Annotated in this window: 59 protein-coding genes (2 of these 59 cut by a window edge); 18 read left to right on the forward strand and 41 right to left on the reverse strand. The window is 70.8% G+C overall.

The window, feature by feature from the left end; translation table 11 throughout:
* Positions 1-308, reverse strand: partial view of a hypothetical protein gene (locus ACFZB3_RS19420; RefSeq protein WP_391376837.1) — the beginning only. The gene continues 325 nt to the left of window position 1, outside the view; 308 of the gene's 633 nt are visible here — the first part of the coding sequence; the start codon lies at positions 306-308; its stop codon lies beyond the left edge, outside the window.
* Positions 309-385: 77 nt separating this feature from the next.
* Positions 386-889 (reverse strand): helix-turn-helix domain-containing protein, encoded by a 504-nt coding sequence (locus ACFZB3_RS19425; protein WP_391376838.1) that lies wholly within the window; start codon positions 887-889, stop codon positions 386-388.
* Between the two features lie 169 nt (positions 890-1,058).
* On the opposite strand from ACFZB3_RS19425, the gene ACFZB3_RS19430 reads away from it, so the two are divergent.
* Complete coding sequence (locus ACFZB3_RS19430) at positions 1,059-1,727, forward strand: methyltransferase domain-containing protein (RefSeq protein ID WP_391376839.1); 669 nt, start codon at positions 1,059-1,061, stop codon at positions 1,725-1,727.
* A gap of 202 nt (positions 1,728-1,929) precedes the next feature.
* Here ACFZB3_RS19430 and ACFZB3_RS19435 read toward each other — a convergent pair whose 3' ends face one another.
* Positions 1,930-2,442 (reverse strand): DUF6817 domain-containing protein, encoded by a 513-nt coding sequence (locus ACFZB3_RS19435; RefSeq protein ID WP_391376961.1) that lies wholly within the window; start codon positions 2,440-2,442, stop codon positions 1,930-1,932.
* Between the two features lie 251 nt (positions 2,443-2,693).
* Between ACFZB3_RS19435 and ACFZB3_RS19440 the strand changes: the two genes are divergently transcribed.
* A complete protein-coding gene (locus tag ACFZB3_RS19440) occupies positions 2,694-3,662 on the forward strand; it encodes a LysR substrate-binding domain-containing protein (protein ID WP_391376840.1) in 969 nt (322 codons plus the stop codon).
* Between the two features lie 21 nt (positions 3,663-3,683).
* Here ACFZB3_RS19440 and ACFZB3_RS19445 read toward each other — a convergent pair whose 3' ends face one another.
* From ACFZB3_RS19445 to ACFZB3_RS19480, 8 genes are all read right to left on the reverse strand, one after another.
* Complete coding sequence (locus ACFZB3_RS19445) at positions 3,684-4,160, reverse strand: HAD domain-containing protein (RefSeq protein ID WP_391376841.1); 477 nt, start codon at positions 4,158-4,160, stop codon at positions 3,684-3,686.
* 95 nt (positions 4,161-4,255) lie between these two features.
* Positions 4,256-6,262, reverse strand: coding sequence for a HelD family protein (locus ACFZB3_RS19450; RefSeq protein ID WP_391376842.1), 2,007 nt, complete (start codon positions 6,260-6,262; stop codon positions 4,256-4,258).
* A 96-nt stretch (positions 6,263-6,358) separates the two neighbouring features.
* Positions 6,359-6,964: a TetR family transcriptional regulator gene (locus ACFZB3_RS19455; RefSeq protein WP_391376843.1), complete on the reverse strand. Its 606-nt coding sequence runs from the start codon at positions 6,962-6,964 to the stop codon at positions 6,359-6,361.
* Positions 6,965-6,988: 24 nt separating this feature from the next.
* Positions 6,989-7,792, reverse strand: a complete 804-nt coding sequence (locus ACFZB3_RS19460; protein ID WP_391376844.1) for a hypothetical protein — start codon at positions 7,790-7,792, stop codon at positions 6,989-6,991.
* A 159-nt stretch (positions 7,793-7,951) separates the two neighbouring features.
* Positions 7,952-10,165: a phosphotransferase gene (locus ACFZB3_RS19465; protein WP_391376845.1), complete on the reverse strand. Its 2,214-nt coding sequence runs from the start codon at positions 10,163-10,165 to the stop codon at positions 7,952-7,954.
* Positions 10,166-10,419: 254 nt separating this feature from the next.
* On the reverse strand, positions 10,420-11,292 hold the full coding sequence (locus tag ACFZB3_RS19470; protein WP_391376846.1) for a GntR family transcriptional regulator: 873 nt from the start codon (positions 11,290-11,292) through the stop codon (positions 10,420-10,422).
* 256 nt (positions 11,293-11,548) lie between these two features.
* Positions 11,549-12,262: an HAD family hydrolase gene (locus tag ACFZB3_RS19475; protein WP_391376847.1), complete on the reverse strand. Its 714-nt coding sequence runs from the start codon at positions 12,260-12,262 to the stop codon at positions 11,549-11,551.
* 29 nt (positions 12,263-12,291) lie between these two features.
* Positions 12,292-13,161 carry a GntR family transcriptional regulator gene (locus ACFZB3_RS19480; RefSeq protein ID WP_391376848.1) on the reverse strand — a complete coding sequence of 290 codons (870 nt, stop codon included), beginning with the start codon at positions 13,159-13,161 and terminating at the stop codon, positions 12,292-12,294.
* A gap of 145 nt (positions 13,162-13,306) precedes the next feature.
* On the opposite strand from ACFZB3_RS19480, the gene ACFZB3_RS19485 reads away from it, so the two are divergent.
* Complete coding sequence (locus ACFZB3_RS19485) at positions 13,307-13,498, forward strand: hypothetical protein (RefSeq protein ID WP_351703347.1); 192 nt, start codon at positions 13,307-13,309, stop codon at positions 13,496-13,498.
* 14 nt (positions 13,499-13,512) lie between these two features.
* Here ACFZB3_RS19485 and ACFZB3_RS19490 read toward each other — a convergent pair whose 3' ends face one another.
* From ACFZB3_RS19490 to ACFZB3_RS19500, 3 genes are all read right to left on the reverse strand, one after another.
* Positions 13,513-14,433 carry a GntR family transcriptional regulator gene (locus ACFZB3_RS19490; protein WP_391376849.1) on the reverse strand — a complete coding sequence of 307 codons (921 nt, stop codon included), beginning with the start codon at positions 14,431-14,433 and terminating at the stop codon, positions 13,513-13,515.
* Positions 14,434-14,796: 363 nt separating this feature from the next.
* Entirely contained in the window at positions 14,797-16,041 is a 1,245-nt protein-coding gene (locus ACFZB3_RS19495) for a GNAT family N-acetyltransferase (protein WP_391376850.1), read from the reverse strand.
* Between the two features lie 111 nt (positions 16,042-16,152).
* Complete coding sequence (locus ACFZB3_RS19500) at positions 16,153-16,746, reverse strand: aerial mycelium formation protein (RefSeq protein ID WP_391376851.1); 594 nt, start codon at positions 16,744-16,746, stop codon at positions 16,153-16,155.
* 158 nt (positions 16,747-16,904) lie between these two features.
* Here ACFZB3_RS19500 and dtd point away from each other — a divergent pair, with 158 nt between their 5' ends.
* Positions 16,905-17,330, forward strand: a complete 426-nt coding sequence (dtd, locus tag ACFZB3_RS19505) for a D-aminoacyl-tRNA deacylase (RefSeq protein WP_089102368.1) — start codon at positions 16,905-16,907, stop codon at positions 17,328-17,330.
* Here the strand turns inward: dtd and ACFZB3_RS19510 are convergent.
* The 12 genes from ACFZB3_RS19510 to ACFZB3_RS19565 form a co-directional block, all read right to left on the reverse strand.
* The gene (locus ACFZB3_RS19510; protein ID WP_391376852.1) at positions 17,308-19,143 is read right to left on the reverse strand and encodes a helix-turn-helix domain-containing protein; all 1,836 of its coding nucleotides are present in this window, start codon (positions 19,141-19,143) and stop codon (positions 17,308-17,310) included. The genes dtd and ACFZB3_RS19510 overlap by 23 nt on opposite strands.
* 198 nt (positions 19,144-19,341) lie before the next feature.
* Positions 19,342-20,307: a YgfZ/GcvT domain-containing protein gene (locus ACFZB3_RS19515; protein ID WP_391376853.1), complete on the reverse strand. Its 966-nt coding sequence runs from the start codon at positions 20,305-20,307 to the stop codon at positions 19,342-19,344.
* A gap of 10 nt (positions 20,308-20,317) precedes the next feature.
* On the reverse strand, positions 20,318-20,809 hold the full coding sequence (locus tag ACFZB3_RS19520; protein ID WP_391376854.1) for a transcriptional repressor: 492 nt from the start codon (positions 20,807-20,809) through the stop codon (positions 20,318-20,320).
* Positions 20,810-20,838: 29 nt separating this feature from the next.
* Positions 20,839-21,489 carry a restriction endonuclease subunit S gene (locus tag ACFZB3_RS19525; protein WP_391376855.1) on the reverse strand — a complete coding sequence of 217 codons (651 nt, stop codon included), beginning with the start codon at positions 21,487-21,489 and terminating at the stop codon, positions 20,839-20,841.
* Positions 21,486-23,099, reverse strand: coding sequence for an N-6 DNA methylase (locus ACFZB3_RS19530; RefSeq protein WP_391376856.1), 1,614 nt, complete (start codon positions 23,097-23,099; stop codon positions 21,486-21,488). Before ACFZB3_RS19530 ends, ACFZB3_RS19525 begins: the two co-directional genes overlap by 4 nt.
* Positions 23,100-23,111: 12 nt before the next feature.
* Positions 23,112-23,771 (reverse strand): hypothetical protein, encoded by a 660-nt coding sequence (locus tag ACFZB3_RS19535; protein WP_391376857.1) that lies wholly within the window; start codon positions 23,769-23,771, stop codon positions 23,112-23,114.
* 329 nt (positions 23,772-24,100) lie between these two features.
* Positions 24,101-24,676, reverse strand: a complete 576-nt coding sequence (locus ACFZB3_RS19540; protein ID WP_391376858.1) for a heme-binding beta-barrel domain-containing protein — start codon at positions 24,674-24,676, stop codon at positions 24,101-24,103.
* A 233-nt stretch (positions 24,677-24,909) separates the two neighbouring features.
* Complete coding sequence (locus ACFZB3_RS19545; protein WP_391376859.1) at positions 24,910-25,944, reverse strand: hypothetical protein; 1,035 nt, start codon at positions 25,942-25,944, stop codon at positions 24,910-24,912.
* Complete coding sequence (locus ACFZB3_RS19550) at positions 25,941-26,678, reverse strand: hypothetical protein (protein WP_391376860.1); 738 nt, start codon at positions 26,676-26,678, stop codon at positions 25,941-25,943. Before ACFZB3_RS19550 ends, ACFZB3_RS19545 begins: the two co-directional genes overlap by 4 nt.
* A gap of 215 nt (positions 26,679-26,893) precedes the next feature.
* Entirely contained in the window at positions 26,894-27,664 is a 771-nt protein-coding gene (locus tag ACFZB3_RS19555) for a hypothetical protein (protein WP_391376861.1), read from the reverse strand.
* A 98-nt stretch (positions 27,665-27,762) separates the two neighbouring features.
* On the reverse strand, positions 27,763-28,122 hold the full coding sequence (locus ACFZB3_RS19560; protein ID WP_391376862.1) for a DoxX family protein: 360 nt from the start codon (positions 28,120-28,122) through the stop codon (positions 27,763-27,765).
* Entirely contained in the window at positions 28,119-28,592 is a 474-nt protein-coding gene (locus ACFZB3_RS19565) for a cupin domain-containing protein (RefSeq protein WP_391376863.1), read from the reverse strand. The genes ACFZB3_RS19560 and ACFZB3_RS19565 overlap by 4 nt, the downstream gene beginning before the upstream one ends.
* 107 nt (positions 28,593-28,699) lie before the next feature.
* Here ACFZB3_RS19565 and ACFZB3_RS19570 point away from each other — a divergent pair, with 107 nt between their 5' ends.
* Positions 28,700-29,560 (forward strand): LysR substrate-binding domain-containing protein, encoded by an 861-nt coding sequence (locus tag ACFZB3_RS19570; RefSeq protein WP_391376962.1) that lies wholly within the window; start codon positions 28,700-28,702, stop codon positions 29,558-29,560.
* Positions 29,561-29,700: 140 nt separating this feature from the next.
* Here ACFZB3_RS19570 and ACFZB3_RS19575 read toward each other — a convergent pair whose 3' ends face one another.
* The gene (locus ACFZB3_RS19575; protein ID WP_391376864.1) at positions 29,701-29,988 is read right to left on the reverse strand and encodes a DUF397 domain-containing protein; all 288 of its coding nucleotides are present in this window, start codon (positions 29,986-29,988) and stop codon (positions 29,701-29,703) included.
* A complete protein-coding gene (locus tag ACFZB3_RS19580; protein WP_391376865.1) occupies positions 29,970-30,812 on the reverse strand; it encodes a Scr1 family TA system antitoxin-like transcriptional regulator in 843 nt (280 codons plus the stop codon). Before ACFZB3_RS19580 ends, ACFZB3_RS19575 begins: the two co-directional genes overlap by 19 nt.
* Positions 30,813-30,988: 176 nt before the next feature.
* Here ACFZB3_RS19580 and ACFZB3_RS19585 point away from each other — a divergent pair, with 176 nt between their 5' ends.
* Entirely contained in the window at positions 30,989-31,357 is a 369-nt protein-coding gene (locus tag ACFZB3_RS19585) for a hypothetical protein (protein WP_391376866.1), read from the forward strand.
* A gap of 147 nt (positions 31,358-31,504) precedes the next feature.
* Positions 31,505-31,723 (forward strand): hypothetical protein, encoded by a 219-nt coding sequence (locus tag ACFZB3_RS19590; protein ID WP_391376867.1) that lies wholly within the window; start codon positions 31,505-31,507, stop codon positions 31,721-31,723.
* A gap of 21 nt (positions 31,724-31,744) precedes the next feature.
* Here the strand turns inward: ACFZB3_RS19590 and ACFZB3_RS19595 are convergent, their stop codons facing one another.
* A complete protein-coding gene (locus ACFZB3_RS19595) occupies positions 31,745-32,776 on the reverse strand; it encodes a substrate-binding domain-containing protein (RefSeq protein ID WP_391376868.1) in 1,032 nt (343 codons plus the stop codon).
* A 258-nt stretch (positions 32,777-33,034) separates the two neighbouring features.
* Between ACFZB3_RS19595 and ACFZB3_RS19600 the strand changes: the two genes are divergently transcribed.
* Positions 33,035-33,817: a TIM barrel protein gene (locus ACFZB3_RS19600; protein ID WP_391376869.1), complete on the forward strand. Its 783-nt coding sequence runs from the start codon at positions 33,035-33,037 to the stop codon at positions 33,815-33,817.
* Here ACFZB3_RS19600 and ACFZB3_RS19605 read toward each other — a convergent pair.
* Together ACFZB3_RS19605 and ACFZB3_RS19610 are read right to left on the reverse strand one after the other, a co-directional pair.
* Entirely contained in the window at positions 33,807-35,285 is a 1,479-nt protein-coding gene (locus tag ACFZB3_RS19605; protein ID WP_391376870.1) for an FAD-dependent oxidoreductase, read from the reverse strand. The genes ACFZB3_RS19600 and ACFZB3_RS19605 overlap by 11 nt on opposite strands.
* Before the next feature lie 389 nt (positions 35,286-35,674).
* Complete coding sequence (locus ACFZB3_RS19610; protein ID WP_391376871.1) at positions 35,675-36,430, reverse strand: radical SAM protein; 756 nt, start codon at positions 36,428-36,430, stop codon at positions 35,675-35,677.
* 175 nt (positions 36,431-36,605) lie between these two features.
* On the opposite strand from ACFZB3_RS19610, the gene ACFZB3_RS19615 reads away from it, so the two are divergent.
* Entirely contained in the window at positions 36,606-36,968 is a 363-nt protein-coding gene (locus ACFZB3_RS19615; protein ID WP_391376872.1) for a DsrE family protein, read from the forward strand.
* Here ACFZB3_RS19615 and ACFZB3_RS19620 read toward each other — a convergent pair.
* The 8 genes from ACFZB3_RS19620 to ACFZB3_RS19655 form a co-directional block, all read right to left on the reverse strand.
* Positions 36,962-37,222, reverse strand: coding sequence for a DUF3099 domain-containing protein (locus tag ACFZB3_RS19620; RefSeq protein WP_391376873.1), 261 nt, complete (start codon positions 37,220-37,222; stop codon positions 36,962-36,964). The genes ACFZB3_RS19615 and ACFZB3_RS19620 overlap by 7 nt on opposite strands.
* Positions 37,223-37,301: 79 nt before the next feature.
* Entirely contained in the window at positions 37,302-37,589 is a 288-nt protein-coding gene (locus ACFZB3_RS19625; protein WP_093501297.1) for a DUF1416 domain-containing protein, read from the reverse strand.
* A 50-nt stretch (positions 37,590-37,639) separates the two neighbouring features.
* Complete coding sequence (locus ACFZB3_RS19630; protein WP_391376874.1) at positions 37,640-38,479, reverse strand: rhodanese-like domain-containing protein; 840 nt, start codon at positions 38,477-38,479, stop codon at positions 37,640-37,642.
* Positions 38,480-38,599: 120 nt separating this feature from the next.
* Positions 38,600-38,680, reverse strand: a complete 81-nt coding sequence (locus ACFZB3_RS19635) for an Ms5788A family Cys-rich leader peptide (RefSeq protein WP_350751515.1) — start codon at positions 38,678-38,680, stop codon at positions 38,600-38,602.
* Between the two features lie 201 nt (positions 38,681-38,881).
* Positions 38,882-39,619 carry an LmeA family phospholipid-binding protein gene (locus ACFZB3_RS19640; protein WP_391376875.1) on the reverse strand — a complete coding sequence of 246 codons (738 nt, stop codon included), beginning with the start codon at positions 39,617-39,619 and terminating at the stop codon, positions 38,882-38,884.
* Between the two features lie 397 nt (positions 39,620-40,016).
* A complete protein-coding gene (locus ACFZB3_RS19645; protein ID WP_391376876.1) occupies positions 40,017-41,117 on the reverse strand; it encodes a hypothetical protein in 1,101 nt (366 codons plus the stop codon).
* Between the two features lie 9 nt (positions 41,118-41,126).
* Positions 41,127-41,381, reverse strand: a complete 255-nt coding sequence (locus ACFZB3_RS19650) for a MoaD/ThiS family protein (protein WP_093501288.1) — start codon at positions 41,379-41,381, stop codon at positions 41,127-41,129.
* A 67-nt stretch (positions 41,382-41,448) separates the two neighbouring features.
* Positions 41,449-42,285, reverse strand: a complete 837-nt coding sequence (locus ACFZB3_RS19655; RefSeq protein ID WP_391376877.1) for an alpha/beta fold hydrolase — start codon at positions 42,283-42,285, stop codon at positions 41,449-41,451.
* 179 nt (positions 42,286-42,464) lie between these two features.
* Here ACFZB3_RS19655 and ACFZB3_RS19660 point away from each other — a divergent pair, with 179 nt between their 5' ends.
* From ACFZB3_RS19660 to ACFZB3_RS19695, 8 genes are all read left to right on the forward strand, one after another.
* Positions 42,465-43,253 (forward strand): winged helix-turn-helix domain-containing protein, encoded by a 789-nt coding sequence (locus ACFZB3_RS19660; protein ID WP_391376878.1) that lies wholly within the window; start codon positions 42,465-42,467, stop codon positions 43,251-43,253.
* A 107-nt stretch (positions 43,254-43,360) separates the two neighbouring features.
* Positions 43,361-44,383, forward strand: a complete 1,023-nt coding sequence (locus ACFZB3_RS19665) for a substrate-binding domain-containing protein (protein ID WP_391376879.1) — start codon at positions 43,361-43,363, stop codon at positions 44,381-44,383.
* Between the two features lie 255 nt (positions 44,384-44,638).
* Positions 44,639-45,796: a trypsin-like peptidase domain-containing protein gene (locus ACFZB3_RS19670; protein ID WP_391376880.1), complete on the forward strand. Its 1,158-nt coding sequence runs from the start codon at positions 44,639-44,641 to the stop codon at positions 45,794-45,796.
* Between the two features lie 44 nt (positions 45,797-45,840).
* On the forward strand, positions 45,841-46,074 hold the full coding sequence (locus ACFZB3_RS19675; RefSeq protein ID WP_391376881.1) for a hypothetical protein: 234 nt from the start codon (positions 45,841-45,843) through the stop codon (positions 46,072-46,074).
* A 105-nt stretch (positions 46,075-46,179) separates the two neighbouring features.
* On the forward strand, positions 46,180-46,914 hold the full coding sequence (locus ACFZB3_RS19680) for a response regulator (protein ID WP_391376882.1): 735 nt from the start codon (positions 46,180-46,182) through the stop codon (positions 46,912-46,914).
* The gene (locus ACFZB3_RS19685; RefSeq protein WP_391376883.1) at positions 46,911-48,386 is read left to right on the forward strand and encodes an ATP-binding protein; all 1,476 of its coding nucleotides are present in this window, start codon (positions 46,911-46,913) and stop codon (positions 48,384-48,386) included. The genes ACFZB3_RS19680 and ACFZB3_RS19685 overlap by 4 nt, the downstream gene beginning before the upstream one ends.
* A gap of 168 nt (positions 48,387-48,554) precedes the next feature.
* A complete protein-coding gene (locus tag ACFZB3_RS19690) occupies positions 48,555-49,292 on the forward strand; it encodes a PH domain-containing protein (protein WP_391376884.1) in 738 nt (245 codons plus the stop codon).
* A 67-nt stretch (positions 49,293-49,359) separates the two neighbouring features.
* Positions 49,360-50,082 (forward strand): response regulator, encoded by a 723-nt coding sequence (locus ACFZB3_RS19695; protein ID WP_391376885.1) that lies wholly within the window; start codon positions 49,360-49,362, stop codon positions 50,080-50,082.
* On the opposite strand, the gene ACFZB3_RS19700 is transcribed toward ACFZB3_RS19695, so the two are convergent.
* Positions 50,072-51,862, reverse strand: coding sequence for an ABC transporter transmembrane domain-containing protein (locus ACFZB3_RS19700; RefSeq protein WP_391376886.1), 1,791 nt, complete (start codon positions 51,860-51,862; stop codon positions 50,072-50,074). The genes ACFZB3_RS19695 and ACFZB3_RS19700 overlap by 11 nt on opposite strands.
* 824 nt (positions 51,863-52,686) lie before the next feature.
* Positions 52,687-54,483 carry a 5'-nucleotidase C-terminal domain-containing protein gene (locus tag ACFZB3_RS19705; protein ID WP_391376887.1) on the reverse strand — a complete coding sequence of 599 codons (1,797 nt, stop codon included), beginning with the start codon at positions 54,481-54,483 and terminating at the stop codon, positions 52,687-52,689.
* Between the two features lie 168 nt (positions 54,484-54,651).
* Between ACFZB3_RS19705 and mshD the strand changes: the two genes are divergently transcribed.
* On the forward strand, positions 54,652-54,769 hold the 5' portion of the coding sequence (gene mshD, locus ACFZB3_RS19710) for a mycothiol synthase (RefSeq protein ID WP_391376888.1). Its footprint extends 812 nt past the window's final position; 118 of the gene's 930 nt are visible here — the first part of the coding sequence; it begins with the start codon at positions 54,652-54,654; its stop codon lies beyond the right edge, outside the window.

A 54,769-nucleotide genomic window follows, 5' to 3' on the forward strand; every position in this document is an offset into this window, starting at 1 on the left:
GACTCGCCGAGCTTCTTGAGGTCCCCGTCCAGGGAGACGATGAAGTCGTTGACCTTGGACTGGAGGCTGGCCTGCGCCTCCTTGGCCTTGACGCCGGCCTCCTTGGCACGGGCGGCGGCCTTCTCCTGGACGGCCTTCGGGTCGGTCTTGCGGACCGCCTCGATGCGGGCCGGGGCCTCGGCACGCAGCTGCTCGACCAGGCCGGGAACCTTCTTGGCCTGCTGGAGGGCCAGGTCGGCGGTACCGGCGGCGAAATAGAACGGAGTCGGGTCGCTGAGGGTCTTGCGCAGGTCGTCGGTGATGGCCATGGTGATGGTCCTCCCGTATTAAAGTTCGGCTGAGGGTTTTTCGGTCCGCGGCGTGGCGGCCGGCGCGCTTGGCCGGCTCATCCGGCCGTCCGCCGCGGATCGGTCTCGCTGTCTTCGGTGTCGCTGTCTTCGGTCTCGCTGTCATCGGTGTCGCTGTCATCGGTGTCGCGGCCTGGGTCGTGATCCCCGGCGCCGACGGTGTCCGTGTCGCTCGCGCGCTCCTCGCCCGACCCGAAGCCGTTCTCTTTCCTGAACGACTCGTAGATCTGCAGCAGCACCTGCTTCTGCCGCTCGTCGAGGGTGGGGTCGGCGAGGATGACCGCACGGGTCTCCACCTCGTTCAGATCCCGCTCGGCGTCGAGGATTCCGGCGCGGACGTACAGCGTCTCGGCGGAGATGCGCAGGGCCTTGGCGACCTGCTGGAGCACCTCCGCGCTCGGCTTGCGCAGCCCGCGCTCGATCTGGCTCAGGTACGGATTGGACACCCCGGCGGCATCGGCGAGCTGCCTGAGCGACAACTGCGCGTTGCGCCGCTGTTCACGCAGATACTCACCGAGATTGCCGACGTTCAGCGATGCCATACCTCCACCCTGCCCCACCCTCGCTAACAATTGCAAGCACCTGCTTGCAAAAGTGTGCCGCGCCATACCCGGATGGCCGACCGGGCCCGGGCCGTGGCCGGGTCTGCGCGCTGCGGGCCGAGTCGGTCAACCTCCTGCCGGAGCGGACCCGTCGCCCTAGTGTTGGCTGATGCGTGCACACCAAATTGACCGGCCGGCCGATCTCGACGTGGTCCGTGAGTCCTATGACCGGGTGGCCGACAACTACGCCGAGATGGTGGCGACGACGGGAATGGGCGACATCCGTCGCCATCCCTGGCTCAAGGCGTCGATCGACGCGTTCGCCGACACCGTGAGCGGACTCGGGCCGGTCCTCGACGTCGGCTGCGGGCCCGGAACGGTGACCGCCTACCTCGCCGAACGCGGACTCGACGTGTCCGGCGTCGATCTCTCGCCCGGCATGATCGAGAACGCCCGCCGGCTGTATCCGCACTGCCGCTTCAGCGTCGCCTCCGCCACCGACCTCGGCCTCGAAGAGGCGTCCCTCGCCGGCGTACTCGGGTGGTGGTCGCTGTTCAACCTCCCGCGCGACGTCCTCCCTCAGGTCCTCGCAATGTTCGCGCGGGCCCTGAAGCCGGGCGGGCACTTCATCACCGGCACCCATGTCGGCGACGAGGACGTGGTGCGCACGGAGGCCTACGGCGGGGTGGCCGTCCGCTGGACCACGCACAAGTGGCGCCCGGAGCAGTTCGTCGGCCTGATCGAGCGGGCCGGGCTGCGCCCCGTCGCCGAACTCCGGCTCCCGGCGGACGAGTTCAGCGGGCCGGGTCTGGTCGTCATGGCCGAGCGCCCCGCCTGAGGACGGGGCGCCGGAGGCGGCACAGAGGGTTCGTGGCCGCTCGTACCGACTCGTGTCGGCTTATGTCGACTCGTACCGGCTCGTACCGGCTCGTGCCGGCTCGTACCGGCTCGTACCGGCTCGTACCGGCTCGTACCGGCTCGTACCGGCTCGTACCGGCTCGTAGCGGCTCGTACCGGCTCGTGTCGGCTCGTGCCGGGGCTCATGACCCGGCGAGAACGGCGCGGCAGGCGGACCAGGCCGGGCTGCTCAGCAGGGGGCGGAAGCGGGTGAAGAGGGTGAGGAGGCCGGGGCCCCACTTCTCCCGGAAGGCGGGGTCGATGCGGGCGAGGTCGAGTTCGTTGGCGGCCGTCAGCTCGGCGAAGTCCCGGCGCGGCTGGGGACCGGGGACACGGGCGCGTCCGGTGAAACGGTCGCGGACGGCCGCTTCCGGGTCGGCGAGCACCGGGTAGGTGGCCTTCCGGTCGCACGAGGCGTAGAGATACACGATCGCCTCGGCCTCCGTGCCGATCACCGCCGCGAGTTCGGTGCGGCGGGCGAGGGGCAGCAGGGCGGTGGGAAAGCCGTCGGTGCCGTAGAACGCGTGGCCGAGACCCGCGAGCCGGAGGGCGGGACGGGCGCCCCAGGCGGCGAGTTGCTCCTGGACGCGCTGGAGGTGCGGGAGAAGCGTGCCGCCGGGATGGGCGATCTCGGCGGCACCGAGTGCGCGGAGCAGCGCGACGGCCCGGTCGGAGGCGGCGGAGGCAACGGGGAGCGCGGAGGGCTCCGGAGCAGCAGGGGAAGCGGACACGAGGCGGTTCCTTCCGTCGCTCGGGTCGGCACCCGTCCGGTGCCTCCGCCCGGGTCCGGACCCCGCGGAGGCGCCGGACGGGTTGCCGCCCAGGGCCCTGCGTCGATCATCGCGAGACCCTCAACCCCAGTCAATCCTATGGATTTCTCCGCAGAGCCAAGCTGTAGCTTGGGTGCATGACTCTGGACGACCTGCGCGTCTTCGTGGCCGTGTGCCGGGCGGGCAGCCTCAGCGCCGTCGCCCGGGAGCTGGCCTGCACCCAGTCCGCGGTGAGCCAGCACGTGAAGCGGCTGGAACGGGAGACCGGCGTGAGCCTCCTGGAGCGCCAGTCGCGCGGCGTCGTACCCACCCATGCCGGGCGGGTGCTGTGCGACGCGGCCGCCGACGGCATCGCCGGTCTGGACTCGGCCCTGCGGCGCCTGGGCGACCTCGTCAGCGGCGACAGCGGCTCGGTACGAGTCACCACGGGCGGGACGACCGTACGGCACTTCATGGCCGAGGCTGTCGTCGCCTTCCGGCGGCGCCACCCGAAGGTGAACCTGGAGTTCCGGACGGAGACCTCCAGCCGCGGCTGCTTCGACGCCCTGGCCGCCGGTCACCTCGACCTCGCCTGGGTCACCCTCGGCAGTCCGGTGCGCGGCATCGAGCAGCGCCGGGTCGTGGAGCTGCCCTGGGTACTGGCCGTCCGTGCCGACGACCCGCTCGCCCGCAGGGCCCGTCTCGAAGTGGCCGATCTCGCCGGCATCCGCCTCATCCGGCTGCCGCAGAACTCCGCCTCGGGTGCCCGCCTCGACGCCGCGTTCGCCGAACTGGGCGTGCGCAGCAGCTCCGACACGAGCGTCGCCGACTGGGACACCGCCCTGCTGCTGGCGGAACTCGGTCTCGGCCACGCCGTCGTACCCGCGCTGCCCGGCCGCCGGGTCCCCGGCGACGACGGCCCCCTGCGTCTCGTCCCCGTCCCCGGCCTGCCGCCCCTGCCGGTCGGCTGGGCGGTGCGCCGCTGGGACGCGCTCTCCCCGCTCGCCCGGGTCTTCGCCGACACCGTCGCGGATTCCGTCGCGGATTCCGTCGCGGATTCCGTCGCCGCGTCCGCGCCGAGCCGGGGACGAGACTCCGCCGGGGGACGAGACGCGGCCGGGGGATGAGACGCCGCCAGGGGTGAGGCGTCAGCGCTGGGTCTTCAGCCAGTCCTCCAGCACCGCGAAGTCCGCCTCCGTCAGGCCGAACTCGTGGTCGACGCGGTGGAGGAGGGCGGGCCCCCGGTGGTGGGCGGCGACCCAGGCGCGGTCGGCCTCGGTGAGTTCGTCGTCGAGCCAGATGAACGGCCGCTGTCCCGCCCACGCCACCAGCGGCCTGGTCTTCCAGTGCAGCAGGGCCGGCGGCTGCTCCTCGTCCGGCCACTCCACGACGGGCAGCGGGGGCAGGCCCAGCCAGGGGGCGACACAGTCGTTGGCGTCGTCCATCCAGGTGGTGGCCCACACGAGGTCGCAGCGGAGGGCCTCCAGGCGGCGGCCGAGGGCGGGGTCGACGCGGGTGAGCAGCGGGTTGGGTGGGGGGCGGTCGGTCTCGTAGACCGGGTAGGGGCGGTCGGCGGGGGCGCCGAAGGGGATGAGGGTGCCGTCGATGTCTAGGAAGAGGAGCATCGGGGACAGGATCGCAAGAGAGTGCCGCAAGCGGTGGCAGCCGCTTGAGTACAGCCCCGCGTCCCGAAGAAGCGGGGCGTGGCCCTGGCCGCCGCTCAGAACGGCAGCGGCCTCGCATGCACCACGTCCAGCCGTGACACCGCCCTCGTCAGCACCACGTACAGCCTGTGCAGGCCCCGTTCCTCCCCCTCCGCCACCGCCGCCGGTTCCACGGCCACCACGTGGTCGTACTCCAGGCCCTTGACGACGCTCGCCGGGACCACGGCCACCCGCGCGCCCAACTCGTCCGGGCCGGCCGGTTCGAGGCCGGCGGCCGTCAGCGCCTCGCGTACGGCGCTCACCTGCGCGTCCGCCGCCACGACCCCCACCGACCCGGGGTGGGCCAGGGCCTCCCGCACCGCGCCGACCGTCGTCGCGGGCACGTCCCGTGTCGGACGGATCGTCACCTCGCCGTCGCCGCGGTAGGACTTGGCCGGGGGCACGTCCGTGCCGAGGCGCTGCAGCAGCCGGTTGGCCAGGGCCACGACCGCCGCCGGGACCCGGAAGCCGGTGGTGAGCGGGACGACGGCCGCCTCCGGCTTGCCCAGGTGGCCCAGTACGGCGGCCCAGCTCCGCGCCGACCAGGGGGTGGTGGCCTGGGCCAGGTCGCCGAGGACGGTGAGGGAGCCGAAGACCGCGCGGCGGGCGATCGCCCTGCACTCCATGGGAGACAGGTCCTGGGCCTCGTCGACGACGATGTGGCCGTAGCCCTCGGGGTGTTCGACGAGCCCCGCGACCTCGTCGAGGAGGACCAGGTCGGCGGCCGACCAGCGGGCGGACTTGTACGAGCGCGGCGGCCGGGTCCAGAGCAGGTCACGCTGTTCGGAGGGGGTGAGGAGCCCGTCCGCGGCCGCCGCCAGCACCTCGCCGTCCGTGAGGAGTTCGGCCACCACCTCCTCCGGGCGCACCTTCGGCCAGACGGTGTCGAGGTAGGCGCTCATCGCGCGGGAGCGTTCCAGGCGCCGGGTCCAGGCGCCGGGCTGCGGGCCCGCCCGCCGTTCGGCCTGGAGCTGTACGGCCCGCATCGCCCGCCCCCGCACCCGTTCCCGTCCGACGGCGTACGGCGGTTCCTCGTCCCGCACCCCCTCGACGATCTTCGTCAGTGCGGCGGCGGAGACCCGCCAGGTGTAGGTGCCGTCGGAGAGCGAGAGGGGGGCGACGGCGTCCGTGCGGACGTGGGCGTACAGGGCGCGGCGCAGGACCTCGGCCATCCGCGGGTCGTGCTTGAGCGCGGCGGTGCGGTGGGGGTCGGTGCCGGTGACCGGGTGGCGGCCGATCTCCTCCGGCAGGGTCGCCTGCCGCACGCCGGTCTCGCCGAGGGCCGGGAGGACCTCGGAGATGTAGGAGAGGAAGGTGCGGTTGGGCCCGAGGATCAGGAGGCCGGCGCGGCGGATGCGCTGGGGGTGGGTGTAGAGGAGGTAGGCGGCGCGGTGCAGGCCGACGGCGGTCTTGCCGGTGCCCGGGGCGCCCTGGACGCAGACGGAGTCGGCGAGGCCGGCGCGGACCAGGTCGTCCTGGTCGGGCTGGATGGTGGCGGCGATGTCGCGCATGGGGCCCACCCGGGGCCGTTCGATCTCGCGGGTGAGGATGGTGCTCCCGGTCCCGGGCTCCCCCCTGCTCAGGTACTCGTCCTCCAGCCCCGTGAGGTCGGCGGAGTCGCCGCGGCTGCCGGGCGCCCAGCCGAACCGCCGGCGTACCGCCACGCCCTGCGGGTCGTCGGGGCCGGCCTGGTAGAAGGCGCGGGAGACGGGGGCCCGCCAGTCGACGACGAGGGGCGGGGCGGTCGGTTCCTCGCTGATCCGCAGCCGTCCGATGCGGTAGCTCTGCCCCGCGTGCTCCCCCGCCTCGAAGTCGAGCTTGCCGAAGAACAGCGGGCCTTCCGGCAGCTCGCGCATCTCCTTGGCCCGGCTGCGCAGCCGGTACCCGAGCACTTCGGCGTCGGCACCGGAGGCGGAGACGTCCTCGCCGGTGACGACGTGCTCGACGGCGCCTTCGACCATGCGGGCGAGGGCGGCTCGGCAGGTGTCGTGGTAGGCGCGTTCGCGGTCGAGTTCCTGCTGCATGGAGGACAGCGTAAACGAGAAAATGCAACTTGGTTAAATTTTTTACCCGCACTCATCCGGCACTCATCCGGCACTCGTCCGGCAACCGTCCGGCAGTCATCCGGTGTCCGCGAGGGCTCGCTCCAGCCTCCCGAACGCCCGCTCCGCCGCCCGCACCGCGTCCCCCCGCACCTCCTCGACCCGCTCCCCCGCCGCGATCCGCCGCCAGTTGTCCTGCGCGAGGATCCGCTGTACGGCGATGATCTGGCCGGCCGCGAGCCTGGCCTCCAGGGTGCCGCCGAGAGCCTCGGCGAGCGCGGCCTCCGACCGCTCCAGGTAGGCGTACTGCCGGGCGACCAGGGTGGGGGTGCTGTTGAGCAGGGTGTGGAAGGCGAGCACCTGGGGGTGGTCGTTGAGCCCGGTGATCGGGTCGTTCCGTTCGAGTCCGGCGAGGAAGTGCGCCCGCAGCACACCGACCGGCGACCCGGCACCCGCGACCAGCCGCGCCGCCTCCGTCTCGTGGTCGGCGATCCGGTGCAGGACCAGGTCCTCCTTGGCCGGGAAGTACCGGAACAGCGTCGGCTTGGAGATCCCGGCCGCGGCGGCCACCTCGGCGACCGACACCGCGTCGAACCCCTTCGCCAGGAAAAGCCGCACGGCGACGTCCGACACGTCCTCGTACATCCGCCGCTTCTTGCGCTCACGCAGGCCCATGTCACCCATGCGCCCGAGCCTACGCAGCGGTGGTCAAGCCGACGGGACCTGCCGCCACTGCGGGAGCTTCGCGAGGTTCCACAGGTCGTCGAAGTGCTTGGCCCAGGTCGCCACCGCCGCCTCGGCCGCACCGTCCCGGGACCACACGTTCAGGTCGGTCCGGTAGCCCTTGGGGTCGTAGTACTCGTCGCCGAGGTGGTTCAGCCGCATCCGCACGGACAGGTCGTACAGACCGTGCAGCACCTGCTGCCGGTTGAAGATGCAGATCTTGTCGCGCGGGATTCCGGGATAGAGCCGGTACTCGCACTCGACGTGCACCCGGCCGACGGCCGTGAGCCGCTCCGCGAGTTCGGAGAGGATGCCGTCGTACTCACGGCAGCGCTGCTCCATGCGCTTGCGGAAGTCGGGGTCGTCCACGGGCAGGTCCTGCTCCCCGACCTTGGAGGGAACCGTCATCGGCTGGCCGAAGTCCGGGACGAGCATGCGGACCAGCACCCTGCGGGTGGGGCCAGGGTGGTCGAAGAGATCTTCCAGGCGGTGGTACAGGGTGTTGTATAGCGTCTCGCCCGTGTAGCCCAGAAAACTGATCTCCACTCGCCGCGCCTCGAAGGCCTCACTCACGAAGCCGCCCAACTGACTGGAGTTCACCAGTACCCGCGCCGGGGCACGGACCGACGACGTCAGCTCCTTCACCTGGTCGTACAGGACATAGCCGACCAGGCTCAGCAGCGCGCCGCCGAGATAGGCCTTGCCCTCCAGGGCGTCCCCGACCGGCTTCACGAACTGGGCCGTGAGGCCGGTGACGAAGATGCCGAGCAGCAGGATGCGGGTCACCACCGGCTCGACGCGCTCCTGAAAGCGCCTCAGCCGCGATATCCCGTCCCCACCCGCCGAACCACCGCTCCGCCCCGACATGCACGCCCCCTCCGCGCAACGCTGCCCGGCCGGCCCTGCAGACCCGTGGGCAAACGGGTATTCGGAGCACTCATGTTCCCGCTAGGTAAGTGCACGGGCAAGATGGGGGCTCGCCGTCGCCCGGGCGGGCAGGCCCAGGGAGGCGATGGCCGCCGCCAGTGTCATGGCGTACGAGTCCACGGCACGGCGGACGTTGGGGGCGTCCAGGCTCGCTCCGGTAACCAGCCGGTCCAGGTCGACGTAGGCGGAACGGACGATCTCGATCCACCGGTAGACCCGCCAGTCCTGCTGCCAGGCATGGGTGTAGACGTCCGGCAGCAGGCGCTCCCAGCGGCGGAACATCCGGTCCCGGATCTCCGGCCGGGTCGGGGTGAGATGCATGTGCCGGACCAGGTCGTACAGGGGGTCGCCGACGACCGCCATCTCCCAGTCGATGATGGTCAGCGCCATAGCGTCGTCCCGACGCACCAGGTTCCAGGGGTTCAGGTCGCCATGCAGGAGCATCGGACTGCGATCAGCCACCTGGTGCCTGGCCAGTATCTGCCGCAGCCGGTCGGCATCCGGCAGGCCGAGCTGCCTGGCGAGTTGCTGGGACTCCTTCGGCAGGTGCCTCACCAGCAGGACGAGTTGTTCGCTCAGGTAGTTGTAGAAGTTGTAGCTCGCTTCACCGGCGGCCGGATCGAGTCCGGTGTAGTCGACGTCCTTCAGCTCGCTGAGCTGGTCGACGAGCCGGTCCGCCTCGTGCGGCAGCAGGCCGTGCACCGGATGGTTCGGGGGCCGGTCGATGTCGAGCGGCCCTTCGTAGGTGTGAATGGCAAAGCTGTCTTTCCGGTACTTCCCCGGGTAGCTCTCGCCGAGGGCCAGGACTCTCGGCGCCGCCACCGAAACACCCGAGTGTGCGATGGCTCTGAGCACGGCATGCTCGCTCAGAAAACTGCGTTCGCGACGGAACACATTTTTCACCATGCGCCGCACGACGACAGGGAATCCGATCCCCGGAACCCGTACCACCGAATTCAGGTGACCAGTTCCCTTGAAAACTCGACCGGCCGGGGCGGCACCCTCGGCATGCAGGGCCCCCTGGACAGCCGCATAAGGAAAGTCGCGATGCTCGGGAAAACGTTTGTCCGGCGTCCAGGACACGGTGACGAAGCTGGAGAAAAGCCCCTTGCGTGCCTCGCCCCGGGAAATCCGCCACCGGAACAGAACGCGCTCGATCTCGGCTTCGCTGGGCAGGTGCCGCAACCTCAGCGGCGCCTCGGCCGCCTCCAGAGCACGGCGCACGGCTGCCGTGGCCTCGTCCAAGCCCTTCTGGTCGAACGATTCGTCCAGGGATGTCGCGGCGCGCATCACGTCCGGATAGACGGACTGCGCCCGCTCGAAGGCGACGTAGTGCTGAAGATCCTTGCCCACACCGTTGACCGCTCCGGGCCGGATCCCTCTCATGGCCGCGGCCCAGGCCTCGACCACCTCGGACCACTGGTGTTCGGGGTACCGCATGCGCACCAGATGAGTGGCGAGGTCGTGGAGGGGGTCTCCGTAGGTGGCGAGTTCCCAGTCGACGCAGATGAGCGACGGATGACCGCCGTAGGTGACGATCAGGTTGTCCCGGTGCAGGTCCGCGTGGAGCAGGCTGTACGGCCGCCGCGTCATCACCGGCACCCGCTCCGCGAACCGGGTGAGGGCGTCCTCCGGAATGCCCAGCGCCGCGAACAGTCCGCCGAAGGCGTGCAGGTTGGCCCGTCGGATCTGCCGGTCCGCGCAGTGCGCCAGCGTCTGCAGAAAACCCTGGCTGTCCTGGCCGTTGCTGGGCCAGGAGGCCGGCAGGCCGGGCAGCGCACCCCTGCGCACCTGGGTCATAAGCGCGAGGAGTTCGGCGATTTCATCAACGAGCAGTCCGTCGACGGGTTTGCCGTTGCCGCAGACGCTGGACAGCGGCACTCCTTCCACATAGCTGTGGAAGGCGAACCCGTTTCCCTCGAAGAGACATTCCGGGACATTCGGCAGCACGGTCCTGACGGCCCTGAGGATCTCCGCTTCGTTCCGCCAGGTCCTGATCACCACGGGCAGCGCATCGGCACGCCGCATGCGCACCGTCACCGACGTGCCGGACTCACGGCCCAGCAGCTGCGCCACGGGGCCGACCAACGGCAGGACGTAGTTCCTGTTGTGGTGCCCGCTGTGGGCCTTACCGTCTTCCATGGCGAGGCCCACGAAGTGCTGGTAAAGCGCATGACCTGCACCGGGTTTGGCGCGTTCCCCAAAGGAAATAGAGGGAACAGAAGATGCGCCCACTGGCCGCTCCGGAATTGCTAGCGCTGGCTGGAAAGTACGGCAAACGGTAAACGCGGCGGACTGTCCGCACGACCAGAGGCGCAATCGAGTAGCCACAACGGGTGGGTTTGGTGCCCCGCTGCGTCGGGTCGTTCTGAGATCGGTGTGCTTGACCTTCTCATACGTAGGAACCGGAGCGGTTGCTCAGATAATGCGGGCATGCTAGCGCACGGCGCTTGCCCCCACCTCGGTCCGGCCAAGACCTGGCAGAAGTGCTACTCGCCGAGCAGGTTCCAAACCGACTCGAACCAGGACCGCATCTTCAGCACGAAGACCGATCCCGGCGAGTCCGGGTCGGCGTCCTCAACGTGGTGAGTCAGCATGGCTCCCAGTCCCAGCACGTCGAGCGCGTCGATCTCCTCGCCCGTCTCCAGGATGACGGGCCGTTCGATCACGTCGTAGAGGCCGTGCAGCACCTCTACCCCGTTGATGATGTAGAGCTTGAAGGTCGGCACCAGCCGCACATGCCTGACCTGTACGTCGACGGACGGCACCAACCGCTCGGCCTGCAGGTCACGCAGCGCGGTGCGCAGCGATTCCGTGTGCCGGTCGGTGATGCCGCGCAGCCGCTCCCGCAGGCGCGGATCTTCCCTGTCCTGCCTGACCACGGGATACGGCAGGTCGAGCTGAGGATCAGGCAGGAGCAGCCGCACGACGATGCTGCCGGGGGCGATGGCCCCGGCCCGGATCCGCTCCGCCTGGAGCCGGATGTGGGTGTCGAGGGACTCCGAGGTCAACGTGAAGACGTCCAGGGAGACTTCGGGCTGCTCGAACGCCTCGCTTATCAGCGGCCCCAGCATCATCACCTGCCGTGACCTGCTGGCCTTGGCCGTGGTGGACTGGACCCGCTGGACCTTGACGACCCGCGCCGGGCTGCCCTGGCGGGACTCGATCCACCCCTCGTTGCCCAGTTCGCGCACCACCCGCTGCACGGTGTCACGGGAGACCCCGAACTCCTTGGCGAGTCTGCCTTGTGCGGGCAGTTCGGCACCCAACTGGTACGTCCCGTCCACCATCCGGGCCCGCAGCGCCTCGGAGACCTGCAGGAACGCCTTGCCACCGCCGTCACGTGCTTGCCTGGCCGCCATACAGCGAACGTTCCTTTCCCCGGCTTTCCGCAAACGCGGGCATGCTTGATGGTGGCCGACAACCGGGCAGGCGTGCCCGGGTGCCGCGCGGTCGACCGGAGCCTGCAGGGAGCGGACGCCATGGAGTTTCGGATACTCGGGATCACGTTACAGATCGATGACCTGGTGCAACTGGCCATCTACATATCGGGTTTGCTCTGCATGTTGGCTGCGTGCCGCGGCAGGCACACCGCCCGCCGGCCCCGCCCCGCACCCCCTAGTGCCGGAGTATCTCCAGCAACGGCCACAAGGACCCCACCACATGCCCCGCGCCGGCCTCGCTCAAAAGCTTGGCTTTCCGTGCGTTACGCGCGTAGCCCAGAAACGGGACGCCGGCCGTCCGGGCCGCTTCGAAGTCGGTGGGCGAGTCGCCGATCATCAGGGCCGCGCCGGGGGCGGCGCCCATCGCGTTGAGGGCGCGGTTGAGGCAGTGCGGGTCGGGCTTGAGGCGGTGCAGGTCCTGGGTGCGGCCGTAGATGTGCGGGGCGAAGCAGGGGGTCAGGGCGCGGTCGTCGAGGTAGGCGCGGACCACCCGGGGGGAGTTGTTGGTGGTGACCGCCATACGGGCGCCGCGCGCCCGCCACGTCTGGATGAGGATGTCCGCGAACGCCGTCGGCATCGCCGTGGACGTGGCCCGCAGTTCCTCCTTGGTGAGACGTTCCTCCAACTCCGCGACCAGGTCGCTGCCGGGGTGCCGGCGGTCCACGGCGCGCAGGACCAGGTGCGGGTCGAGGGAGTCCCGCTCCGTGTCCGTGACCAGGCCGTGCAGGCCCCGGACCGCCAGCCAGTCGACCAGTTCGCCGGCCACGCCCGCCGCCGAGTGTCCCGCGAACAGCCGGCAGATCGGCCCGTCGAAGTCCCAGAGGACGACACGGGCGCTTCTGACCAGTTCCGCGATCTCTTCGGTCGTGTTCTTGCTCTTGGCTGCCACCAGTTCAGTCTGCGTCGTATCAGAAGTCACTAAGAGAGTGTCAGGTCCGTCGTGATGGTTTCCCAGAGGGCGTCGAACCACTTCTGGGATTGGTCCACGAAGGCGGCGTCCCGCTGGCCGGTCCGCTTCTCGAAGGAGAAGAGGAGGGATTCCGAGCCGACGGCGTCGTACATGTCGAGCGGGCCATCCTCCGTCTGCTCCTCGCGGCGGGTGACCGTGTAGTACGCGAACAGCGCCTCCGCGCCGTTGAGCAGGTACAGCTTGACCGGCGGGGTGAACGGCAGGGCGCGGAAGGTGACGTTCACGTCGATCTTGTGGGTGGAGCGCAGGCCCTGGAGGTTGTACTGGAGGACGTGGCCCTGGGCGTTGCGCATGCCGAGCCAGCGGGTGTGGACCGTGTCGTCGTCGCCGTCGACGGCCGTCGGGAAGGCGAGGGGGATGTCCCGGCTGGGGAGCAGGACGCGGACGTCGATGCGTTCGGGGCGGATCCGGCCCTCGTGGATCATGCGCAGGGGCTCGGCGAGCGCCGGCAGCAGGCTCTGGGCGGTCAGGCAGGCGGCGTCGATGCGGACGTGGTCGGCGGCGAACGCCTCCGTCATGCGGGGGCCGAGGCCGACCATCGTCGTCTGGGGTTCGTCCAGCGCCGCGGGCCGGGGCTCGGCGATGCGCGGCGGGCTGCCCTTGCCGACGTCGACGAGGTAACCGCCGTCCTGCAGGGACCGCACGGCCTGCCGCACGGTTCCCCGCTCCACGCCGAACTGCTCGGCCAGTTCGGCCTGGGTGGGCAGGCGGTCGCCGGCCTTGAGCTCGCCCGAGCGGATGCGCTGCCGCAGGGTGTCGGCGATCTCCTGAGGTGTGCTGCCGGCGTTCACTGCCACGTTCTCCTGAGTCACGACCAAACGCTACAACTTTGATCCATCTAGCGGGAGTTGTTTGAAGGTTGTTTATAAGTAGTCACCAACTGGGGACAACTTAATCAGAGTTGGTTACCAACTCTCTTGAGTTGGCGGAAGCCTTGCTTCCCGACTGACAGGGGGAACCACCATGCCTGCCGCTCTCGCTCTCCTCTCCGCCGCCTTCGTCGTCGGCTTCGAGCAGATCGTCCAGTCGAAGTACGGTGCCACTGGCATTATCGGCCTGCTGTTGCTCACCGTGGGCATCAAGGCCAAGAGCCCGGCGTTCAGCTCCGCCGGCGCCGTCCTGCTCGCCCTGATGCTCGCCGGGCCCGCCCTGTAGGCGCCCGGCAGGCACTAGGCCGTGAGCTGCAACTCCGAACTGATCGTCTCCCACAGGGCGTCGAACCACCGTGTGGACTGGTCCACGAACGCGGTGTCCCGCAGCCCCGCGCCCTGTTCGAACGCGAAGAGCATCGACCGCGTGCCCTCGGCGTCGTACGTCTGCAGGTGCTCGTGGTCGATCTCCCGTTCGTGGCGCCCCAGCGTGTAGTACGCGAACAGCGCCTCCGCCCCGTTGAGCAGGTACAGCTTGACCGGCGGGGTGAAGGGCAGCGCCCGGAACGTGACGTGCACGTCGATGCCGTGCGTGGCGCGCAGCGCCAGCAGGTTGTGCCGCAGCACCTGGCCCTGGGCGTTGCGCTGGGCCAGCCAGCGGTCGTGCACCGCGTCCTCGGCCGAGGCGTCGGCGGCCACCGCGGTCGGGAACGCGAGGTCGATGTTCCGGCTCGGCAGCAGCACCCGGACGTCGATCTTGGCCGGTTCCAGCCGCCCCGCGTGGATGAGCCGCAGCGGCCCGCCGAGCGCGAGGTTGAGCGAGACCGAGGTCAGGCAGAGCGCGTCGATCCTCACGTGCGAGGCCGCGAAGGCCGCCTCTATGCGCGGGGTGAGGGCCACCATGGTCGGCTGCGGCGGCGCCTCCGGGCCCACGGCGAGCCGTACCGGGCCCGGCCCCGGGGCCACCGTCGCCGGAGCGCCCTTCGACACGTTGGTGAGCAGGTGCTCCGACTGCAGGATGCGCAGCGCCTGCCGCACCGCCCCGCGCTCGACACCGAACTCGTCGGCCAGTTTGGCCTGCGTGGGCATGCGCTGGCCCGGCCGCAGCACCCCGGACCTGATCCGGGTGCGCAGCTCGTCGGCCACCTCGTGGTGTGACGCCTGAGGCCGCTGTGACCTCTTCCGTCCATTGACGGAGGCGTGTTCCGGGTCCACGGACAAACAGTACAACTTCCCGCCATCTTTCGGCAGTTCACGGGAAGGTGGTTATGAGTCGCATCCAAGTGGAGATAAGTACTGTGGAGTTGGTCACCAACTCAAGCGACATGGTCATACTTCCTCGACGGTTGGCCATCCGGGTTCCCTTCCGGAGGGGAGCCGGGAGCCCGGTCCACCTGGGCCGGCCGTCGGGGCGCGCGGCCAGCACGACCGGCACAGTCACAACTGAACACCGACAACCGAACACAGGCAGACCCGCACAGCCACAACTTCACAGCTCGCTACGGATGAGCAACACAGCACGGCAAGCACAGCCACAAGTGAACACAGGTGATTCAGGCACCGTCCCCGGGAGGAAGGAGCGCCTCAGAAGATGTCCGGGCACCAAGGCCGCCCGGATGCGCGCAACAGGGCGTCGGCCTCCCGGGCGGCGCCCATTCGCTCTTCCTGGACCCGTCCGAGGGCGTGCAACCGCGCCACGGACTGGTCACCGAGCCAGACGCTCGCCAGTTCGGCGATGTCGAGGGCGAGGTCGGGGGTGTCGGTGGTCGGGGTGCAGGACGCGCCGTCGGGGGAGGCGTCCAGCCGGAACCGGCCGCCGGCCAGGCCCTGCCGGTCCGCCACCTCCAGGACCAGCGACCCCGCCCTGTCGTACGTCCGCGCCTCCAGGGCCCGTACGACGTCCAGGATCCGCACCCACAGCCAGTCGGCCTGGTTGGTGATCCGCGCGGCGCGCGGGTCGGGCAGGTAGTGCGGCAGCAGGTCGTCCGGCGACCGCCAGCCGGTCTTCACCCGGGTGATCCAGTCGATCGAGCACAGGTAGTGCCACAGCGCGCGCTCGGCCGCCGGGGTCGCGCCAAGCAGCCAGTGCACGTCGGCGGTGTTGTACGGCTGCTTGCCCTGCCAGTTGTCGTCCGAGTCGTACGCCGCCATGCCCTGCACCTCGCCGGCCGCCGAGCGGTACACCGCGAAGTAGGGCTCCTTCCACTCCTCGTCGAAGCGGACCACGCCGGTCCGCAACTGCCACCACAGGTCGCTGCGGCTGACCGCGCCCGGGGTGCTGCGGCGGACACGTTCGTGCAGGTCGGGGCCGAACTTGCGGACATCCTCACCGTCGACGAGGTCGATGCGGCCACCGTCCTCGGGGCGCGCCCAGCGCGGGTCCAGGCCGGCCCGCGGGACCTCGATCGTCCACTCCGTCAGCGTGGTCGCCGGGCCGAAGCCGTAGCGGCCGTAGATCCGGTGCTCGGCGGCGATCAGGGTCGCGACCACGTCTCCGCGCTCCTTCGCCGCGGCCAGGTCCTGGCTCATCATGCGGGTGAGCAGGCCGCGGCGGCGGTGGGTGGCGGTGACGGTGACGTTGGAGATGGCGTCCGCGGCAAGGATCGCGCCGCCGACCGCGGTCAGCTCCTGGTCGAAGGAGCGGAACGTCGCGACGCAGCGGGAGCCGTCGAAGGCGCCGAGGAGTCTGCCCGGTACGAACTGCCTTCGGCGGGCGTCGAGTTGGTCGGCCGAGAGGGTGGGTCGCTGGAGGAAGCCGGTGGACAGGGCACGGTGCCAGTCGGCGAGCTCGGGTTCGGTTATGGGGCGGACTTCGACGGCGTCAGTCATGACAGCACCGTAGGTGTGTTTCAGGGGTGGTGCCGATTGATTTTCGGGTGCGGGTGGGCGGGGGCTGAGCGCGCAGTGCCCCGCGCCCCTGAAGAACAGGGGCGCCGCGCCCTACGTCAGCAGATCGTCGACCTGTGCTTCGCCCTCCCGGTACCTGCGGGTGATCTCGCCGCTGGAATCGTCGGCCGTCCGCTGCAGGCGCTGCCGCCGCCGCGACACCTCCTGCTCGTAGCGGACCAGGCGGCCCATCGCCGAGTTCAGCTCCGTGTCCGTGCGGGCCCGGAGGTCGGAGAGTTCGACCTCGGCCAGCATGTCGGCCGCCAGCCTGCCGTACTCCTCGTTGTGCGGGGTGCCCAGGGTGACGTGGCGGGCCGAGGAGCGGTGGCGGGCCGGGGCGTCCGTGAGGATCTCCGGGAGGCGGTCCACGACGGCGGCCGCGCCCGCCGGGGAGCGGCGGGCCAGTTCCGCGCGCAGGATGTCGATACGGCCCTGGAGCAGCCGTCGTACGTAGCTCAGGTCGGCCTCGTCGCGCTGTGCGTCCCGGCGCAGGACGCGCAGTTCGGGCAGGCTCAGGCGGGCCAGGTCGTGCTCCGGCGGTTCCGCGGGCAGCGGGATGTCCTCGCCGCGCTGTGCGGGCGGCCGGGGCCGGCTCTGCACGCTCTGCGTGCCCTGCGTCTTCAGTCGCCCGGTGCTCGGTGTGCTCATACGTCTCAACCGTCCCCTCGACCGGCGTGTGGAAGCATGGTGCCACCCCAAGTGGCCGCAATGTGACCGAGTGCCCCCGAACGGCCCTAGTTGGGGCGTTAAGGATCAATAATGGGCCCCCTGTGGAGGCCACTCGGGCACCGGGCATGATGGTGCGCATGCGAGCGGTGGTACAGCGGGTGGACGGCGCGAGCGTCGTCGTGGACGGCGAGACGGTCGGCGCGATCGAGGGCGAGGGCCTGTGCGTGCTGGTCGGCGTGACTCACGACGACACGAAGGAGAAGGCCGCCCAACTCGCCCGGAAACTCTGGTCGGTCCGGATGCTGGCGGACGAGAAGTCGTGCAGCGACATCGACGCACCGCTCCTCGTGATCAGTCAGTTCACGCTGTACGGCGACGCGCGCAAGGGGCGGCGGCCGACCTGGAACGCGGCGGCGCCCGGCGAGGTGGCGGAGCCGCTGGTGGACGAGGTGGTCGCGCAGCTGCGGTCGCTGGGGGCGACCGTGGCGACCGGGCGGTTCGGGGCGCAGATGCGGGTGTCGCTGACGAACGACGGCCCGTTCACCGTCCTGCTGGAGATGTGAGCAGTTCCCGGCAGTCCCGGGCCAGCGCCGCCATGCCGAGTTCCTCCGCCGTGCCGAGCGCGGTCCGGGCCAGGGCCTGCGCGGTGGCCCGGCCGCCGGGCGAGCCGGTACGGAGCCGGGCGCGGGCCTCGTCGAGGCGGAGCCGGGCCATCTGCGCCGGGTAGCGCTGCGCCGGCCGTACGGCCCGGGCGAGGTGCCCGAGCGCGGTCTCCGGTTCGCCGGCGACGAGGGCGAGTACGGCGCTGAAGCGGGCGGCGGGGCCGAGGAGCACGGTGGGCCAGCCGGCCAGGACCAGTTCGTCGCCGTGCGCGTCCAGCAGGGCGCGCAGCGGCGGGACGTACGCCGACAGCTCGGTACGGCGGTCCGTGCGCTCGGCCAGCGCGGCGCAGACCAGGGCGAGGGTCGCCGCGGTGGGCAGCGCCCAGCCGCTGGGCGGAAACCGGGTGAAGCCGTCGGCGTCGGCGGCGAACGCCCGGAGCTGGTCCGCGGCCTGTTCGTGCCGTCCGGTCTCGCACAGGGCCAGGGCGAGCCCCGCCCGCCACACCGGGAAATAGCCGCGGCGCTGGACACCGGCCATCCGCGGGGAGGCGAACAGCTCGGCCAGGCGGCCCTGTTCGTAGCGCAGCCAGAACTCCTGGCCGAGGACGGTCTGGCTCAGGGTGTCCGCGGGCATGGCGAGCCCCGACTCCATCGCCGCCGCGACCTTCCCGGCCTCCCCGAGGATCCACCCCTCGGCGGCGGCGAACTCCCCGCGCCACAGGCTCATCAGGGCGTCCAGCGTGCCCTGCTGCCAGTGCGCGAGCCGGCTGCGGTGCCGGGCCGCGTACTCGCGGTGGCGGCTGAGGGTCGCCTCGGCGGCGGGCACCCGGCCGGTGCGGAGCTGGTCGATGGCGAGGGCGACCAGGGCCTCGCCCTGGAAGTAGGCCGAGCGGGACCGGACGGCGAGGTCGCGGAGTTCGGTGGAGAGGGCGAGCAGGCTGCGGGCGGGCTCGAAGTCGTACAGGGCCCAGCGGGTCTCGGTCAGGACCTCGCAGCGGGCCTCGTCGCCCACGTCGTCGCCCGGTGTGCCGGGGGGCCGGCGGCCGCGTTCGCGCAGCTCCGCGAGTGCCTGGCGGGCCAGCCGGGCGCCGGTGCGGGGTTCGGCGCCGGTGACCGCGGTGTCGTCGCCGATGGACATGGCGAGCTTCTTGGCCCGGTGGGCGGTGAGCTGCAGCCGCAGCTCCACCGCCCGGGTGTCCTCGCGGCCGGCCAGTGCGGCCAGGCAGGCGTCGATGCGGAAGAGCAGGTCGCGGTCGACCTGCCCGGGGTCCGACCAGCGGCGGGCGCTGCGGACGACGGCGTACGCGCGGGCCAGTTCGTCGCCGCCGGCGGCCGCGTAGGCGGCCTGGTAGTGCCGGTCGGCCTCGTACATCTCCCCGAGGAGGTGGCGGGTGTCGCCGCGCCGGACGTGCTGGTCGAACCCGGCGCCGTAGCCGCTCGGCCGGGCGGCCGGGGCGGGCAGCGGGTCGGGGTCCGGGCGGCGCCGCGGCCCGCGGCCGGACCGGGACCGGGCGGCCTCGTCCCGTCCCTCGTCGCGTCTGTCGTGCTCGTGCTGTTCGGGTCCGGGCGGCAGCAGGGCGAGCAGGGCGCCGTCGGCCCGCAGGGCGGCGTCGCAGCGCTCGGCCAGCAGCCGGCCCGGGGGCCGCAGGCCGTTCTCCACCCGGCTGAGGTAGCTCTTGCTGTAGTGGACCCGGCGGGCCAGCTCGGCGAGGGAGAGGTCGGCGGCCTCCCGGCGGACGCGCAGCGCCTCGGCGAACTCCTCCTGCGGTGTCACCGCGCCTCCCCCGGGGCCCGCGCGCATCGGGTCGAACACGTGCACAACGTGTCCAAGTGGTCGCCGCCCGTTGCCAATTATGAACTGGCAACGGCACGTCGCGCAGCGTGCTTCCGGAGATCCACAGCTTGTGGAGAAGGAACGCGCGGAGAAAGAGCCTGTGGAGAAGGAGCCTGTGGAGAAGGAACGCGCGGCGGGCTACGGCTCGACGATCACTTCCTGTGCCGCGGCCGTCTCGCCCGCGACCAGCCGGGCGTCCACCGGGACGTTGCGCTTGACCAACGCCAGGGCCACCGGCCCCAGTTCGAAGTGGCGTACCGACGTCGTGACGACGCCGATCTTCCGGCCGTCCTCGCCCTCGTCGGCCACCCGGATCTCGGTGCCGTGCGGCGGCAGGTGCACGTCGCTGCCGTCCAGGTGGAGGAAGACCAGGCGGCGCGGCGGCTTGCCGAGGTTCTGCACCCGGGCCACCGTCTCCTGGCCGCGGTAGCAGCCCTTCTGGAGGTGGACGGCGGTGCCGATCCAGCCCAGCTCGTGCGGGATGGTCCGGTGGTCGGTCTCGAAGCCGAGCCGGGGCCGGTGGTGCTCGACGCGCAGCGCCTCGTAGGCGAGCAGCCCGGCGGCCGGGCCCGCCTTCTCCGCGTACGCCTCCAGGTCGGCGCGGGGCAGGAAGAGGTCACGGCCGTACGCCGTCTCGCGTACGACGACGCCGTCCGGCACCTCGGCGATGGAACCCGCCGGCAGGTGGACGACGGCGAAATCGTCCGTCCGGTCGGCGACCTCCACCCGGTAGAAGAACTTCATCGACTCCAGGTAGGCGATCAGCGCCTCCTGGGTGCCCGGCTCGACGTGGGCCCAGACGGTGGTGCCGTCGTCGACCAGGTACAGCGCGTGCTCGATGTGACCGTGCGCGGAGAGGACCAGCGCCTCGGTGGCCTCGCCGACGGGCAGCTCGCTGACGTGCTGGGTGAGGAGCAGGTGCAGCCAGCTCAGCCGGTCCTCGCCGGTGACGGCGACGACCCCGCGATGGGAGAGGTCGACGAAACCGGCGCCGTCGGCGAGGGCGCGCTGCTCGCGGAACAGGTCGCCGTAGTGTGCGGCGACGCCTTCGTCCACGCCCTCGGCGGACACCGCGCCGGGCAGGGACAGCAGGGGGCTCTTCATATGCCTAAGCCTACGACTCGGTAATTGAACTCTGGACGGACGCGGCTGCGGATGCAGATGCGGGTGCGGATGCGGCCTTGGCTCTCTTCAGCGTGCAGTCCTTGCAGCGCCCGAAGATCGCGAAGTGTTTCATGTCCGTCTCGAAGCCGAAGTCGCGCCGCAGCTTGGCGGTGAACTCCGCGGCCACCGCCACGTCCGCCTCGATCACGTTCTCGCAGTCGCGGCAGACCAGGTGGATGTGGTGGTGCCGGTCGGCGAGGTGGTACGTCGGCGCCCCGTGCCCGAGATGGGCGTGGCTGACCAGCCCGAGCTCCTCCAGGAGCTCCAGGGTCCGGTAGACCGTCGAGATGTTGACCCCCGACGCGGTCTTCCTCACCTCACCGAGGATGTCGTCGGGGGTCGCGTGCTCCAGCGTGTCCACGGCTTCGAGCACGAGTTGCCGCTGCGGCGTCAGCCGGTAGCCGCGCTGCCTGAGGTCGCTCTTCCAGTCGGTGCTCACCACACCCCAAGTCTAGGGCTGGGCGGCCCGAGTCACGGCTCGGGCGAAAGAACACCGCTCATCAGGGCGTCGACGAGCACGCCTCGGTAGGCGCCGGTCACGCGGGCGATCTCGGTGTGGGCCTGGATCTTGTCGTCGAGGGCAGCGAGGGTGGCCCCGATCGCGGCCTGCTCGGCGGCCGGCGGCAGGAGTACGGACAGCTCGCCCAGGGTGCGAATGCTCAGCGACGGGATGACCGCGCCGGCCGCCCGGGACCTGATCCAGTCCTGCGCGGTTGTCGCGCTGAGACAGGCGACGAGATACGCGGCAGTGACGGGCCCCGCTTCGGGCAGCCTGAGCCGCACCAGGTTGGGATGGAACAGCCAGCCCACGTGTTCCCCTGTGACGAGTGCGCAGCGTCCCACGGTGCCGGTACGGGTGAGGAGGATGTCGCCTTCGGCCAGCTCGTACTTGACCAGCGTTCGCGCTCGCTCCCATGGGACGGCGGGGACGGCCGCGGCCTCCTCTGTGAAGATCCGCCGGCCGCGCAGGTCGCGCGGCAGTACGAGAGGGGTCCCGCCGTTCGCACGGGTACGGCCCCTGTCCTCGGAGCGCTGGCCCGGCCCGGTCTGGATGGAAGCGCACAGCTCCCGGAGGGAGCGGCGCGACCAGCCGCGCGGCGCGAACTCGTCGGTCGTCGTCACAGTCCGTACCTCCTGAGCCACCGGGCCGCTTCGCCGTCGGCCCCTTCAGCCCGTATATGCAGGGTTGCGATCTCCTCGGACAGCCTCGCAAGCCGATCCCTGGTCTCGGCCGGACCCGCCGCAGCGGCAGCCGAGGTGTGTCCGGGCGCCCGGACATACCTCACGGGGTTCAGGCTGTGATCCTCGTCCACGATGTGCGGCACTGACACGGCTCGGCTCAGGCCGGGAGTGCCCGCAAAGGAGCGCCCGGCCGCACGGGCCCCGTGCCAGGTGACGTACTCCCCCACCAGTCCCGCGATCTCGTCGTCGGTCAGGGCCCACTGGGTTCGGGTGAGCTGGTGTCCAAGATGCTCACCGGCCACGAACAGCACCTCGGAGTCGGCCGACGCCTGGGAGCCGGGAGCGCGCAGGAACCAGATCTGTGTCTTGACGGCAGTGAGCGTGAAGAGTCCGGCGGGCAGCGCTATCACGCATTCCACGGCCCCGGCCTCGACCAGCCCGGCCCGCACGGTCTCGGCGGCGCCCGCGTTGAAGGCGGCCCCCGCCGGCATCAGCACGGCGGCCCGGCCTTCGGGAGCGAGGCGCGAGACGGCGTACTGGAGCCAGTCGAACTCGGTCCGGCGAGCAGCACCGTAGAGCCAGTACGGCGGCGGGGGCATCTCCTCCAGGCGGCGACCGAAGGGTGGGTTGGTCAGCAGCACGTCGAACGCGCCGGGAGGATCGACGAAGGGGTCGAGCGCAGGCGTGAACGGACCTTCGCCGAGCCGTTCGGTACGGCCGTGATGCACCCGAAGGTTCCACTGTGCCACCTGCCGCTCCTGCGACTCCGGCACCCGGCCGCCGGCCAGGGGCAGCGCGCCGCCACTGGCGGCGACGGCGCCCAGGTAGGCCACGAGCAATTCGCCGGTGCGGCCGTACGGATCGTGTACGTTCACCGCCCCTGGCCGTACGGCTGCCAGCGCCCCGGCCATGACCCGACTCACGGATGGCGGGGTGAAGAACGCACCGCCCTCGCGTGCCTGGGCGGCGCGCCAGAGCACCAGTACGTGGTCGAACGCCGCTCGGCCCTCCCGCACAGAGCCCGCGGCGTCACGTCCGAGAATGTCGGCGAGTTCGGCCAGCAGGTGGCGGGGAACAATGTTGTCGGGAAGGTCGTCTTCCCGCATCGCCCACTCGAAACCGTCCACGGCCTTTTCCAGGCCGCCATCGGGTTCCGCAACCTGCGTAGAGACGAAATACAGCAGCCAGAAGAGATACCGGTCCAGCGGCATGGGCCCGCGCAACTGGTCCGCCTCCGGTCCCGCAAGCCGCTCGACCGCCCGAAGGAACCCGCCGCCCTTCGTACCGGCCAGCCCCGTGCGAAACCGGTCGCCGTAGGTCGTACCCACGGCCTCGCCCGACCGCCGGGCGTTGACGGGAATGACCCGGCCGGACAGCCAGGCCAGCACCTCGTCGGCGCGAAACCGCTCGACCTCGGCACCAGAGTCCACGGGCGCTGGAAAGTCCCTGTGCCGTCGCTCCCAGTTGGTGACGGCGGGGCGCTGCACGCCCGCGAGGCGGGCGATGTCGGGGCGGGAGACGAGCACACCGGGGAACTCGGGGTCGGTCATGGCGTCTCCTTCTCAGAACCGGGACGCTCTGACACCGCCCAGGACATCCGCCCGGCCGGCGAGCACAGCTTGGAACCGGTCCATGGTCTGCGCTTCCTTGACGAGTTCAGGGCTGAGGTAGCCGAGCACGCGGTAGACGGTGTCATGGTCGGCGGCGAGGTGCCGGTGGTGGACCGGCTCATGGTGCATGACGCGGTTGCGCAGCAGGACCAGCGAGGTCAGGTCGTGGTATAGGCGGTTGCGACGTCCTCGGTAGTGCGGGAACGCCGAGTGGATGACGGGCACCCAGAAGTGCCTGTCGTAGCCGTGACTGAGTAACGAGACCCAGAAACCAAAAGACAGCTCCGCCACCATGTCGTCCGGCGTTGTACGCGACAGACGGCGCTCGCAGGAGCGACAGGCGTCGTCCACCAGCCTCCGGCCCCGCTCGTTCAAGGGCGCCACCGCCCACCAGTCCCGTCTGCCGTGGTGACCCACCAGCGCGTTGTGCAGGGCGTTGCGCAGGGCCAGCTCCAGGCAGTGGAGGGGGCCCAACAGGGCTGCTGAGACCTCGACGTTCCACCAGTACAGCCGTTCGGCGGCCCGAGCGTCGCCGTGGGCGGCACGGATGTACTGCCTCAGTCGAGGCAGTGACAGGTCACGCACCATCCATTCGGGCAGACGGTTGGTCATGATTCCCCCACTCGGTGCCGCCGAGTACGGACTGTGCGTGCATGCACGCACAGTGGTAGCGTGCTTGGTGAATGTTCTGGGCCCGCCTCTGCGCATCGCAAGCCACCCAGAGCACAGCCTCCGGAGCCCCGGTCGCAGGCATGTTGCGACCGGGGCTCCGCGCATTCCCGGAGTCCCGGTCACCCTCTCCGCGAAGACATCGCCACTGTAGCCACACAGCCCACTCGACTTCAAGCGCATTGCCATGCAGGTCGAACTGTTAACCACAGGAGTGAAAACAAGGCCCCACCGACGATCGCGGCAGGGCCTGGAGAGGAAGCAGCGGGCGGCTACTTGAAGAACGCGATGCCGTCGTCCGGCATGTCGTCGGGCAGAGCCTTGGCCCAGCGCTCGACGTCCTCCGGGGTGACGACCTTCTTCAGGTGCGCCGACATGTAGGGCCGCAGCTCCACCTCGGGGGTCTGCTTCTCGCCGACCCACATCAGGTCGCTCTTGACGTAGCCGTAGAGACGCTTGCCCCCGGTGTACGGGGCGGAGGCGGCGGTCCGGGCGACAGCGTCGGTGACCAGGTCGATCTGGGGCTTCTGGTCGGCCATCTCGCCGTACCAGATCTCGATCACGCCGTCGTCGCGGACCATCGTGACCTCGACCTTGCGGTCGGCGTCGATGCGCCAGAAGCCGGACTCCGACTCCAGCGGGCGGACCTTGTTCCCGTCGTGGTCCAGCACCCAGGTGTGGGAGTGGTACTCCAGGAAGTCCCGTCCGTCGTGGCTGAAGGTGACCTCCTGGCCGAAGTTGCACTTCTCCGAACCCGGGAAGTCGTGGACACCGGCGCCGGCCCAGCTGCCGAGCAGGAAGGCCAGCGGGACCAGGTCCCTGTGCAGGTCGGACGGAATCTCGATCATGGGTGGTGGTTCCTAGACTCGGGCTCGGACTCGGTTCAGCGCTGGCCCTGGTACAGCTTCTTCACGGTCAGCCAGGCGAAGGCGAGGACGCCGACGCAGACCAGGACCAGCAGGGTTTCGAAGAAGGCTTCCACGGGTGCTCCTTGAGCGAGGGCGGGCGTACGTACAAGAGCCGGGCCCCAGCTTACGCGGCCCGGGCCCGGCGCTCTTGGCGAGGTACGCCCCCTGCGGGGTCAGTCCAGCAGCTCGCTCTGCAGGGTCACCGTCTGCTCGAAGGGGACGGCGGGCATGCCGCCCTTGCGGGACTGGATGATCACGCCGACGGTGTCGCCGGCGGCCAGGTAGGCCTGCCGGGCCTGCCGGGCGCCGTACGGCTTGAGCTCCGTGTAGGGCGCCAGCAGCACGTGCTCGATCCTGGCCGGGTCCGGGAACTTCCCGTCGAGTTCGTACTGGTCGCCGTCGCGCAGCGCGTAGGCCGGCGCCGCCTGGCTCATGAGCTTCCCGTTGAGGATCCCCTCCGCGACGGCGGCCGTGTCGAACTGGAGGAGGTAGATCCGGGTGTGCGTGCCGTCGGGGGTCGTCCAGCCGCGGGCGGTGATGTGCCGCAGGCCGTTGTCGACGAGCGTCTGGCGCAGCTCGTCGCGGTCGTCCGCGTCGGCGAACTCGGCGAGGAAGCCCTTCGTCGGCAGCCAGCCGTCCGTGCCCTTGAGCGACGCGTCGGCCGTCCCGCCCCTGGGCGCCGGAAGGACCAGTTTCCGCAGGTCGGCGTAGTGGGTGCCGGCCGGGTTGCGGGCGTCGTCGTGCGGACCGGGGCTGCCGGAGGGCAGCGGGGGCTTCACGAGGACGGGGTACGTCCAGCGGCCGTCCGACCGGGTGGCGAGACCGGGTACGTCGGTGCGGTCGAGCCGCGTGATGCCGTACGCCGTGCCGGTCCCGACGACGCCGAAGACGGCGACGGCGGCGACCCAGCGGAGGCCGGCCCGCAGCAGCCGGCGGTCCTTCTTCACGGGCTGCACGACGGCCGGGACCGGGTCCAGGTCCGGAACCGGGGCCGGGGCCGGGGCCGGGGCCGCGGGGAGATCACCGACGGTCTCCGCTGGCTGCGGCTGCGGCTCCGGTGCGGTGCCCGGGTCCGGGGTGGCGGTCGGGTTCGGGTCCGCGGTCGGGTCCGGCTCCGCGGTCGGGTTCGGGTCCGCGGTCGGGTCCAGCTCCGCGGTCGGGTCCGGGTCCGCGGTCGGGTTCGTGTTCGTGTTCGCGTCGGTGGTCATACGGCCGCCCCCGGGTCCTTGATCCGTTCGAGCTGGGCGTGCAGCATGGCCGCCGCGCTCTTCGTGTCCAGCGGCTTGGCCGCGGTGGCCGTGGCGGTGACCAGGACGTCCCCCACGTAGCCGTAGCAGAGCATCGTGTCGAGCTTCTCGTCCGAATCGGTCGGCGGCAGGAAGCACGAGGTCGAGTTCTTGTAGCCCTCGATCTCCGGGCCCTTCCGGAAGACGTTCAGCGAGTCGAAGAGCTCGCGCTCGGCGGTGGCGATGGAGCGGACCGTGCCCCGGTTCTCCATCTGGGCCAGCTGGACGTCCATCGTGTACTCGTCGTCGTCCGACCCGGCGGTGTACACGTAGCTGCGCATCACCATGCCCTTGACCGGGTTCTTGTCGATCTGCCGGTCCAGCTCCTGGCGCTGCGAACGCGGCAGGTCCTGGATCGACTCCTTGCGCAGCGCCGTGGCCTGGGCGCCGGTCAGCCGCACGTCCGAGCCGAACCCGGCCAGGTCCGGGCCACGCCCGTACCGGTCCTTGTCGTACGGCAGCAGCATCCCCTGGAGCCCGGTCTCCGCCGCGGCCGGCGCGCCCTTGGACTCCTTGGGCAGGCTCCAGAGCGGAGCACCGGGGTCGTGGTCCGCGGAACGCACGGTCACGACCGTGTAGGAGGCACCCGCCACGACGGCCGCGACGAGGACGCCGACGGCGGCGAAGACGGCGACACGACGCCGGGGCCGCGCCACCGGGGAAACGGCCTCGGGGACCGTCGGCTCGGGGACCGTCGGCTCAGGGGCCGTCGGCTCAGGGACCGTCGGTTCAGAGGCCGTCGGCTCAGGGGCCGTCGGTTCAGAGGCCGTCGGCTCAGGGACCGTCGGCTCAGGGACCGTCGGCTCAGGGACCGTCGGCTCGGAAACGGCCGCTTCCGGCGCCGCGGGCTCGGGGTTCACGGATTGCTCGCTCACAGCCGCTCCATCTGCCGCTTCGCCAGATCCATGATCTTCGCCTTCGGGATCGGCTTCGTGTCGTAGACCCAGATCTCCATGGCGATGTCACCGCGCCAGGCGTGTGCCTCGGCCGAGTACATGTCCAAGTAGCCGGGCTTGCTGTCGGGCTTGTGGTGGACGTACGCCATGCCGTCACCGGTGCCGGGGATCGGCCAGCTCTCGGTGTTTTCGGCCGCCGAGTCGGCCCAGTAGTAGGCGTTGGCCGCCGCGTCCTCGGCCGTCCCGCCGGTCTCCTCCTGGCGGTACTGGATCAGCCGGATCTCGACGCCGTAGGTGCTGCCCTCCCGCCAGGTGGTGGCGGCCGCCCGCCGGAAATCGTCCTCCGCGATCAGGTTGTGGAAGGCCCCGGCCGGCTTGTCGAACGTCTCCGCGTACTCGGTCAGGTCCATCCAGCCGTCGGTACCCACCGTGTACAGCCCCTTGCGCGCTCCGCCCGGCTTCTTCAGCAGCAGCTTGCGCAGGTCGCCGTCGACCTTGACCTTCCGGTCCGCGGCGGCCGACAGCGGCTCCGGACCGGCGCCCTTCGCCTGCGCGACCGACGGCTGGGAGAGCGGCGGCAGCGCGGTCGGCGCGCGGTCGGCCTGTACGAGGTAGCCGACGCAGGTGCCGGCCACGACGCCGAGCACGGCGGCGGCGGCGATCAGCGCGACGGTACGGCGCGCCCCGCGCCCACGTCCGGGCGAGGCCTCCGGAAGCGGTTCCGGCGGTGTCTCTGGTACGTCCATTTCGTCCCCCTGTGCACTACGGGAGCGCGGATTCCGTGCCCCGCGCGCCACAGGAGACCCATGGTTCACTCAATGGGTTGTACAAGTATTAATTACGATCAGGACACCGTCGCGAGCCAGGCAGCCGCCCCCGCCGCGAGCAAGAGCGCCAGGTTGAGGGCCACTTGGCGGTCCCCCATCCTCAGGTGGACCCTGACCGCGCCGACTTGGAGCACGACGAACCCGACGGCGGCGGCCGGGCCCAGCCAGGGCGCGACGCCGGTCAGACGCGGGAGGACGAGGCCGGCCGCGCCGAGGATCTCGACGCTCCCGATCGCCCGCACGGCCGCCATCGGCATGCCGTCCACCCACGCCATCATCGGCAGCAGCCGCTCCCTGCTCCGTACGACCTTCAGCCCGCCCCCGTAGAGGTAGAAGAGGGCGAGCAGCCCGGCCACGACCCAGTACGCGACGCTCATCGGGCGGTGGCCGGCTCGGTGGCGTACCGGCTCATGATCTCGGCGCTCACCCGTGGGCCCGGCGCCTCGCCGGTGGCGAACTGGTCCCGCAGGTCCCGGAAGTACTGCACGTACAGGTCGGGCGTGAACGTGCTGAGCATGACGGCCGGTTCGCCGGTGACGTTGGCGAACGTGTGCGGGGCGCCGGGCGGCACCATGACGAGCGTCCCGGCCGTGGCGTCGTGCTCCTCGTCCCCGACGGTGAAGCGCACCGAGCCGGAGACGACGTAGAACCCCTCGTCGTGCCGGGCGTGCCGGTGCTGCGGCGGGCCGGGGGTGTGCGGCGCGAGGACGGACTCGGCGAGGCCGAGGCGGTGGCCGGTGGTACGGCCGTCCTCCAGGACGCGCATGCGGGTGGCGCCGAGCATCAGCACCTCGCCGTCGGCGGGGCCGACGACGGACACCGAGGGAGTGCTGTCGTGATTCGTCATGCCCCGATTCGACGGCCGGGGCGGTCCGGCTGTCCAAGACCTGTTCCGGCAGCCCGATACCCGATCGGTATCGTTGCTGTATGGAGCGTATGAAGCGGATGGAGCGGATCGAGCTGCGGACGCTGCGCTATTTCGTGGCGGTCGCCGAGGAACTCCACTTCGGCCGGGCCGCCGCCCGGCTCCACATGAGCCAGCCCCCGCTGAGCCGTGCGATCAAGGCGCTGGAGACCGAGACCGGCGCGCGGCTCTTCGAGCGGTCGCCGGCGGGGGTCGCCCTGACCCCGGTGGGAGCGGTCCTGCTGGACGAGGCCCGCGATCTCCTCGACCGGGCCGACAGGCTGCGCGTGCGGGTCGCCACGGCGGCGGGGACCGGGGTGCTCACCGTCGGACTCCTGGGCGACAGCACGGATCCGGGCGTACGGCGGCTGGCCCGCGCGTACCGCGAACGCCACCCGGGCGTCGAGATCCGCATCCGCGAGACCGACCTGACGGACCCCACGTGCGGGTTGCACGCCGGTGCCGTCGACGTCGCCCTCACTCGCTCTCCGTTCGACGAGACAGGGCTGGTGGTACGGGAGTTGCGGGACGATCCGGTGGGGGCGCTGCTCCGTGCCGACGATCCGCTGGCCGGCCGGGAGAGCCTGGCTCTGGCCGACCTCGCCGACCGGCGGTGGTTCCGGTTCCCGGCGGGCACGGACCGGCTGTGGCAGTCGTACTGGAACGGCGGGGAGGCACGGGAGGGGCCGGTCGTGCGGGCCGTCCAGGAATGCCGGCAGGCGGTGCTCTGGAACGGCACGGTGGGCATGACCCTGGCCGGCCACGACCCGGGAGACGGCCTCACGGTCGTACCCGTCACCGACATGCCGCCGAGCCGGGTGGTGGTGGCGTGGGCGGAGGGGGACGGGAATCCGCTGCTGCGGTCGTTCGTGCAGGTGGCGGTGGGGGCTTATCGAACCGGAGCGCGGTAGTCGAATGAGAACCGGGGATCATGGAGGCGTTCGACGCCGAGTTCGGTGGACTTCCACCCCGCGCCAAGGACACCGGGCAGGCGGCCTGATCGTGGAACTGAACGTCGACTCCTACGGCATCACCGAGCGACTGCGCTCGTTCAGCCGGCCAGGGGCCCCTGCCTGACCCCGTCCACGAAGGCCCCCCAGGCGGAGGCTTCGAAGAGGAGCGCTCCACGCGAGGGGGCCTTGCTGTCACGGACGGGGACGAGGGAGGGGAGACCGGCGGCTACTTCGATGCAGTTGCCGCCGTCCTGGTTGCTGTAGCTGCTCTTGCGCCAGGAGGCGGTACGGAGGAGGTCGTCGGAGACTTCGATGCAGTTGCCGCCGTCGGAATTGCTGTAGCTGCTCTTACGCCACGTCGCATTGCTCAGGTCGATGGCTCGCACGGCACTTCCTCCAACACTCGCAAGATGAACGTCCGCGACTCGGCAGGGGGCAGGGCCCGGTCACGTACGTCATCATATGTGCGGTGCAGGCGCTCAACCTTGCTTGATTCCTCGATGAGTTCGCCCCGCACGTCGTTTTCGGCGTAGGCGACAGTGCGGCCGTCCAGCAGCCGCAGGAACATCGTGTCGGTGCTGTCCAACCCATGCAGCCCAGTGCCGAACGGCAGCACATGGAGAGTGACGTTGGGGCGCTCGGCAGCCTCCACCAGATACTCCAGCTGTGTGCGCCAATCTTGAGCATCGCGCAGTGAATTGCGCAGCGCCGCCTCGAAAAGAATGACGCGAAACGGCGGCGCATCCACGCCCTCCAGCACGGTCCGTCGACCGATACGCGCATCGATCTGCTGGTCCAGCTCTTCATCCTTCAAGCCACCAGCCGCGAGCGCCTCGCGCACGTACTCAACCGTCTGAAGCAATCCAGGAGGCCTACTCACGGAGTACTGCCACAGGCTCACCGCCTCGGCCTCCAGCACCATGTACCGCCGGTACTGCTCCTTGAACTGCGACGGATCCCCAACCGCCAACTCCCACAAGGCAAGCAACAACCCAGGCGTCCCATAGAACTGATCCAGCGCCTCGACCACCTCCGGGCTCCCCAGCGTCCGCCCGCTCTCCATCTTCCCGAAGTTGGACGCGTCCCAGCCCAGTTCCTCGGCCAGCTCCCTTAAGCTCACCCCCTTCTCCGCCCTCAGCAACCGCAGCTCCTCCGCGAACCGCTGCCTGGGCTCCTGGCTCCGCCCCGTCACCACCCGCCTCTGCGGCACCGCACCCCTCCCTGATCCCCCATGGAATTTGTGGAATTAGCGCCGCCAGACGGGGAAGAACCGCTCCTTCTCGGCGTGCCGACCCCACCCCGCGGCCATCCTCGTAGCAGCCTCGACACGCAGAGTAGTCCAACTCTCGCATTTCGTATAGATGTTGGACAAAAGGAGCGAATGCCATGGAGCCCGGAACCCTGCTCTACGACACCGCCACCGACCAGGTCGGCGAGTACCGGGACCAGTCGGGGCCGTACGCGATGCTGCGTCCCGTGGGGGGAGGGAGGGAGTGGCAGGCCCATCCCTCGACGCTGCGGCCCGCCACCGACAGGGAGCGGCTCAGTGCCGGGGTGCGGGCGGCGAACGACCGCACCTGGGCCGTGCCGCCGGATCCCGAGGACCTCAGCCGCCCGCCGCGGCCCGTGCCCGGCTGCGCCGAGTGCACGCATCTCGACGGCCGCCGGGAGACCGCCCGCGCCACCCACGACCACAGTGCGGCCACCGACGCGAACGTGCTGCTCCGCCAGCACCAGCGGTCGGAACACCCGTGACGCGCCGCGCCTTCCGGTACGTGCCGTACGTCGCGGTGCTCAGCCCCGCGCGATCTCCCGGGCCGTGCGGGCCGCCTTCTCCTCCGTGTCCGTGAGGGCCCCGCCGCCGACGCCGAACAGGCCCTGCCGGAGGAAGACGGCGCGGCCGTGTGCCGCGCCGGCGACGCGGAGCAGCAGGTCGAACGCGTCGTCCGGGTCCGGGGCCAGCCGGCGGGCGACGGGCAGCAGGAGACCGGTCAGTTCGTCGCCGGCCGGCGCGACCCGGTGTCGCCCCCCGCGGCCGGTATCAGCGCGGGCATGCGGTACGCGTACGTCGCCGACCCGGAGGGCAACCTCCTCGAACCGATCGAGACGTCACGCGCCTGACGCCCGCCCCGGCGCACTTCCTCAGAAGTCCTCACGGTGCGCCGTGGTGCCGCGGACCACCAGCCGTGGCGCGACCACGTCCTCGCGCCGCGGAGGCACGCCGCCCTCCAGGCGGGCCGTCAGCGCCGCGACGACGAGGGCGGCGATACGCGGGATGTCCTGGGCGACCGTCGTGAGGTCGATGTGCGGCAGGCGGGCCGGGCGGCTGTCGTCGAAGCCGACCACGGAGATCTCGCCGGGGACCGTGACGCCCGCGCGGAAGAGCGCGCCGAGCAGGCCGGTGGCGCAGGCGTCGTTGAAGGCGAGGACGGCGGTGGGCCACGGGGCGGCGTCGACGACGGTGCGGGCGGCCGCCGCGCCGTCCTGCTCGGTGAGGCCGCCGGGCAGGATGCGGACGCGGTCGGCCAGACCGTGACCGGTCATCGCGGTGCGGTAGCCGCGCCGGCGCTCGGCCGCGCCCGGCGCCCGGCCGCCGTCGACGTGGAGGATGTCGCGGTGGCCGAGGGCCACGAGGTGGTCGACGGCCTGGCGGGCGCCCTCGGCGTCGTCGGTGCGGACCACCTGGACGCCGGGGACGGCAGGGCGCAGGCGGCGGGCCACGGAGGCGACGGGCAGCAGCGCGGCGAGTTCGGCGAGGCGGGCGGGCGGGGCCTGGGGGCCCACCAGGATCAGCGCCTCGCAGCGGTCGCCGAGCAGGGACTCGACGGCCTGGCGCTCACTGCGGCTGGCCGCGACCGCGCTGAGGGCGAGTTGGTAGCCGGCGGCCTCGGCCGCGGAGTAGAGGCGCTCCACCAGGTCGGTGTGGAAGGGTTCCTGGATCTCGAACTGCACGCCGATGAGCCGGCTGCGGCTGCTGCGGAGCAGGCGGGCACGGGAGTCGGGGCGGTAGCCGATCTCCTGCGCGGCCGCCAGGACGCGTTCGCGGGTCGCGGTGCTCGCGCCCTTCGCGCCGCGCATCACGATCGACACCAGCGCCGTGGAGACGCCGGCGCGGGCGGCGACGTCGGCGAGGGTCGGCCGACGGCCGTCGGGAACCGCGGGGGTCGGTGGCACGGCAGCCTCCCTGGTCGTGTGCGCTGACAGCCCGAGGGCGATCGTAGACGAGGCGGAAGCCTCAGCTCAGGGCCACTGCAACGTTCTAGTTCCCATGTCTTGACATAGGCGTCGCGGGCTGGCGTACTGACGGCAGCAGCCATCTAGAACGTTCTAGAGAACGAATTCAGCGGCGACCCGGCAGCTCTTCTAGAACGTTCCAGGCGAGCGAACGGCGCGCGGCTCGCGACCCGAGAACCCTGAGAGGGGCGAACGACGATGTTCACGCTGGCGGTCTGTGCCGAGATGGTCTTCCGGGATCTGCCCGTCGACGAGCGGGCGCGGCGGCTGCACGACGCGGGGTTCCAGGTCGAGATCTGGGACTGGACCCGGCACGATCTCGACGCGCTGGCCCGCACCCCGGCGGAGTTCGGTTCGATGACCGGGTACGTGCGGGGCAGCCTGACGGACCCGGACGGCGTGGCCGAACTGCTGCGCACCGCGCGGGAGTCGATCGACGCGGCCGACCGGCTCGGCTGCCGGCGCCTCAACCTGCACGGCACCGGCCTGGACGGGGACGGGCTGCCCGTGGACCCGGTGAAGGACGAGCCGACGCAGGAGATGTGGGCCGCCGCACGGGACACGCTCACGCGGGTCGCCGAGCTGGGCGAGCGGGCCGGGCTCGTCTTCACGCTGGAGAACCTCAACACGGCCGTGGACCACCCCGGCGTGCCGTTCGCGAAGGCCGCCGACACCCTGGCCCTGGTCGCCGCCGTGGACCGGCCGGGCCTGCGGATGAACCTGGACCTCTACCACGCCCAGATCGGCGAGGGGAACCTGATCGAGCTGGTCCGCAGGGCGCACGGCGCGGGCCTGATCGGCGAGATCCAGGTGGCCGACGTGCCCGGCCGCCAGGAACCCGGCACCGGCGAGATCAACTACCCGGCGGTCGCCCGCGCCCTGGCCGGCCTCGGCTACGACGGCACGGTCGCGATGGAGGCCTGGGCGAGCGAGGACAGCGACAGCGCGCTCCGCCGGTTCCGCACCGCGTTCACCGTCTGACCACCGCTCCATGGTGCTCGCCGGCGGAGCGCAGGTATGCGGCAAGCCTGCCGACGTCTTCGGAAGCATCGCGGTTCAAGGCGGCCAGCACGTCCGGGGGCAGAGCGACGGGGCTCTCCAGGCGCTCGTAGATTTCGTCGGCCCTCCGCCGGAGATCCCGGGTGAGGAGGTCGGGGTCCACGCAGTACGGGAGACGTATTCCGATCTCGCTGGCGCCGTCGATCCACTGGGCGGCGAACTGCTCGACGGATTCCGGCACGGTCATTTCCTGGATCGGCGCGCGCTCGGGCCGGAAGTGGGCGAATCCCGGATCGGTGGCATCGCCTTGCAGGACGAGGTCGGCGACGTACCCGGCGATGACGGGTGAGCAGTGGAAGCCGTCGCGGTATGTGCCGGTCGCGAACACCAGTCCCGCACAGGACGGCACCTTGCCGATCAGAGGGAATCCGTCCAGCGGGACGGGGCGCCGGCCGACCAGCAGACGCTCGATCCTGGAATATCCCAGTCTGCGGTCGAACTGCTCGCAGGCGGCGCGCAGCAGGTTGTAGGACGCTCCGACGGTGACGCCCTTCGAGGGCTGGAACGAGAGGGAGTTCGTCGCACCGATGTACTCCTGCCCCGCATCGGGCGACGGCACCAGATGAAGCCCACAGGCTCCGGCCTGGTTCGGTGTCCGCACGACATGGCGGAATCCCGGGAATCTCTCTCGCCGGGTCTGCACCGCCATCCCGGTGCCGTGCAGCATCGGCGGGACCGCACCCGGTGGGAGTTCCTCGATGAACTTCTGCGTGAGACTCCCCGCGCACAGCACCACGGTGTCCGCCGACAGCGTCTCCCCGCCGTCCAGACGGACACCCAGCACCCGCCCGTCGACGATCTCCAGTCCGCGGGCCTCCTCCGGTACCAGATCGACGGACCGGGCGGCCAGCGCCCGCTCCAGAAGAGCGAGGACCGCACGCGCGTCGACCGCCCCCTCGCGAGGCAGGAACATGGCTCGCACGGGACGCGCGTTCGCATCCGCGTCCAGCCCGTCGATATCCGCGGGGGACACTTCCTCGTACGGTTCGCCGAACGAGGCCAGGGCCGTCCGGATCGCCTGGTAGTTGCGCATCGTGTGATCGACCGCGGTGGCCGCCAGGACGACGAAGGTGCCGTCCGTCCAGGACGGTGTCCCGTTCGCTTCGCCGGCCGCCTCGCGGAGCTTGCCGAACCAGGCCGGCCACGCATTGAGCGCCCGGTGACCGACAGCGGTCTTGGCGGCCGCCGCCGGGTGCGTGAGCGTGGCGGTGGTCGCCTCGGCGAAGCAGTTCAGCATCGCTCCCGCGGCCGTGGACGCCGCTCCCTCGCGCGCCGGGTCGCCGAGAACGGCGATCCTCAGGCCGGAATCGCGTCGGGCCAGCTCGAAGGCGACGGAGAGACCGATGATTCCGTTGCCGACGACCAGCACGTCCCTCGGCCGGTGCTTCACCGAGACCTCCAAAAATACCGTGACCGTCCCGCACGGGGACCGGCTCCGCCGTCCGGGCGGCGGGCGGCCGGGTGTCCGGGCGGCCGGCCGACAGCTGGATGCATGCCGTCCCCGGCCTCGGTGCCGAGGCCGGGGACGCACCGGTCGTAGGGTCGGACCGGAGTGAGTTGCTTCCTGGCCGTGCGCCGGCCTCAGGGGCTGCAGGGGTCCGCTTCGTCCTGGTGACCGTGCCCGTGCGCTTCGCCGTTGTCCTGCGGCGAAGCCTCACCGGAGTTCCGCGGCGCCTTCTTCCTGGGGTTTCGCACTTCCTCGTCCCGGGGGAATTCCGAGGGCTGCTGAATCGGCATGCTTCTTTCCTTTCACATCTCTCCCGCGGAGAGCCTTTTTGCTCACCGAACCTGAGGAGACCTGTTCTGCAGCTCCGTGCTGAATTCTTCCAGCGCGGAGCCCGCAAGAATCTCGGGCAGAGGGGTCTGCCGTACATTGCCGACCGAGCGCCAGCGAGAGAAGACGCAGGGCCAGACGTCCCCGGAGGCAGAAACCGCCAGGCGGCCGTTGCCGCAGCGTCCGCACAGCTGGGACATGTTCGGCTCGCGTCCCGCCCCGCCCCGCCCCACTCCCCGTACGCGGTCATGCCGAATGCGCGTGACACCCAGCTCCCGCAGCTCTTCCTCCGCCTTCGCCACCCGCTGGGAATCGTGTACGTCGACGATGCCGGCCCGCATGGGAATTCCACGCCGCACCGCTTCCGAGATATTGCGCCGGGTCCGTTCGTGCGTATTCCTCTTGGTGATACGCGTATGCTCCCCTGCGCGATCGGAATAATAACTCGTCGCCAGTCTCACACCGGGGGCGGAGAACACCTCCCACATCTCCTCGGTGATGTGCACCAGATTGGAGTACACCTCCACCTCCAAGCCCCGGGAGAGCGCGTGCCGCATCAGGGGAAGAAGGTCCGGGTGCAGAGTCGGCTCCCCGCCGATGAACTGCACGAGTTCCATGCCGGCTTCCGCGCCCTGGTCGATCACCTGTCGCCATTCCTCGGTCGACATGGACCCGTGATCGCCGTCGGGGCCGCTTTCGGCATAGCAGTGCGTGCATTCCAACTGGCACTTGCCGGTGATCTCCAGGAACAGAATTCGCATTCCGGGGCTCCTTTGGAAATGCACGATGCGGGGCACCGGCCGTTCAGGAAAAGTGGGTTGCTGCAAAAGAGCATGGCAAGAGACACCGGCCCCTGCCATCCGAGCTACGCCGAACGGGAGGCCGTCGGACACCGGCCGGACGCGGCGCGTCCTTGCCGGTGGTTACGCTTCCGGCATGGCGAAGAAGCTGGTGATCAAGGTGACGGCGGGGGCGGACGCCCCCGAGCGGTGTTCGCAGGCGTTCACGGTGGCGGCGGTGGCCGTGGCGAGCGGCGTCGAGGTGTCGATGTGGCTGACCGGCGAGTCCGCGTGGTTCGCGCTGCCGGGCCGGGCCGCCGAGTTCGAACTCCCGCACGCGGCCCCGCTCCCCGACCTGATCGACTCGGTCCTCGCGGGCGGCACGCTCACCCTCTGCACCCAGTGCGCGGCCCGCCGGGACATCACGGAGAAGGACGTCATCGAGGGCGTACGGATCGCGGGCGCGCAGGTCTTCGTGCAGGAGGCGATGGCCGGGGAGACCCAGGCGCTGGTCTACTGACGGCGCTTCTTGCCGTCCAGCTCGTCCCACCACTCGTCCGACTGCGGATCGCCGGAGGGGTCGTCCCACCAGCGGTCGTCGGGACCGCGACGGTTCGCGACCATCGCGGCGACCGGCGGGATGACCATGGCCACCACGCACATCCCCACGGCGGCGGGGACGGACCAGATGCGTACGACTCCCCAGGCCAGGACGAAGAGCCCGATACAGGTCCCCATCATGGCGAAGTAGACGCGACGGCGACGAGCCAGCATGCATCCAGGGTAGGTCCGGGTACGGCGAAGGGCCGCGTCTCCGGTACGGGTACCGGAGACGCGGCCCTTACGGGTGTGCTCAGACCGCGATCGCGACCTCGGCCAGGCCGCCCTGCTGGGCGACGACCGTGCGGTCGGCGGTGGCGCCGGGGACGAGGGCGCGGACGGTCCAGGTGCCCTCCGCCGCGTAGAAGCGGAACTGGCCGGTGGCGGAGGTGGGGACCTCCGCGGTGAACTCGCCGGTCGAGTCGAGCAGGCGGACGTAGCCGACCACGGGCTCGCCGTCCTTCGTCACCTGCCCCTGGATCGTGGTCTCACCGGGCTTGATCGTCGAGGGGTCCGGGCCGCCGGCCTTCGCTCCACACATGCTGATACTCCAGAGGTCTTGAACGGTCGGTCTGAGGTCTTGCCGGGGTGCTACTTGTTGGCGCCGAGCTCGATCGGGACGCCGACGAGGCTGCCGTACTCGGTCCAGGAGCCGTCGTAGTTCTTGACGTTCTCGACACCGAGCAGCTCGTGCAGGACGAACCAGGTCAGGGCCGAGCGCTCGCCGATGCGGCAGTACGCGATGGTGTCCTTGGCCAGGTCGACCTGCTCCTCGGCGTAGAGCTCCTTGAGCTCGTCGTCCGACTTGAAGGTGCCGTCGTCGTTGGCGTTCTTCGACCACGGGATGTTGCGGGCCGAGGGCACGTGGCCGGGGCGCTGGGACTGCTCCTGCGGCAGGTGGGCCGGGGCGAGCAGCTTGCCGGAGAACTCGTCGGGGGAACGCACGTCGACGAGGTTCTGCGTGCCGATGGCCGCCACGACGTCGTCGCGGAAGGCGCGGATGGCGGTGTTCTGCGGCTTGGCCTTGTAGGTGGTCTCGGTGCGGTCCGGGACCTCCTCGACCAGCTCGCGGGCGTCCAGCTCCCACTTCTTGCGGCCGCCGTCGAGAAGCTTGACGCTGTCGTGGCCGTAGAGCTTGAAGTACCAGTAGGCGTAGGACGCGAACCAGTTGTTGTTGCCGCCGTAGAGGATCACCAGCGTGTCGTTGGCGATGCCCTTCGCCGACAGGAGCTTCTCGAAGCCCTCCTGGTCGATGAAGTCGCGGCGGACCGGGTCCTGCAGGTCCTTGGTCCAGTCGATGCGGATCGCGCCGCGGATGTGGTTCTTCTCGTAGGCGGACGTGTCCTCGTCCACCTCGACGATCGCGATCTCGGGGTTGTCCAGGTTGTCCTGGACCCAGTCGGCGTCGACCAGGACGTCGCTGCGGCTCATGCTCTTTCTCCTCCGGGGCAGTTGCGGCGGGGCGTGCGAGTGCGGGTGGGTGCGCGTCGGGGCGCACGGATGCCCTCGGCGGGAGGGCGGGGGGATGCGGAGGCGGCGCGGCCTCCGCCGTCAGAAGGGGCGACAGAGCATGGCGGCGACGCGGCACAGGTCGACTGCCCGCCGCTTCGTGAGATCCGCCTGACGCTTCATGGGCTCGATCGTAGGGACGGATAACCGGGCATGTCACCGGCATGTCGTATGGTGAGACGCGATCGTCCGAATTGTGGGACGCCGGACGGTGCGAGGGCATGGTCCCGGGGCGGCCGGGCGCCTGTATCGGTCATCACATCTACTGTACGGACGCCGTCGTCTCGCGTGCTGGAACGGCAGCGGTCCCCGCCGTGCCGCTTATTACCCGGCCAGCAGGACGTTCGAACCCTTCACCGCGATCTCCACACCGTCCTTGCCGGCCTCCACCTTGTCCAGCTTGATGCCGCCGGGGAGCTGGTTGATCGCCTGCTGGAAGTCGGAGGCCTGCCGGAAGCGGTCCTCGGCGAGGCCGACACCGGGGAGCTTGGGGAGGTTGTCGGCGTGCACCTGGACGGTGTTGTCCTTGACGGTGACCGTGCTCAGGACGGTCGCCTTCTGGTGGGCGCTGACGCCGGGGACGGTGACGTCGACGGTGACCTTGATCTTGCCGTTGCCGCCGTAGGCGAGCCCGACGACCTGGCCGGTGAAGCCGAGGCCGAGGTCGGTGGGCTCCGTCTGGGCGTCCTTGAGCAGATCCGCGTAGGAGATGTGCGCGGTGCCGGTGGCGGTCTGCGCGGTGGCGGAGCTGTAGTCGCCGGTGAAGGTGACGTCCTTCATGTCGGCGTTCAGGTCCTCGATGCGGATGGTCTTGCCAGTGGTGCCGGTGGTGGCGTCGTACTCCTTGATGCCGACGTGCACGTCGTCGAGGGTGCCACTGGCGACCTGGGTGAGGAACGGGAAGCCCTTGATGGAGACGTCGGGGGTGCTCGCGAGGTTCTCCGTCGTCTTCAGCTTGTCGGCGGCCTCGCCCTGGGCGAAGTGCACGGCGACGCGGTCGACGATCACGAAGAGGACGCCGAGGACTACGACGGTGATGAGAAGGATTCGCAGTGCACGCATGTGGTCGGTTTCCCCCGGGGTCGGCTGCTGGCGTCGGTGCCGCCACGCTAACCCTGCGGGGGCGGGCCGACGGGAGATTGTCGAGCAGCTGTGACAGTGCGGGCGCCGGTGCTGCTGGGGGCTGCCGCCCCCAGGCCCTCGCCTCGGGGGGGGACCGGTCCGTTTTCGGGTGCGGGCCGGTGGGGGCTGATCGCGCAGTTCCCCGCGCCCCTTACGGGGCGCTGACCCTACTGCCGACCGAGTCGGGCGGGCGGGTGGGAAAGCCTTTCGACCTCGCTGTTTCACGAACCGAGTCGGGCGGGCGGGTGGGAAAGTCTTTCGACCTCGCTGTTTCGCGAACCGAGTCGGGTGGGTGGGTGGGAAAGTCTTTCGACCTCGCTGTGTGGGTGGGCAGGGGTCAGTGGAGGATCCACACCACCGGGGCCGCCGCCGTCAGGGGGAGGGCCACGCCTGCTGTGAAGTGGACGAACCTCGACGGGTAGTCGTAGCTCGCCGCACGGTGGCCGACGAGGGCGCAGACCGCGGCCGACGCTCCGATCAGGGCACCCTTCGCGCCCAGCCCGGTCATGCCGCCCACCGCGATGCCCGCACCGGCCGCGGCCAGCAGGGAGACGACCACCGAGGCCGGGGTCGGCAGGGGCAGCGCCCGGGCCAGGACCGCCACCGCGACGGCGGCCGCGCCGACCGACACCGCGTCGGGGTCGGCGCCGAGGTAGCCCGTCGCGATGATCGCCAGTGCGGAGGAGGCGACGGTGGCCATCAGGCCGTACATACGGGTGTCGGGGTCCGCGTGCGAGCGGAGCTGGAGGACGAGGGTGAGCAGGACCCAGATGCCCAGGGGGCCGAGGATCGCCGCCGGGGCCTGGTCGCGCCCCGCCACCAGGACCGCCACGTCCGCCGCGACCCCGCCCAGGAAGGCGAGCGCGATGCCCTGCCGGGCCGGCCACATGCCGTTCAGCCGGAACCAGCCCGCCGCCGTCACGGCCTGGAGGATCACCAGGGGGACGACCAGGGCGTACGAGGAGATCGGCGCCGCCACCGCGAGCAGCAGGCCCAGCAGCGCGGTGAGCAGGGCCGGCTGCATGCCGGGCTCGATGATCGGCGAGCGGCCCTCCAGGCGGGCCCGCTGGGCGTCCGTGATGCGCGCGTTGCCGGCGAGGGTCGCGGGACCGTAGCCCGCGTCGGGCCCGGCAGGACCGGGGGCAGAGGAAGGGGAAGGGGAGGGGGAAGGGGCGGGAGCAGGGGGCGGAGGTGCGCTGTACGCCTGTTGTTGCGGCTCGGCGGCGTACGGCTGCGGCGGCAGGTACGCCGTCTCCGCGGCCGCCGCCATCGGCGGAGCGGCCGCGGCCTGCACCGGGGCGTGCGTCTGCGTCTCCCAGGTCTGGCCCTGCCACTGCTGCGTGGCGTACTGCTGCTCGTCGTACCCCCACTGCGGCTGCTGCGGCGGCTGCTGGTACGGGTCGTAGCCCTCGTACGGCTCGTACGGCTGGTTGGTCATCGCTCTCGCTCACCCTCCTGCGAACGGCGGGAGCACCTCGACCGTGCCGCCCTCGGCCAGCCGTACCGTCTCATGTCCGCGCGTGCCCACGGGGTCACCGTCGATGAGGAAGGAGCATCGCCGCAGGACGCGCGCCAGTTCCCCGGGGTGTCGCGTGCGTACCGCGGCCAGCGCCTCGGCGAGGGTGTCCGCGTCGTACGGCTCCTCGGCGATGCCGGCCGCGGCCTTCGCGGCGGCCCAGTAGCGCACCGTGACCTTGGGCATCCGGTTCCTCAAGAGGCTCGATAAGAACAATCGGTCGGCTGTGTACCTGTCTGTGTACAGGGTCAGGCTAGCCCGCCCGCGCGGCCGCCCAGTCGCCGATCCTGGCCAGCAGCCGGTCGTCCGCCGCGTGTTCGGCGTGGCCCATGCCGGGCTCCAGCCACAGCTCGGCGGCGCCACCTGCGGCGTCGGCCAGCATCCGGGGGTGGTCGACCGGGAAGTAGCCGTCGCTGTCGCCGTGCACGATCAGCAGCGGGGTCGGGGCGATCTTCGGCACCGCCTCCACCGGGGAGAGCGGCACCGGGTCCCAGTCGCGGTAATGGATCCGGGTGTGGAAGCCGTAGCGGCCGACCAGCCGGCCCGCCGGCCTGGTGACCAGCCAGTGGACGCGGCGCATGGGGGCGGTGCCCCGGTAGTACCAGCGGGCCGGGGACGACACCGAGACCACGGCGTCCGCTCCGGCGTGCAGGGCCGCGTGCCGCAGGACCACCGAGCCGCCCATCGAGAAGCCGACGGTGACGACGCGCGCGTGGCCGAGGTCCCGGGCCCAGGTCACCGCCGCCGCCAGGTCGAGCACCTCGCGGTCGCCGACGGTGGTGCGGCCGCCGGACCGGCCGTGGCCGCGGAAGGAGAAGCTGACCACCGGCGCGTAATCCGTCAGCGCGGCCACCACCCGTCGTACATGTGGCCGGTCCACGTCTCCGGTGAAACCGTGGGCCATGACGAACACCAGGTCACGGGAAGGTGGCCGGGAGCCGTCGTATACAACGGAGGCGGGATCGTATACGGAATCGATGGAAACCCCGTCGTCCGTGCGCAGAAACGTCCGCATAGAGGCGTTTCTGCTCGTCTCATATGTCGGACGAACGACGGAACGTGCCACATGACCTGCCGGACCGATGCTCATGTGGGCTATTCTGCTGGGCAGAGGACTCGGGCAGCGCCGCCACCGGGTCCTTTTGTGCTTTCGGAAGGGCTGTATACGAAGCGGGAAACTCCAGGTGACCCGCGGTGTACGGAACATCGGGAGCGCAGCGCAGTGTCGTTGCACACAGTCCTCGCAGGGACCGAGGAGGAACCAGACGTATGAGTTCTCTGCTGCTCCTGACCAACGCCCTCCAGCCGTCGACGGAGGTGCTGCCGGCTCTCGGCCTGCTCCTGCACAACGTGCGGGTCGCACCGGCCGAAGGGCCCGCACTCGTCGACACCCCGGGTGCCGACGTCATCCTGATCGACGGCCGCCGTGACCTCCCGCAGGTCCGCAGCCTCTGCCAGCTGCTCCGCTCCACCGGCCCGGGCTGTCCGCTCATCCTCGTCGTGACGGAGGGCGGGCTCGCCGCCGTCACCGCCGACTGGGGCATCGACGACGTGCTCCTCGACACCGCGGGGCCCGCCGAGGTCGAGGCCCGGCTGCGGCTGGCCATGGGCCGGCAGCAGATCGTCGCCGACGACTCCCCCATGGAGATCCGCAACGGCGACCTGTCGGTCGACGAGGCGACGTACAGCGCGAAGCTGAAGGGACGGGTCCTCGACCTCACCTTCAAGGAGTTCGAGCTGCTGAAATACCTCGCCCAGCACCCGGGCCGGGTGTTCACTCGTGCACAGCTGCTCCAGGAGGTCTGGGGGTACGACTACTTCGGCGGCACCCGGACCGTCGACGTGCACGTACGAAGGCTGCGCGCCAAGCTCGGCGTGGAGCACGAGTCCTTGATCGGAACCGTCCGGAACGTCGGTTATCGATTCGTTACCCCGGAGAAGGGCGACCGGGGCGAGCGGGCCGGCGAGGCGGCCAAGGCGCACGCCGACCGGCCAAAGCCGGAGGATGCGGACGCATCGGCGGCCCTGGACGCGGTCGAGGTACCGGCCGAGGCGTAGCAGTCGTCCGGGCGCGGCATGGCCGTCGCCCGGACGGGGCATTGCTTACGCAAGCGAAGCTCCGATTCGCCCTGCCCAGAGCGGGTCCATCCGCGTAGACTCCGCGCGTGGCCAAGGTGACTCGGGATGATGTGGCGCGGCTGGCGGGGACTTCCACCGCCGTTGTCAGTTATGTCATCAACAACGGACCCCGGCCGGTCGCCCCGGCCACGCGCGAGCGTGTCCTCGCGGCGATCAAGGAACTGGGGTACCGCCCGGACCGGGTCGCCCAGGCGATGGCGTCCCGGCGCACCGACCTCATAGGCCTCATCATCCCGGACGCCCGCCAGCCGTTCTTCGGCGAGATGGCGCACGCGGTCGAGCAGGCCGCCTCCGAGCGCGGAAAGATGGTGCTGGTCGGGAACACCGACTACGTCGGCGAGCGCGAGGTCCACTACCTGCGCGCGTTCCTCGGGATGCGGGTCTCCGGCCTCATCCTCGTCTCCCACGCGCTGAACGACCTGGCCGCCGCCGAGATCGAGGCCTGGGACGCCCGGGTGGTGCTGCTGCACGAGCGGCCCGAGGCGATCGACGACGTGGCGGTGGTGACCGACGACCTCGGCGGCGCCCAGCTCGCCGTCCGCCATCTGCTGGAGCACGGCTACGACTACGTGGCCTGTCTCGGCGGTACGGCGGAGACGCCGGCCGTCGGCGACCCGGTCTCCGACCACGTCGAGGGCTGGAAGCGGGCCATGGACGAGGCGGGCCTGCCCACCGAGGACCGGCTGTTCGAGGCGCCGTACAACCGGTACGACGCGTACCGGATCGCCCTGGAGATCCTCTCCGGCCCCAGCCGCCCCCCGGCGATCTTCTGCTCCACCGACGACCAGGCCCTCGGCGTGCTGCGGGCGGCCCGCGAGCTGCGCATCGACGTGCCCGGGGAGCTGGCGGTGGCCGGCTTCGACGACATCAAGGAGGCGGCGCTCGCGGATCCCCCGCTGACGACGATCGCCTCGGACCGCCCGGCGATGGCCCGCGCGGCGGTCGACCTGGTCCTCGACGACGGGCTGCGGGTGGCGGGGTCGCGGCGGGAGCGCCTGAAGACGTTCCCTTCGCGGCTGGTGGTGCGCGGGTCGTGCGGGTGCCAGTAGTACGTCGGCGAGCTGTGCGTCGTGGTTGCTCGCGCAGTTCCCCGCGCCCCTGAAGGGGCGCGGGGAACTGCGCGACCAGCCCACACCGGTCCGCGCCCGCAGAACGCGCGGACTCACAGCAAAGCCTTCATGAACGTCGTCTGAGAACCCTTCGCGACCTGCGAGAAGGTTCCTTATATCGGGCAAACGAGCTTCTCGCGGCGTTCTCAGCGGGCACTCAGGAGGCTCTCATGGTCGCGGGACAAGCTACTTGTCATGACCGAGAGCTTCCGCCGCAGCGGCGAGTACGAGAACCCGCAGGGTCCCCAGGGTGACGCCTACCAGGGCGCGTACCCCCAGCAGCAGCACGCCTCCTCCCCCGTCAACCCGGAGTGGCCGCCCCCGCCCACCCACCAGCCGGTGGCCGCGGAGCCGGCGGCGGACGGCGGCCAGGGCGGCTACGGCGGCGGTACGGCCGTACTCCCCACCGTCGGCGCCGACGCGGAGCACCCCGCGGAGCACCCGGAGCACTCGGCCCACGCCAAGAAGACGCGCACCCGGGGCCCGATAGCCCTCCTCGCCGCGGTCGCGATCGTCGCGGCTGCCGTCGGCGGCGGCACCGCGTACGCCTTCCAGGAGCTGACCGGCAAGAACAACGTCGTCTCCAGCAGCACCACCACCAGCGTGGTGCCCTCCAGCAAGAAGGGCGACGTCGCCACCATCGCCGCCGCCGTCAGCCCGAGCGTCGTCGAGGTCAACGCGACCCTCAGCAACGGCACCTCCACCGGCTCCGGCGTCATCATCACCAGCGACGGCGAGATCGTCACCAACAACCACGTGATCTCCGGCGCCCAGTCGGTCAAGGTCTCCACCAGCGACGGCAAGTCGTACACCGCGAAGGTCGTCGGCACCGACAGCTCCAAGGACCTCGCTCTCCTCAAGCTCGAAGGCGCCTCCGGCCTCCACCCGGCCACCCTCGGCAACTCCGACGGCGTCCAGGTCGGCGACACGGTCGTGGCGATCGGCTCGCCCGAGGGCCTGACCGGCACCGTCACCAGCGGCATCGTCTCCGCGCTCGACCGGGACGTGACCGTCTCCACCGACGAGGGCCAGCAGCAGCAACAGCAGGGCAGCGGCGGCAGCGGCCAGTGGCCGTTCTCCTTCGGCGGCCAGCAGTTCAACGGCGACACCGGTTCCTCCACCACGACCTACAAGGCGATCCAGACCGACGCGTCCCTCAACCCGGGCAACTCCGGCGGCGCGCTGATCGACGCCAGCGGCGACATCGTCGGCATCAACTCCGCGATGTACTCGGCCAGTTCCGACTCCTCGTCGTCCTCCTCGGACGCGGGCAGCGTCGGCCTCGGCTTCGCCATCCCGATCAACACCGTCAAGTCCGACCTGGCCAAGCTGCGGTCGGGCTCCACCAGCTGAGCGACGGAAGACCACGCACGGCACGAAGAGCAAGGGAGTACGTCATGATCAAGCAGGTTTCGCACCCGATGGCCGCCGACAGCCCGGCCGGTTTCAGCCTGGCCCTTGCCGTGGCGTACGAGCTGCACGCACCGACCGAGGCAGCGGTGGCCCCGACCCCGGCCCCGCGCGCCCCGGAGGTCGTACCGGCCCCGCAGCTGATGGGCCTGCGCACCTCCGCGGCCCGGCCGCACCAGCGCAAGGTGCCGCTGAGCCGCATGACCCTGGTACGCGGCTAGGGGCGTACCGCCCCACCGGCGTGCATACCCGACAGCCCGGAAACATGCGAGGCTGAGAGGCGCCCCACCCACCCAGGACCACCACACCCCGAGGAACCGCGAGCGATGAGCCCCGCCGATGGCGACCGTGAACCCCAGCGCATCCTGATCGTCGACGACGAGCCGGCCGTACGCGAAGCCCTTCAGCGCAGCCTCGCCTTCGAGGGGTACGAGACCGAGGTCGCGGTCGACGGCGCGGACGCGCTGGAGAAGGCGACGGCCTACAAGCCGGACCTGATCGTCCTCGACATCCAGATGCCGCGCATGGACGGCATGACGGCCGCCCGCCGCATCCGCGGGGCGGGCGACACCACCCCGATCCTGATGCTGACGGCCCGCGACACGGTCGGCGACCGCGTCACCGGCCTCGACGCCGGGGCGGACGACTACCTGGTCAAGCCCTTCGAACTCGACGAACTCTTCGCCCGTATCCGCGCTCTGCTGCGCCGCAGCTCCTACGCGGCCACGATCGCCGACGGCGTCCAGGAGGACGAGGCGCTCACCTTCGGCGACCTGCGCATGGACCTCGCCACCCGCGAGGTCACCCGGTCCGGCCGCCAGGTCGAGCTGACCCGCACCGAGTTCACCCTCCTCGAGATGTTCATGGCGCACCCGCGCCAGGTCCTCACCCGCGAGCAGATCCTCAAGGCCGTCTGGGGCTTCGACTTCGAGCCCTCCTCGAACTCCCTCGACGTCTACGTCATGTACCTCCGCCGCAAGACCGAGGCCGGCGGCGAGCCCCGCCTCGTCCACACCGTGCGCGGCGTCGGGTACGTCCTGCGCCAGGGCGGCGCGGAGTGAACAGACTCGCCCGCCGCTTCCGCAACCTCCCCCTCCGCTCCCGCCTGTCGATGCTGGTCGCGGCGGCGGTGGCGTTCGCGGTGGCGGCGGTTTCGGTGACGTGCTGGTTCATCGTGCAGGGGAAGCTGTACGAGCAGCTGGACGCCGACCTGAAGAAGTCGGCACAGCATCCGGTGCCGATCAGCAACGTCGTGGATCTCCTTACCGCGTGCCCTCAGGAACCGGCCGCGACGACCGACTCGGACTCGGGCGGTCTGCGGTTGCGTGACTCCTACTACACGCAGTTGGTCAAAGCCGACGGCACATTCTGTGTCTCTTCGGATTCCCCCGGAGCCATGAAGACGGCAGCTTCCGACAAGGCGGTTGCGAAGAACCCGGCGAGCGGCACGGGCTACTACCGCAACGGTGTGGACGCCTCAGGAAACGATGTCCGTGTGTTGACGATCCCCCTGCTCGTGAACCAGGGCATCGGCTCGGGGCCCCGGATCTACCCCGGCGTCGCCCTCATGAGTGCTGTCCCTCTCAAGAACACCCAGAAGACACTCAGCGACCTAGCCCTGCTGCTCCTCCTCGTCTCCGGCATCGGAGTCCTCGGCGCCGGAGCCGCCGGCCTGGCAGTCGCCCGTGCCGGTCTCCGCCCCGTCGACAAGCTCACCGAAGCCGTCGAGCACGTGGCCCGCACCGAGGACCTCAGCGTCCGCATCCCCGTGGAGGAGGAGTCGGACGACGAGATCGCGCGCCTCTCCCGCTCCTTCAACAGCATGACCAGCTCTCTGGCCAGCTCCCGCGAGCTCCAGCAGCAGCTCATCGCGGACGCCGGTCACGAACTCCGCACCCCCCTCACCTCCCTCCGCACGAACATCGAACTCCTCACCCGCAGCGAGGAGACGGGCCGCCCGATCCCCCCGGCGGACCGCAAGGCGCTGCTCGCCTCGGTGAAGGCGCAGATGACGGAGTTGGCGTCGCTGATCGGCGACCTCCAGGAGCTGTCCCGCTCGGAGGGTCAGCGCGGTGAGCGCGTGCAGATCGTGGCCCTTCAGGACACGGTCGAGGCAGCCCTGCGCCGCGCCCGGCTGCGCGGTCCGGAGCTGACGATCACGGCGGACGTCCAGCCGTGGTTCGTCCGGGCGGAACCCTCCGCCCTGGAGCGGGCGATCGTCAACATCCTGGACAACGCGGTGAAGTTCAGCCCCGAGGGCGGCACGATCGACGTCGCTCTGGAACGCGGCGTCCTCACGGTCCGCGACCACGGCCCCGGCATCCCCGAGGACGAACTCCCGCACGTCTTCGACCGCTTCTGGCGCTCACCGAGCGCACGGGCCCTCCCCGGTTCGGGCCTCGGCCTCTCCATCGTGGCCCGCACGGTCCAGCAGGCCGGCGGCGACGTCACCCTGGCCCGCGCCAACGGCGGCGGCACGGTGGCGACGGTACGACTGCCCGGCGCGCCCACGGCTCCGCCCGAGGCACCGTAGGCACCGCAGGCACCCCGGCCGGACTCCGCGCCCTCCGCTCACCCCCTCCCCCCGCCGGGGAGGGGGTATTGGCTGTCGGCCCGAACCGCTTTCCTGGGCCGCAGAGGGTCGTCCTATCCTCTCCCCAGTCGCGCACGCGTTCGGTGCGTATGGGGAGGGGTTCGGATCGTGGACGAGGGTGGAGTCGAGCGGGAGTACCGGAAGCGGCGGAAGCAGCCCCGGACGCAGCTGCTGCTTCTGGGGCTGCTGATGGTGAACGCGTTCGTCCAGACCAGCCGGGTCTCGCGCGACGGGGGCGGGGGCAGGGACTGGTGGGGGCCGCCGGTCTTCGCGCTGGTGCTGGTCCTGGCGATCGGGCGGATCGCGCTGGAGCAGTTCCGGGCGCGCACCAGGGTCACGGCCGCCGGCATCACCGCACAGGGGGCGGTGCGGGCGCGGACCTGGGCCTGGTCGGAGGTGTACGACATCCGGGTCGAGCAGGCGCCGCGCGGTTCCGGGCGGGCGGCGCCGCAGTGGCTCACCTACCTGTACGACTTCCGGGGCCGCCGCTTCCTGCTCCCGCACCTCAACGACTGGCAGGTGGACGATCCCTACGCCGAGGTCGCGGAGCTGTGCCTGGCCGCCGCCCCGCTGCGCAGCATCACCTGGGAGCGCCGCCCGGACGTCGAGGAGCGGATCCTGCGGGGGACCGTGCGGCGCAGGGCGTGGACGTGGGGGGCGTACGGCGCGATCGCGGTCTTCTGCCTCACGTTCGTGGCCGACATCGGGCTGGTCGCCGTGGGGCGCCATGACCATCCGTTCCTGCTGATGGTGTGCGTGCCCCTGGCCGCGGGCGTCGCCCTCGCCGTCGTACTCGACCGGTACTGGAGTGCCCGGCCGCCGCGCTCTCCGGCCCCGCAGCCGTAGCCCATCCACACCCCACCCCCAGCCCCGTCACAGCCGCTCGTCACACTTTTGTCAGATGGCGAGTCAGATGGCGAGGAAGATTTTGCTGGCCGACGACGACGCGGCCGTGCGGGACGGGATCGGGCGGCTGCTCAGGTTCGAGGGGTACGAGACGGTCCTCGCCGGGGACGGCAGAGTGGCCCTCGATCTGGTCGGGACTCCGGAGAGCGAGCCGGACCTGGTGCTGATGGACGTGGAGATGCCGGGCCTCGACGGCCTGGCGGCCACCCGGCGGATCCGGGCCTCCGGGTCCACCGTGCCGATTCTCATGATCACCGGGCGGAATGCGGTGGGGGACCGGATCGTCGCGCTCGACAACGGCGCCGACGGGTACCTGGCCAAGCCGTTCGCCGCCGAGGAACTCCTCGCCCGGGTACGGGCGTTGCTGCGGCGCAGTCCGCGGCGGGAGACGGGGACGCCGGGGGCCGAGCCGGACGGGGAGCGGTTCCTCGGGTTCGACGACGTCTCGATGGACCTGCGGAGCCGGACCGTGCACCGCGGGGAGCGGGCCATCGACCTGACCAGGACCGAGTACGCGCTGCTGGAGTTCCTGCTGCTCCATCCGGGGCGGGTGCTCAGCCGGGAGCGGATCCTGCGGGACGTGTGGGGCTTCGAGTTCGCGCCCGCCTCCAACACGCTGGACGTCTACGTCATGTACCTGCGGCGGAAACTGGAGAGCCGCGGCGAACCGCGGCTCATCCACACCGTGCGCGGGCTGGGATACACCCTCAGGAACGGCGCTACCACCTGAGGATCATCGTCTCGTCCGGTACCGGTGCCGCCGACTCCGCCGCGATCGCCTCCGGGAGCGGGTGGGCCAGGGCGGCGTAGGCGCCGTCGCGGGCGAGGAGTTCGGCGTGGGTGCCCGCCTCCACCAGGCGGCCGCGGTCGACGACCAGGATGCGGTCGGCGTCGGGGGCGAGCGTGAGGTCGTGCGTGATCATGATGGTCGTACGGCCCGCCATGAGCCTGCGCAGCGGGGCCACCACCTGGCGGGCGGCGATCGCGTCCAGGCCGGCCGTCGGCTCGTCGAGGACGAGGACGGGGGCGGCGCGGAGCATCGCGCGGGCGATGGCGATGCGCTGGAGCTGCCCGCCGGAGAGGGCGGCCGTGCCGGGGGCGATGTGGGTGTCGTAGCCCTCGGGGAGTGCGGCGATGAAGTCGTGGGCGGCGGCGTCGCGGGCCGCCTGTTCGATCTCGGAGTCCGTCGCGCCGGGGCGGCCGCACCCGATGTTCTCGCGGACCGTGCCGTTGAGGATCAGCGTCTGCTGCGGGAGCAGGGCGACGTTCTCGCGGAGGAACTCCAGGGGCAGGTCGGTGAGCGGGACGCCGTCCAGGCAGAGCACGCCGGCCGAGGGGTCGTAGAAGCGGGTGAGGAGCTTGGCGAGGGTGGACTTGCCGGCGCCGCTCTTGCCGGTGACCAGGACCAGTTCGCCGGGGCCCGCGGCGAAGTCGACGTCGCGGAGGGAGGCGCGGGGGGACTCCGGGTAGCGGAAGGAGACGTTGTGGAAGCTGACCCAGCCGCGGACGGGCCAGGGTCCGACGGGGCGGGCTGGGTCGGTGACGGCGGGCTCGGCGTCCAGGATCTCGCCGATGCGCTCGGCGCCCGCGGTGGCCGCGGTCAGGGTGAGGCCGAGCTGGCCGAGGTTGCGGATCGGCGGGTAGAGGTAGCCGAGGAAGGCGGCGAAGGCGAGGAGCTGGCCGAGGGTCATGCGGCCGGCGGAGATCTCCCAGACGCCCAGGCCGATGACGGCGAGGACGCACACCGTCTCGACGACCTCGACGAACTGCGCGTACATCTCGCTGAGCCGGGCCCCGCGCACGCTCGCCCGCATCCAGGCGCGGGCCTCGACGTCGAGGCGCTTCTCCTCGTCCCGGCGGCGGTTGTAGGCCTGGGTGAGGACGACGTTGCCGAGGGACTCCTCGACCACGGAGGTGATCGCGCCGTCGGCGACCCGCTCGTCCTGGGAGGCCGTCCTGATCCGGCCGGAGAAGCGGCGGGCGGCGAACAGGAAGAGGGGCGCGAGGACGAAGGTGGCCAGCGCCAGGTCCCAGCGCAGCCAGAAGGCGGCGGCCGCGTAGAAGACGGCGGAGAAGGCGGCGGCGACGGTGCCGACGACACCGGACACGACCATCTGCTCGATCGCCTCGACGTCTCCGGTGAGGCGTTCCACCAGGTCGCCCTGGCGGTGCCGCTGGAAGAAGTGCGGGGGCAGGTCCTGGACGTGCCGGAAGACCTTGGCGCGCAGCCGCAGCACGAATCTCTCGGCCGTCCAGGTGGCCAGGGAGTTGCCGAGGTAGCCGACGAGCGCGCCGAGTGCGGCGACGCCGAGCCAGGCGCCGGCCGGGCCCCAGAAGGCGGCGAGCGAACCGGCCTGCAGGGCGTTGTCGGTGAGGTCGGCGAAGAGCAGGATCGCGGCGGTCTCGGCGAGCGCGGCCACCACGACACACGCGATGATCATCCAGAGCCACTTGCGGTCGCCGCGGGTCAGCGGCCAGAAGCGGCGGAAGGCCACCCGGGCTTCTCTCATGGTCGACAACTCCCTTCTGTGCATGCACATGGCCGAGGCGGGGCCACCGGTGCGACCACGCGTAACCGGTGACCCCGCCTCGCTGCGTACGTCAGTGCTGGTCGCCGACGGGGCGCTTCGGCTCCGGCTTCTTCGGCGCGGGCTTCTTCGGGGCCGGGGCAGGCTTGCGGTGCTTCTTGACGGGGACGATCTTGTGGAAGCTCATGGTGTTCTGCCTCTCCGTGGTGACTTCTGTCTTGGTTCTGCAACGGTTTCTCTACTGCCCCGCTGCAGCAACCTGTGAATTGATTTGAATTACGTCTGTAAATTCTTTGTCAGCGCTCGTCGCCGACGGGGCGACGCTTCGGAGCCGGCTTCTTCGGCGCGGGCTTCTTGGGCGCCGGGGCGGGCTTGTGGTTCTTCTTGACGGGGACGATCTTGTGGAAGCTCATGATGATTCCCTCCTCAGGGCTGGTGACTTACCGGTTACCCACGGGGCGCTTGGGCTGGGACTTCTTGCAGTCCTTCTTCTTCGGGGCCGGCTTCGGGGCGGGCTTCTCGGCCTTCTTCACCGGGACGATCTTGTGGAAGCTCATGATCTTCTCCTTCGTTCTGTCGTCCGCGCCGTTCGCTTTCGACATGGAAAACATTACGTGACCCGCGAGCCCGAGAAAGCCATTTTCAGTAAGACCTCGATGAATTACGGCTGAGATGAATTTTCAGATGCAACTGGGAACCGAACACGGTCTCACATAGGTTTTATCCAGCAGATCCAACGGATCCAGCAGAAAGGGCCCGGTACGCACGGGGTGCGTACCGGGCCCTGGGTGGGGCGGAGGCGGTGCCTACTGCACGATCGTGATCCGGTCCGTGGCCGGCGGCGCGAGCGGGCTCGCGGCCGAGGAGTTGGCCGTCAGGTACTCCGCCAGGGCGGACAGGTCGTCGGTGCCGACCAGGTCGCCGGTGCCCTGGCCGAGGGTGGTGAAGCCGTCACCGCCGCCCGCGAGGAAGGAGTTGGTGGCGACGCGGTAGGTGGCGGCCGGGTCGATGGCCGTGCCGTTCAGCTTCACGGAATCGGTGACGACACGGTCCGCGCCCGTCTTCGTCAGGTCCAGCGTGTAGGTGAGCCCCTTTGACGGCTGCAGGATCTTCGGGGCGGCGGCGTTGCTGCCGCTCACCTGCTCCTTGAGCACCTGGATCAGCTGGGCCCCGGTGAAGTCCTGGAGGTTCACGGTGTTGGCGAACGGCTGGACCGTGAAGCCCTCGGCGTACGTCACGACGCCGTCGCCCTCGCTCCCCTTGGCCGCGTACGTCAGCCCGGCCCGCACCCCGCCCGGGTTCATCAGCGCGAGGTCGGTCCCCGGGTCCAGCTCCTTGCCGTACGCGAACTGGGCGTCGGCGATCAGGTCGCCCATCGGGGACTCGGTGCCGGTGCTGTTGACGTCGGCGGAGATGTAGCCGATGGCGCGGTTGCCGATCGGGGCGGCGAGGGTGTTCCACCTGCTGATCAGGTCGGTCATGTCGGGCGCCTTGGCGACGTCCCGGGTGACCACGTGGTTCGCGGACTGCACGGCCGTACGCGCGATGTCGCCGGTGCGGCGGTCGTAGGTCAGCGTGGTGTCGGTGTAGAGGCGGCCGAAGGAGGCGGCCGAGGTGACCATGCGGGGGTTGCCGGCCGGGTCGTCGACCGTGCAGACGTACGCGGTGTGGGTGTGGCCGGTGACCAGCGCGTCCACGGCCGGGGTCACGTTCTTCGCGATGTCCACGATCGGGCCGGAGATGCCGCTGCCGGGGCCCGCGGAGTCGCAGTCGTAGTTGTAGCTGGACGAGGACGGGAAGCCGCCCTCGTGGACCAGCGCCACGATCGACTGGACGCCCTGGCGCTGGAGCACCTTGGCGTACTTGTTGATGGTCTCGACCTCGTCCTTGAAGGCCAGGCCCTTGACGCCGTCCGCGGAGACGATGCCGGGCGTGCCCTCCAGGGTGACGCCGATGAAGCCGATCCTGACGTCCTTCTTCTTCCAGACCCAGTAGGGCTTGAGGATCGGCTTGTCCGTCTTCTCGTCGAGGACGTTGGCCGCGAGGTAGGGGAAGTCGGCGCCCTTGAACTTCTTGTCCGTGTAGCAGCCGTCGGTGGGGTGGCAGCCGCCGTTCTGGAGGCGGGCCAGTTCCCTGGCGCCCTCGTCGAACTCGTGGTTGCCGACCGTCGTGACGTCCAGGTCGAGCTTGTTGAGCGCCTCGATGGTCGGCTCGTCGTGGAAGAGGCCGGAGATGAGCGGGGAGGCGCCCACCATGTCCCCGCCGGCCGCGGTGACGGAGTACGCCTTGCCCTTGCGGGCCTGCCGCAGGTGCGTGGCGAGGTACTCGACACCGCCGGCGTCGATCGTCTTGGTCGTCCCGTCGGCCTGGGTCTCGGTGACCCGGCCCGAGGAGCCGGACGGCGGCTCCAGGTTGCCGTGCAGGTCGTTGAAGGAGAGCAGCTGGACGTCCTGGTAGCGGCTGGGGCCGTGGTGCCCGTGCCCCTTGCCGGAGTGCGCGTCGGCGGGCAGCGCGCTCGCCAGGGCCGCGACGGTGGCGAGCCCCGCGGCCGACGCGAGCAGCGCGTACGAACGCCGTCTGGACGGTCTGGACTTCGCTTGCATGGAGCCCCCTGTGGGTCTGCTGAGAAGTGGCCCGGTCCGGCGCAGCCTAGGGTCAACGCGCGTAGCGCAACAGGGGGTTCATGGTTACATCTTGGTTGCCGGTTGCCCTGCCCTTTACCTTTCCCCGGTGCCCGCACTTTGCCGATCCCGCCCCGTACCCTCGTACGCATGACCAGCGACGACACCGCACGGCCGCCCATGTACTCCCGCTCCATCGACACCTACTCCGCGCTCGCCCCGGATCAGGCCGAGGCCGTACGGGAACTGCTGGCGCAGGCCGCTCAGG

Source organism: Streptomyces sp. NPDC008092, from assembly GCF_042957285.1.
Lineage (GTDB): Bacteria > Actinomycetota > Actinomycetes > Streptomycetales > Streptomycetaceae > Streptomyces.

Excerpts from the sequence above, each read along its gene's own strand:
- ACFZB3_RS19425 (WP_391376838.1), bottom strand. The coding sequence starts at position 889 with ATGGCATCGCTGAACGTCGGCAATCTCGGTGAGTATCTGCGTGAACAG.
- ACFZB3_RS19430 (WP_391376839.1), top strand. The coding sequence starts at position 1,059 with ATGCGTGCACACCAAATTGACCGGCCGGCCGATCTCGACGTGGTCCGT.
- ACFZB3_RS19440 (WP_391376840.1), top strand. The coding sequence starts at position 2,694 with ATGACTCTGGACGACCTGCGCGTCTTCGTGGCCGTGTGCCGGGCGGGC.
- ACFZB3_RS19445 (WP_391376841.1), bottom strand. The coding sequence starts at position 4,160 with ATGCTCCTCTTCCTAGACATCGACGGCACCCTCATCCCCTTCGGCGCC.
- ACFZB3_RS19450 (WP_391376842.1), bottom strand. The coding sequence starts at position 6,262 with ATGCAGCAGGAACTCGACCGCGAACGCGCCTACCACGACACCTGCCGA.
- ACFZB3_RS19455 (WP_391376843.1), bottom strand. The coding sequence starts at position 6,964 with ATGGGTGACATGGGCCTGCGTGAGCGCAAGAAGCGGCGGATGTACGAG.
- ACFZB3_RS19470 (WP_391376846.1), bottom strand. The coding sequence starts at position 11,292 with ATGGCGGCCAGGCAAGCACGTGACGGCGGTGGCAAGGCGTTCCTGCAG.
- ACFZB3_RS19485 (WP_351703347.1), top strand. The coding sequence starts at position 13,307 with ATGCCTGCCGCTCTCGCTCTCCTCTCCGCCGCCTTCGTCGTCGGCTTC.
- ACFZB3_RS19495 (WP_391376850.1), bottom strand. The coding sequence starts at position 16,041 with ATGACTGACGCCGTCGAAGTCCGCCCCATAACCGAACCCGAGCTCGCC.
- ACFZB3_RS19500 (WP_391376851.1), bottom strand. The coding sequence starts at position 16,746 with ATGAGCACACCGAGCACCGGGCGACTGAAGACGCAGGGCACGCAGAGC.
- dtd (WP_089102368.1), top strand. The coding sequence starts at position 16,905 with ATGCGAGCGGTGGTACAGCGGGTGGACGGCGCGAGCGTCGTCGTGGAC.
- ACFZB3_RS19515 (WP_391376853.1), bottom strand. The coding sequence starts at position 20,307 with ATGAAGAGCCCCCTGCTGTCCCTGCCCGGCGCGGTGTCCGCCGAGGGC.
- ACFZB3_RS19530 (WP_391376856.1), bottom strand. The coding sequence starts at position 23,099 with ATGACCGACCCCGAGTTCCCCGGTGTGCTCGTCTCCCGCCCCGACATC.
- ACFZB3_RS19535 (WP_391376857.1), bottom strand. The coding sequence starts at position 23,771 with ATGACCAACCGTCTGCCCGAATGGATGGTGCGTGACCTGTCACTGCCT.
- ACFZB3_RS19540 (WP_391376858.1), bottom strand. The coding sequence starts at position 24,676 with ATGATCGAGATTCCGTCCGACCTGCACAGGGACCTGGTCCCGCTGGCC.
- ACFZB3_RS19545 (WP_391376859.1), bottom strand. The coding sequence starts at position 25,944 with ATGACCACCGACGCGAACACGAACACGAACCCGACCGCGGACCCGGAC.
- ACFZB3_RS19555 (WP_391376861.1), bottom strand. The coding sequence starts at position 27,664 with ATGGACGTACCAGAGACACCGCCGGAACCGCTTCCGGAGGCCTCGCCC.
- ACFZB3_RS19560 (WP_391376862.1), bottom strand. The coding sequence starts at position 28,122 with ATGAGCGTCGCGTACTGGGTCGTGGCCGGGCTGCTCGCCCTCTTCTAC.
- ACFZB3_RS19565 (WP_391376863.1), bottom strand. The coding sequence starts at position 28,592 with ATGACGAATCACGACAGCACTCCCTCGGTGTCCGTCGTCGGCCCCGCC.
- ACFZB3_RS19585 (WP_391376866.1), top strand. The coding sequence starts at position 30,989 with ATGGAGCCCGGAACCCTGCTCTACGACACCGCCACCGACCAGGTCGGC.
- ACFZB3_RS19600 (WP_391376869.1), top strand. The coding sequence starts at position 33,035 with ATGTTCACGCTGGCGGTCTGTGCCGAGATGGTCTTCCGGGATCTGCCC.
- ACFZB3_RS19610 (WP_391376871.1), bottom strand. The coding sequence starts at position 36,430 with ATGCGAATTCTGTTCCTGGAGATCACCGGCAAGTGCCAGTTGGAATGC.
- ACFZB3_RS19615 (WP_391376872.1), top strand. The coding sequence starts at position 36,606 with ATGGCGAAGAAGCTGGTGATCAAGGTGACGGCGGGGGCGGACGCCCCC.
- ACFZB3_RS19620 (WP_391376873.1), bottom strand. The coding sequence starts at position 37,222 with ATGCTGGCTCGTCGCCGTCGCGTCTACTTCGCCATGATGGGGACCTGT.
- ACFZB3_RS19625 (WP_093501297.1), bottom strand. The coding sequence starts at position 37,589 with ATGTGTGGAGCGAAGGCCGGCGGCCCGGACCCCTCGACGATCAAGCCC.
- ACFZB3_RS19630 (WP_391376874.1), bottom strand. The coding sequence starts at position 38,479 with ATGAGCCGCAGCGACGTCCTGGTCGACGCCGACTGGGTCCAGGACAAC.
- ACFZB3_RS19635 (WP_350751515.1), bottom strand. The coding sequence starts at position 38,680 with ATGAAGCGTCAGGCGGATCTCACGAAGCGGCGGGCAGTCGACCTGTGC.
- ACFZB3_RS19640 (WP_391376875.1), bottom strand. The coding sequence starts at position 39,619 with ATGCGTGCACTGCGAATCCTTCTCATCACCGTCGTAGTCCTCGGCGTC.
- ACFZB3_RS19645 (WP_391376876.1), bottom strand. The coding sequence starts at position 41,117 with ATGACCAACCAGCCGTACGAGCCGTACGAGGGCTACGACCCGTACCAG.
- ACFZB3_RS19650 (WP_093501288.1), bottom strand. The coding sequence starts at position 41,381 with ATGCCCAAGGTCACGGTGCGCTACTGGGCCGCCGCGAAGGCCGCGGCC.
- ACFZB3_RS19655 (WP_391376877.1), bottom strand. The coding sequence starts at position 42,285 with ATGAGCATCGGTCCGGCAGGTCATGTGGCACGTTCCGTCGTTCGTCCG.
- ACFZB3_RS19660 (WP_391376878.1), top strand. The coding sequence starts at position 42,465 with ATGAGTTCTCTGCTGCTCCTGACCAACGCCCTCCAGCCGTCGACGGAG.
- ACFZB3_RS19670 (WP_391376880.1), top strand. The coding sequence starts at position 44,639 with ATGACCGAGAGCTTCCGCCGCAGCGGCGAGTACGAGAACCCGCAGGGT.
- ACFZB3_RS19675 (WP_391376881.1), top strand. The coding sequence starts at position 45,841 with ATGATCAAGCAGGTTTCGCACCCGATGGCCGCCGACAGCCCGGCCGGT.
- ACFZB3_RS19680 (WP_391376882.1), top strand. The coding sequence starts at position 46,180 with ATGAGCCCCGCCGATGGCGACCGTGAACCCCAGCGCATCCTGATCGTC.
- ACFZB3_RS19695 (WP_391376885.1), top strand. The coding sequence starts at position 49,360 with ATGGCGAGGAAGATTTTGCTGGCCGACGACGACGCGGCCGTGCGGGAC.
- ACFZB3_RS19700 (WP_391376886.1), bottom strand. The coding sequence starts at position 51,862 with ATGAGAGAAGCCCGGGTGGCCTTCCGCCGCTTCTGGCCGCTGACCCGC.
- ACFZB3_RS19705 (WP_391376887.1), bottom strand. The coding sequence starts at position 54,483 with ATGCAAGCGAAGTCCAGACCGTCCAGACGGCGTTCGTACGCGCTGCTC.